The sequence below is a fragment of the Candidatus Sulfurimonas baltica genome, from assembly GCF_015265455.1.
In the GTDB taxonomy this organism is placed as follows: domain Bacteria; phylum Campylobacterota; class Campylobacteria; order Campylobacterales; family Sulfurimonadaceae; genus Sulfurimonas; species Sulfurimonas baltica.
The window spans coordinates 807,399-865,069 of the sequence record NZ_CP054492.1 but is presented as its reverse complement, the minus strand read 5'-3'; the positions used below and the strand labels follow the sequence as shown (position 1 = coordinate 865,069).

The 57,671-nt window shown below is 33.3% G+C and carries 57 protein-coding genes (2 of these 57 cut by a window edge); 27 read left to right on the top strand and 30 right to left on the bottom strand.

Annotation, left to right across the window (positions count from 1 at the left end):
• The 4 genes from hoxU to HUE88_RS04270 form a co-directional block, all read right to left on the bottom strand.
• Positions 1 to 12 carry the 5' portion of a bidirectional hydrogenase complex protein HoxU gene (gene hoxU, locus HUE88_RS04285; RefSeq protein ID WP_194371409.1) on the bottom strand. Its footprint begins 708 nt before the window's first position, so the window shows 12 of its 720 coding nt (coding positions 1-12); its start codon is at positions 10 to 12; its stop codon lies beyond the left edge, outside the window.
• Complete coding sequence (locus HUE88_RS04280; RefSeq protein WP_194371408.1) at positions 5 to 1,624, bottom strand: NuoF family protein; 1,620 nt, start codon at positions 1,622 to 1,624, stop codon at positions 5 to 7. Before HUE88_RS04280 ends, hoxU begins: the two co-directional genes overlap by 8 nt.
• On the bottom strand, positions 1,621 to 2,094 hold the full coding sequence (gene hoxE / locus HUE88_RS04275) for a bidirectional hydrogenase complex protein HoxE (RefSeq protein ID WP_194371406.1): 474 nt from the start codon (positions 2,092 to 2,094) through the stop codon (positions 1,621 to 1,623). Before hoxE ends, HUE88_RS04280 begins: the two co-directional genes overlap by 4 nt.
• A gap of 595 nt (positions 2,095 to 2,689) precedes the next feature.
• Positions 2,690 to 3,943, bottom strand: a complete 1,254-nt coding sequence (locus tag HUE88_RS04270; protein ID WP_194368150.1) for an IS5 family transposase — start codon at positions 3,941 to 3,943, stop codon at positions 2,690 to 2,692.
• Positions 3,944 to 4,038: 95 nt separating this feature from the next.
• Here HUE88_RS04270 and HUE88_RS04265 point away from each other — a divergent pair, with 95 nt between their 5' ends.
• Positions 4,039 to 4,242, top strand: coding sequence for a hypothetical protein (locus HUE88_RS04265; RefSeq protein ID WP_430733193.1), 204 nt, complete (start codon positions 4,039 to 4,041; stop codon positions 4,240 to 4,242).
• A 40-nt stretch (positions 4,243 to 4,282) separates the two neighbouring features.
• Here HUE88_RS04265 and HUE88_RS04260 read toward each other — a convergent pair whose 3' ends face one another.
• The gene (locus tag HUE88_RS04260) at positions 4,283 to 6,793 is read right to left on the bottom strand and encodes a PAS domain-containing sensor histidine kinase (protein WP_194371404.1); all 2,511 of its coding nucleotides are present in this window, start codon (positions 6,791 to 6,793) and stop codon (positions 4,283 to 4,285) included.
• Between the two features lie 91 nt (positions 6,794 to 6,884).
• On the opposite strand from HUE88_RS04260, the gene HUE88_RS13980 reads away from it, so the two are divergent.
• Positions 6,885 to 7,007, top strand: coding sequence for a hypothetical protein (locus HUE88_RS13980; protein WP_268245924.1), 123 nt, complete (start codon positions 6,885 to 6,887; stop codon positions 7,005 to 7,007).
• Here the strand turns inward: HUE88_RS13980 and HUE88_RS04255 are convergent.
• From HUE88_RS04255 to HUE88_RS13970, 4 genes are all read right to left on the bottom strand, one after another.
• The gene (locus HUE88_RS04255; RefSeq protein ID WP_194371402.1) at positions 7,004 to 7,555 is read right to left on the bottom strand and encodes a manganese efflux pump MntP; all 552 of its coding nucleotides are present in this window, start codon (positions 7,553 to 7,555) and stop codon (positions 7,004 to 7,006) included. The genes HUE88_RS13980 and HUE88_RS04255 overlap by 4 nt on opposite strands.
• A gap of 192 nt (positions 7,556 to 7,747) precedes the next feature.
• Positions 7,748 to 9,040, bottom strand: a complete 1,293-nt coding sequence (locus HUE88_RS04250) for a PAS domain-containing sensor histidine kinase (RefSeq protein WP_194371400.1) — start codon at positions 9,038 to 9,040, stop codon at positions 7,748 to 7,750.
• Positions 9,041 to 9,066: 26 nt separating this feature from the next.
• Complete coding sequence (locus HUE88_RS13975) at positions 9,067 to 11,007, bottom strand: CheR family methyltransferase (protein ID WP_268245923.1); 1,941 nt, start codon at positions 11,005 to 11,007, stop codon at positions 9,067 to 9,069.
• A gap of 7 nt (positions 11,008 to 11,014) precedes the next feature.
• Positions 11,015 to 12,034 carry a chemotaxis protein CheB gene (locus HUE88_RS13970; protein ID WP_268245922.1) on the bottom strand — a complete coding sequence of 340 codons (1,020 nt, stop codon included), beginning with the start codon at positions 12,032 to 12,034 and terminating at the stop codon, positions 11,015 to 11,017.
• A 228-nt stretch (positions 12,035 to 12,262) separates the two neighbouring features.
• On the opposite strand from HUE88_RS13970, the gene HUE88_RS04240 reads away from it, so the two are divergent.
• The 5 genes from HUE88_RS04240 to HUE88_RS04220 all read left to right on the top strand — a co-directional run bounded on the left by HUE88_RS04240 (position 12,263) and on the right by HUE88_RS04220 (position 17,864).
• Positions 12,263 to 12,676, top strand: coding sequence for a permease (locus HUE88_RS04240; protein WP_194371398.1), 414 nt, complete (start codon positions 12,263 to 12,265; stop codon positions 12,674 to 12,676).
• A complete protein-coding gene (locus HUE88_RS04235; protein ID WP_194371396.1) occupies positions 12,673 to 13,167 on the top strand; it encodes a permease in 495 nt (164 codons plus the stop codon). The genes HUE88_RS04240 and HUE88_RS04235 overlap by 4 nt, the downstream gene beginning before the upstream one ends.
• Positions 13,168 to 13,425: 258 nt before the next feature.
• Positions 13,426 to 14,772: an OprD family porin gene (locus HUE88_RS04230; RefSeq protein WP_229860149.1), complete on the top strand. Its 1,347-nt coding sequence runs from the start codon at positions 13,426 to 13,428 to the stop codon at positions 14,770 to 14,772.
• 10 nt (positions 14,773 to 14,782) lie between these two features.
• Complete coding sequence (locus tag HUE88_RS04225; protein ID WP_194371394.1) at positions 14,783 to 15,523, top strand: substrate-binding periplasmic protein; 741 nt, start codon at positions 14,783 to 14,785, stop codon at positions 15,521 to 15,523.
• Entirely contained in the window at positions 15,516 to 17,864 is a 2,349-nt protein-coding gene (locus HUE88_RS04220; RefSeq protein ID WP_194371392.1) for an EAL domain-containing protein, read from the top strand. The genes HUE88_RS04225 and HUE88_RS04220 overlap by 8 nt, the downstream gene beginning before the upstream one ends.
• Here the strand turns inward: HUE88_RS04220 and ald are convergent.
• From ald to HUE88_RS04195, 5 genes are all read right to left on the bottom strand, one after another.
• Entirely contained in the window at positions 17,861 to 18,961 is a 1,101-nt protein-coding gene (gene ald / locus HUE88_RS04215; protein WP_194371390.1) for an alanine dehydrogenase, read from the bottom strand. The genes HUE88_RS04220 and ald overlap by 4 nt on opposite strands.
• A gap of 24 nt (positions 18,962 to 18,985) precedes the next feature.
• Positions 18,986 to 19,573 carry a superoxide dismutase gene (locus HUE88_RS04210; protein ID WP_194371389.1) on the bottom strand — a complete coding sequence of 196 codons (588 nt, stop codon included), beginning with the start codon at positions 19,571 to 19,573 and terminating at the stop codon, positions 18,986 to 18,988.
• Positions 19,574 to 19,719: 146 nt separating this feature from the next.
• On the bottom strand, positions 19,720 to 20,067 hold the full coding sequence (locus HUE88_RS04205) for a hypothetical protein (RefSeq protein ID WP_194371387.1): 348 nt from the start codon (positions 20,065 to 20,067) through the stop codon (positions 19,720 to 19,722).
• 251 nt (positions 20,068 to 20,318) lie between these two features.
• Positions 20,319 to 20,549 (bottom strand): hypothetical protein, encoded by a 231-nt coding sequence (locus HUE88_RS04200; RefSeq protein ID WP_194371385.1) that lies wholly within the window; start codon positions 20,547 to 20,549, stop codon positions 20,319 to 20,321.
• Positions 20,550 to 20,598: 49 nt separating this feature from the next.
• Positions 20,599 to 21,855, bottom strand: a complete 1,257-nt coding sequence (locus tag HUE88_RS04195) for a PAS domain-containing sensor histidine kinase (RefSeq protein ID WP_194371383.1) — start codon at positions 21,853 to 21,855, stop codon at positions 20,599 to 20,601.
• 303 nt (positions 21,856 to 22,158) lie between these two features.
• On the opposite strand from HUE88_RS04195, the gene HUE88_RS04190 reads away from it, so the two are divergent.
• The gene (locus HUE88_RS04190; RefSeq protein WP_194371381.1) at positions 22,159 to 24,096 is read left to right on the top strand and encodes an ABC-F family ATP-binding cassette domain-containing protein; all 1,938 of its coding nucleotides are present in this window, start codon (positions 22,159 to 22,161) and stop codon (positions 24,094 to 24,096) included.
• A 50-nt stretch (positions 24,097 to 24,146) separates the two neighbouring features.
• Here HUE88_RS04190 and HUE88_RS04185 read toward each other — a convergent pair whose 3' ends face one another.
• On the bottom strand, positions 24,147 to 25,496 hold the full coding sequence (locus tag HUE88_RS04185; protein WP_194371380.1) for a class II 3-deoxy-7-phosphoheptulonate synthase: 1,350 nt from the start codon (positions 25,494 to 25,496) through the stop codon (positions 24,147 to 24,149).
• Between the two features lie 185 nt (positions 25,497 to 25,681).
• On the opposite strand from HUE88_RS04185, the gene HUE88_RS04180 reads away from it, so the two are divergent.
• From HUE88_RS04180 to HUE88_RS04140, 9 genes are all read left to right on the top strand, one after another.
• Positions 25,682 to 26,596 carry a GGDEF domain-containing protein gene (locus HUE88_RS04180; RefSeq protein ID WP_194371379.1) on the top strand — a complete coding sequence of 305 codons (915 nt, stop codon included), beginning with the start codon at positions 25,682 to 25,684 and terminating at the stop codon, positions 26,594 to 26,596.
• Positions 26,596 to 27,216: a CvpA family protein gene (locus tag HUE88_RS04175; RefSeq protein WP_194371378.1), complete on the top strand. Its 621-nt coding sequence runs from the start codon at positions 26,596 to 26,598 to the stop codon at positions 27,214 to 27,216. Before HUE88_RS04180 ends, HUE88_RS04175 begins: the two co-directional genes overlap by 1 nt.
• A 1-nt stretch (position 27,217) precedes the next feature.
• Entirely contained in the window at positions 27,218 to 27,694 is a 477-nt protein-coding gene (locus tag HUE88_RS04170) for a Fur family transcriptional regulator (RefSeq protein WP_194371377.1), read from the top strand.
• Positions 27,695 to 27,705: 11 nt separating this feature from the next.
• On the top strand, positions 27,706 to 29,223 hold the full coding sequence (gene lysS, locus HUE88_RS04165; protein ID WP_194371376.1) for a lysine--tRNA ligase: 1,518 nt from the start codon (positions 27,706 to 27,708) through the stop codon (positions 29,221 to 29,223).
• 5 nt (positions 29,224 to 29,228) lie between these two features.
• Positions 29,229 to 30,476 carry a serine hydroxymethyltransferase gene (locus tag HUE88_RS04160; RefSeq protein WP_194371374.1) on the top strand — a complete coding sequence of 416 codons (1,248 nt, stop codon included), beginning with the start codon at positions 29,229 to 29,231 and terminating at the stop codon, positions 30,474 to 30,476.
• Between the two features lie 13 nt (positions 30,477 to 30,489).
• On the top strand, positions 30,490 to 31,032 hold the full coding sequence (locus HUE88_RS04155) for a DUF1882 domain-containing protein (protein WP_194371372.1): 543 nt from the start codon (positions 30,490 to 30,492) through the stop codon (positions 31,030 to 31,032).
• A gap of 74 nt (positions 31,033 to 31,106) precedes the next feature.
• Entirely contained in the window at positions 31,107 to 31,772 is a 666-nt protein-coding gene (locus HUE88_RS04150; RefSeq protein ID WP_194371370.1) for an SPOR domain-containing protein, read from the top strand.
• Between the two features lie 3 nt (positions 31,773 to 31,775).
• Positions 31,776 to 33,179 (top strand): anthranilate synthase component I family protein, encoded by a 1,404-nt coding sequence (locus tag HUE88_RS04145; protein WP_194371369.1) that lies wholly within the window; start codon positions 31,776 to 31,778, stop codon positions 33,177 to 33,179.
• Positions 33,179 to 33,970 carry a shikimate dehydrogenase gene (locus HUE88_RS04140; RefSeq protein ID WP_194371367.1) on the top strand — a complete coding sequence of 264 codons (792 nt, stop codon included), beginning with the start codon at positions 33,179 to 33,181 and terminating at the stop codon, positions 33,968 to 33,970. Before HUE88_RS04145 ends, HUE88_RS04140 begins: the two co-directional genes overlap by 1 nt.
• Positions 33,971 to 33,984: 14 nt before the next feature.
• Here HUE88_RS04140 and HUE88_RS04135 read toward each other — a convergent pair whose 3' ends face one another.
• From HUE88_RS04135 to mltA, 5 genes are read right to left on the bottom strand one after another with little or no spacing between them, the layout of a single operon-like run.
• On the bottom strand, positions 33,985 to 36,471 hold the full coding sequence (locus HUE88_RS04135) for an efflux RND transporter permease subunit (protein ID WP_194371365.1): 2,487 nt from the start codon (positions 36,469 to 36,471) through the stop codon (positions 33,985 to 33,987).
• Positions 36,472 to 36,477: 6 nt separating this feature from the next.
• Complete coding sequence (locus HUE88_RS04130; RefSeq protein ID WP_194371358.1) at positions 36,478 to 37,080, bottom strand: Tgt2/MlaC family protein; 603 nt, start codon at positions 37,078 to 37,080, stop codon at positions 36,478 to 36,480.
• Positions 37,081 to 37,084: 4 nt separating this feature from the next.
• Complete coding sequence (locus HUE88_RS04125; protein ID WP_194371356.1) at positions 37,085 to 37,858, bottom strand: MlaA family lipoprotein; 774 nt, start codon at positions 37,856 to 37,858, stop codon at positions 37,085 to 37,087.
• A 1-nt stretch (position 37,859) separates the two neighbouring features.
• On the bottom strand, positions 37,860 to 38,429 hold the full coding sequence (recR, locus tag HUE88_RS04120; protein ID WP_194371354.1) for a recombination mediator RecR: 570 nt from the start codon (positions 38,427 to 38,429) through the stop codon (positions 37,860 to 37,862).
• Positions 38,429 to 39,523 (bottom strand): murein transglycosylase A, encoded by a 1,095-nt coding sequence (gene mltA, locus HUE88_RS04115; RefSeq protein WP_194371352.1) that lies wholly within the window; start codon positions 39,521 to 39,523, stop codon positions 38,429 to 38,431. Before mltA ends, recR begins: the two co-directional genes overlap by 1 nt.
• Before the next feature lie 75 nt (positions 39,524 to 39,598).
• On the opposite strand from mltA, the gene dnaJ reads away from it, so the two are divergent.
• Positions 39,599 to 40,723: a molecular chaperone DnaJ gene (gene dnaJ, locus HUE88_RS04110; RefSeq protein ID WP_194371351.1), complete on the top strand. Its 1,125-nt coding sequence runs from the start codon at positions 39,599 to 39,601 to the stop codon at positions 40,721 to 40,723.
• A gap of 23 nt (positions 40,724 to 40,746) precedes the next feature.
• Entirely contained in the window at positions 40,747 to 41,334 is a 588-nt protein-coding gene (locus tag HUE88_RS04105) for a class II aldolase and adducin N-terminal domain-containing protein (protein WP_194371349.1), read from the top strand.
• Here HUE88_RS04105 and HUE88_RS04100 read toward each other — a convergent pair.
• Both HUE88_RS04100 and HUE88_RS04095 read right to left on the bottom strand, forming a co-directional pair.
• Complete coding sequence (locus HUE88_RS04100) at positions 41,331 to 42,632, bottom strand: adenosylmethionine--8-amino-7-oxononanoate transaminase (RefSeq protein WP_194371347.1); 1,302 nt, start codon at positions 42,630 to 42,632, stop codon at positions 41,331 to 41,333. The two genes, HUE88_RS04105 and HUE88_RS04100, sit on opposite strands and share 4 nt — an antisense overlap.
• Positions 42,633 to 42,653: 21 nt before the next feature.
• Positions 42,654 to 43,007 carry a hypothetical protein gene (locus HUE88_RS04095; RefSeq protein WP_194371345.1) on the bottom strand — a complete coding sequence of 118 codons (354 nt, stop codon included), beginning with the start codon at positions 43,005 to 43,007 and terminating at the stop codon, positions 42,654 to 42,656.
• 167 nt (positions 43,008 to 43,174) lie between these two features.
• Between HUE88_RS04095 and HUE88_RS04090 the strand changes: the two genes are divergently transcribed.
• The 4 genes from HUE88_RS04090 to HUE88_RS04075 are packed head-to-tail and all read left to right on the top strand — an operon-like array spanning position 43,175 to position 47,564.
• Positions 43,175 to 44,638, top strand: coding sequence for a peptidylprolyl isomerase (locus HUE88_RS04090; protein WP_194371343.1), 1,464 nt, complete (start codon positions 43,175 to 43,177; stop codon positions 44,636 to 44,638).
• Position 44,639: 1 nt separating this feature from the next.
• Entirely contained in the window at positions 44,640 to 45,998 is a 1,359-nt protein-coding gene (gene ftsA / locus HUE88_RS04085) for a cell division protein FtsA (RefSeq protein ID WP_194371341.1), read from the top strand.
• A gap of 9 nt (positions 45,999 to 46,007) precedes the next feature.
• Complete coding sequence (gene ftsZ / locus HUE88_RS04080; protein WP_194371339.1) at positions 46,008 to 47,117, top strand: cell division protein FtsZ; 1,110 nt, start codon at positions 46,008 to 46,010, stop codon at positions 47,115 to 47,117.
• 18 nt (positions 47,118 to 47,135) lie between these two features.
• Positions 47,136 to 47,564 (top strand): hypothetical protein, encoded by a 429-nt coding sequence (locus tag HUE88_RS04075; protein ID WP_194371337.1) that lies wholly within the window; start codon positions 47,136 to 47,138, stop codon positions 47,562 to 47,564.
• Here the strand turns inward: HUE88_RS04075 and HUE88_RS04070 are convergent.
• From HUE88_RS04070 to HUE88_RS04035, 8 genes are all read right to left on the bottom strand, one after another.
• A complete protein-coding gene (locus HUE88_RS04070) occupies positions 47,561 to 48,508 on the bottom strand; it encodes a hypothetical protein (RefSeq protein WP_194371336.1) in 948 nt (315 codons plus the stop codon). The genes HUE88_RS04075 and HUE88_RS04070 overlap by 4 nt on opposite strands.
• Complete coding sequence (locus HUE88_RS04065; RefSeq protein WP_194371334.1) at positions 48,508 to 49,176, bottom strand: ABC transporter ATP-binding protein; 669 nt, start codon at positions 49,174 to 49,176, stop codon at positions 48,508 to 48,510. Before HUE88_RS04065 ends, HUE88_RS04070 begins: the two co-directional genes overlap by 1 nt.
• On the bottom strand, positions 49,173 to 50,348 hold the full coding sequence (locus HUE88_RS04060; protein ID WP_194371332.1) for an ABC transporter permease: 1,176 nt from the start codon (positions 50,346 to 50,348) through the stop codon (positions 49,173 to 49,175). The genes HUE88_RS04065 and HUE88_RS04060 overlap by 4 nt, the downstream gene beginning before the upstream one ends.
• Entirely contained in the window at positions 50,338 to 50,646 is a 309-nt protein-coding gene (locus HUE88_RS04055) for a hypothetical protein (protein WP_229860148.1), read from the bottom strand. Before HUE88_RS04055 ends, HUE88_RS04060 begins: the two co-directional genes overlap by 11 nt.
• Complete coding sequence (locus HUE88_RS04050; RefSeq protein ID WP_194371330.1) at positions 50,639 to 51,742, bottom strand: nitrous oxide reductase accessory protein NosL; 1,104 nt, start codon at positions 51,740 to 51,742, stop codon at positions 50,639 to 50,641. Before HUE88_RS04050 ends, HUE88_RS04055 begins: the two co-directional genes overlap by 8 nt.
• 70 nt (positions 51,743 to 51,812) lie before the next feature.
• Positions 51,813 to 52,292 carry a DUF4149 domain-containing protein gene (locus HUE88_RS04045; protein ID WP_194371328.1) on the bottom strand — a complete coding sequence of 160 codons (480 nt, stop codon included), beginning with the start codon at positions 52,290 to 52,292 and terminating at the stop codon, positions 51,813 to 51,815.
• Positions 52,292 to 53,125 carry a peptide chain release factor N(5)-glutamine methyltransferase gene (prmC, locus tag HUE88_RS04040; RefSeq protein WP_194371327.1) on the bottom strand — a complete coding sequence of 278 codons (834 nt, stop codon included), beginning with the start codon at positions 53,123 to 53,125 and terminating at the stop codon, positions 52,292 to 52,294. Before prmC ends, HUE88_RS04045 begins: the two co-directional genes overlap by 1 nt.
• Entirely contained in the window at positions 53,107 to 54,363 is a 1,257-nt protein-coding gene (locus HUE88_RS04035; protein WP_194371325.1) for a M48 family metallopeptidase, read from the bottom strand. Before HUE88_RS04035 ends, prmC begins: the two co-directional genes overlap by 19 nt.
• A gap of 146 nt (positions 54,364 to 54,509) precedes the next feature.
• On the opposite strand from HUE88_RS04035, the gene HUE88_RS04030 reads away from it, so the two are divergent.
• The 4 genes in view from HUE88_RS04030 to HUE88_RS04015 are tightly spaced (at most 10 nt apart) and all read left to right on the top strand, a layout consistent with a single transcriptional unit that may run on beyond the window.
• Positions 54,510 to 55,193, top strand: a complete 684-nt coding sequence (locus HUE88_RS04030) for an ABC transporter ATP-binding protein (protein ID WP_194371323.1) — start codon at positions 54,510 to 54,512, stop codon at positions 55,191 to 55,193.
• Complete coding sequence (locus tag HUE88_RS04025) at positions 55,193 to 56,431, top strand: ABC transporter permease (RefSeq protein WP_194371321.1); 1,239 nt, start codon at positions 55,193 to 55,195, stop codon at positions 56,429 to 56,431. The genes HUE88_RS04030 and HUE88_RS04025 overlap by 1 nt, the downstream gene beginning before the upstream one ends.
• 10 nt (positions 56,432 to 56,441) lie before the next feature.
• Positions 56,442 to 57,155: an outer membrane lipoprotein-sorting protein gene (locus HUE88_RS04020; RefSeq protein WP_194371319.1), complete on the top strand. Its 714-nt coding sequence runs from the start codon at positions 56,442 to 56,444 to the stop codon at positions 57,153 to 57,155.
• 7 nt (positions 57,156 to 57,162) lie between these two features.
• Positions 57,163 to 57,671, top strand: partial view of a hypothetical protein gene (locus HUE88_RS04015; RefSeq protein ID WP_194371317.1) — the 5' portion only. The gene runs 616 nt beyond the window's last position; the window shows 509 of its 1,125 coding nt (coding positions 1-509); the start codon lies at positions 57,163 to 57,165; its stop codon lies beyond the right edge, outside the window.

The window sequence follows — 57,671 nt, the reverse complement described above, 5'->3', positions numbered from 1 at the left end:
ATCTTTAATCATCTTTTATACCTTCAAGATACTCATTTTCAAAGTATTTTATAGTACTTAGTACTGGATTTGGAGCAGCTTGTCCAAGACCACACAGCGAACTCTCTTTGACTACTTCACACATGTCTTTTAAAAGTTGAAAATCACTTTTACTAGCCTCTTTTTTTACAAACTTATCAAGTAAGTTTGTAAGCTCAGTTGTACCGACTCTACATGGCACACACTTACCACAAGATTCATCTTTACTAAACTCCATAAAGAAGCGTGCAACTTCAAGCATATTAGAATTTTCATCCATAACGATAAGTCCGCCACTTCCCATGATAGAACCTACCTCTTTTAATGAGTCATAATCCACTTTGATATCCAAAAGCTCTTCAGGAATACATCCACCACTTGGACCTCCTGTTTGTATCGCCTTTAGAGGTTTATCATCCGTGACACCTCCTCCGATATCATAGATAAGTTCACGCAAAGTTATACCCATAGGAACTTCAACAAGTCCTGTGTTTTTAATATTTCCAGTTAATGCAAAAACTTTTGTACCAGTAGAATTTTTGGTACCCATAGAGCTATACCACTCTCCACCATTTTTTATTATTGGTGCTATATTTGCAAAAGTTTCTACGTTATTTAATATAGTTGGTTCTCCCCAAAGACCGCTATTACTCAAATGAGGAGGTTTTTGTCTAGGTTGTCCTCTATTTCCCTCTATAGAAGTTACTAGAGCTGTAGCTTCTCCACACACAAAGGCACCACCACCCAAACGAACTTCCAAATCAAAATTAAATCCACTATTGGCTATTTGATTTCCAAGAATTCCATTATTTCTAGCTTGTTTTATAGCTTTATTTAATTTTTTTACAGCTTCTGGATACTCTGCTCTTACATAAATATAACCTTTGTCTGCTCCACAAGCATAAGCACATAGAGCCATTCCTTCAATGATTTTATGAGGATCAGCCTCCATGACCGCTCTGTCCATAAATGCTCCAGGGTCTCCTTCATCACCATTACACACAATATACTTTTGATTACTCTCGACCTTAGCAACAGTCTCCCACTTAAGACCAGTAGGATAACCTCCTCCTCCTCGTCCTCTTAATCCACTTACCTTGACTTCATTGATAATATCTTCTGGACGCATCTCTTCTAAGGCAGTAAATAGAGCTATATATCCGCCGTGTGCTATATAGTCATCTATATCATCAGGGTCAATTACTCCTGCATTTTCTAAAACAATTTTTTTCTGCTTTGTAAAAAATGGCTCATTCATATCACATTTTTTATTCTCTAAAGAACTTTTGTCTTTTATAATACCAACTAAATCATCGATGTCGTTTTGTTCAACTCCACCATATATTGTCTCTAGCTCTTTTTCTTTATCATAATGAGAAACCATTATCGCAGCAGAACATAGTCCATTACAACCTACTCCCTTAACGCTACATTGCTTATCTAGATTTTCATCTTTTACTTTAGTTTTTAAGCCTTTTTTAAGTTCATCTGCACCCAAAGAGGCACAACTACTCCCTATACAAACTCTCAACTCTTCATGAGAATTTTTTTCACTCTCTTTCTTTTTCAAGGCATGTGCAAGTAATTCTTCTAATGACTCTATCATTTTATAAGCTCCTCTACTTTTTGTATAGACTGTTCTAGACTGAGATTCCCAATAGGTTTTTCATCATATAAAACTATTGGAGCAAGTGAACAAGCCCCAACACATCTAGCAGAAAGCACTGAAATGATTCCATCTTTTGTAGTTTCTCCTGCTTTGATACCAAAACGCTCTTCTAACTGTTGTATGATTTTATCAGCACCTTTTATGTAACAAGCTGTTCCCATACATACAACTGCCGTATGTTTTCCATTTGGTTTTAGTCTAAAAAAGTGATAAAAAGTAGCAACACCATAAACTTTAGAGTGTGGAAGTTTTAATCTTTTAGCAATAAACCTAAGAGTATCATTTGAGAGATAACCAAATGTCTCCTGAGCAGTGTGCAAAGCCTCTATAAGAGCACTTTTATCATAATTTAATTTTTTTATGGTTTTTTCAACCATCTTAAATCTATCATCAGCTTTTAAGTTCATATATATTCCTATTAGAGCAATTTGCTAGTTATGAATCAACCAACAACTTAAGCATAATTATATTCTAAAAGCCTTTTGTAATTATATAGTCACGTACTAAAACAACTATAAAATCACGAAATTAAATGAAGGCTTTTTTAAAAATATTGTACCGTAATTACTTTAAATATATAGTTGTTTTCATGTGATATCTTAAGCTTTTACGAATTATTCGAATCGTTATCATTAATGTTCTAGTACCTTATATACTTTTTAACATATAACCTACAATTATTTTAATATACATTTAAGATTACAGTAACTATAATTATTCAAATATATGCAAATATGTTAAATTTAATTCCAAGGAAATATATAAATGAAAAAAATCTTTACTACAATTGTTGCTCTAGCTGCAACAACAACTTTGATGGCTGAGGTAAATGTTAGCACTTGTACTGGATGTCATGGGACTGATGGGAGCACTGCATAACAACAAGAAGTTCATTTGCATCTAATTTTGCAAATATTTAAAAAAATACACTTTCGTATATTCCAAATTGATAATATATTCCATTAATATTATGGATATTTGAGATATTTACTTCTATCTCTTTCATCTATTAACACTCTTTCTCATGTTCATCTGTCTATATGCCAATAATCTTAGGTTAGCTGCTATACAAGCGATGGTAAAATTCATATTGTTTCTAACCAAACCTATAAATCTTGTAGTATGTCCTTTCATTTGAACTTTCAAATCTGCGAATCTATGTTCAACTTTTGCTCTTATCTTGTGTTTTGGTTTCTCATCTTCTCGCTGGATTTTTCTCTCATCACTGCTCATTTTCTGCTTCTCTTTAAGACATATCATATTCTCAATATCTTTTGATTGCAGAAGCTCATCTATCTCTTTGGACTTATAGGCTTTATCGGCATAACAAGCTTTTACATTTGGAATTGATTCTATAAATGGTTCAAGCACATCTATATCTGAAGTGTTAGCAAATGTAGTCATTGTTTTTAGAATCACTCCGCTCTCTTCATCTGATGCAATATGAGTTTTATATCCTTGTGTATATTGTTTTTTTGAGGATTGGTAACCTATTCTTATATCTGTATCTATTTTATTCTTATGCTCATAGCTATCTTTCTCATTTTCAATAATCTCTTGAGAAATTTTTACATCTTTAGTATCTATATCTTGAAGTGTGTCCAGTTGAGCGTTTTTCATTGTTTTTGAATTGTATTCTTTAGCGTTTAACAATTTTTCTATTTTCTTTTTTGAAGGTGTTCTTGATTTTAGCTCTTCATTTATTTGAATGTCTAGTTTGCTATTATCAGTTTCTACTTTTAATTTATCTTCACTTTTTTGCTCTTTAGTTTTATTGTTGATTTGAGTGTTTTCACTTTTGATAAGAGAAGCATCTACTAATACTGATTTACCCTCTTTGGCGATAAAGTTATTATCTTCTAGTTGTTTGTTGACTGCATTAAAAAGCTTATCATATAGTTTATTTGCAAGTAGTGAGTTTCTAAATCTACAAATTGTAGATTCGTCTGGTACGGTATCTTCTAAACTAAGTCCAACAAACCTTATAAACAATAAATTGACATAAAGTGCATCTTCCATTGATTGATCACTGAGGTTGTAGTATTTTTGCACGAGGAGTATTCTAAACATTAACACATTGTCATAAGCAGGCGAGCCAGTAGCATTCTTTCCGCCTCTACCATTTTTATTTAGTATTGGTCTTAGTTTCTCAAAGTTTATTATTGAATCTAACTCTTTAAGAAACGAATTTACCTTATGGAGTCTTGATGTTATTGCTATATCTGAAAATGTGTTGTTTGTATCTTTAAATGCCATGTCTCTACCTTGTTTATAGCAGATATTTTAGCCAAAAAGTGCTGTTAAAGTGCTTGTTTTAGGGAGTTTTCCTTGATGTTCTGGGGTTATTTACTGTGCAGTGGTCTCCTGATTGGAGCAAAGCTGCTCTTAACAAATCTAAAAATGTTGCTGAGATGACTCATGCTGAGATTGCTGATGCTCTTAAGGGGTACAAGGCTGGCACTTATGGTGGTCCGATGAAAGGTCTTATGAAAGGTCAAGTTGCAAAATACTCTGACGCGGATTTAGATGCTTTCTCACTTACTGTAGGTAAGTAAGTAAGTAGATTTTTTCTTAAAAAATTAATTTCAAGAACTATTACGTTTTAAGAATAGGTAATCTAATCTTAAAACAAGTGGTTCTATCTTCGCTTGTAACCTCGATTTTGCCACTGAGATGTTCATGTATAATCATTTTACTCATATAAAGTCCAAGACCTGTCCCTGACATTTCACCTTTTGTAGTAAAGTAGGGATCAAATATTTTTGGTAATATTTTTTTATCTATACCCTTCCCATTATCACATATCTCTGTATTTACATACTCTTCATCATCGTATACTTTAATTTCAATCGTGGCATTTTCTACTTTATGGGATAATATTGAATCTTTAGAATTATTTATGATATTTACAAACACTTGCATCAACTCTCTTGGATAAGCACTCACCTCTGAATCGGAATCATAAGAGTATTTAAATTCAATACTATTATTAACAAGAATATCTTTTACCATTGAGTGTGTCTCTTCTAAAATATCTTTTAACTTAACAGGGGAAAGTATCTTATCTGGTTTGAAAAAGTTTCTAAAGTCATCTATTGTTTTAGATAGATATTGTGTCTGTTTAAGTATACTATTAGAGTACTCCTCAGCACTTTTACTGTTAAAATCATCAAGGGATATATCTAATAGCATATTATTTGTCCACATAGCAATAATTGCCAAAGGCTGACGCCATTGATGAGCAATCATGCTTATCATCTCTCCCATTGCTGCAGAGCGTGATTGTATAATTAACATTTCATCTTTTCTTTTTAGTTCTGTAATATCCATTGCTGATGATATGACAGTGCGTTTACCATCCATTACACCTAATGGAGCTGAGCTAAACTGCCATATAATTATCTCTTTATTTTTTGTAATAATAGGGTATTCCCCCTCCCCAACAGCCTTATTGAGCTCATACAATTCATCTATATGTTTTTTTACAGTTGGCATCTCTTCGCCATATGCTTTTTGTGTCCATTTTTCTATGGTGTTTATTTCACTGAAGCTGTAGCCTGTAAGTTCTTCCCATACTTTGTTTACCATTAAAACTTTACCATCTTCGTTATGCAACATAATTGGATTTGGCGATTCTAGTATTATAGTTTCAAACTCTCTCTTTTTCTGCTCTAGTAATTCAAGAACATTTTGTTGTTCTGTAACATCTTCATGTGAAATAACAATGTTTTGTACAGTTCCTTTATTGTCTTTTAAAGGGTAAATAATAGTCTTTAACCAACGTACCCTGCCTAAGCCACTCCCTTCTGTTTTACCGGTAGGATTAAACTGATATATTGGTACATGTACAGATTCACCAGCATAAGCCATTTTGATATGCTCCAATAGACCTGTCTTTTTTACCTCTTCGCTTTTAAATAAATTGAACTTATTTATAGTATGACTTGCCGGAAATTCCCATAATTTTTCATATGCACTATTAACATCTATTTGTAAACCATCTAAATCATATATTTCAATCACAGATGGGGATTGTTCCATTAACGACTTAAATTGTTCCTCTCTTTCGTGAAGTAGCTTTTCTGCCTCTTTGCGCTCAGTAATATCCATAAAACTTATAACAACTTCTGTAATCTCGCCTTTAGAATCAAAAGCTGCAAAACCGTTTACCAATATCCAGATAATACTTTTTTTACTCTCAATACTATTTTTATTAACAACTCCAATCATTATATTTTTTATAGGTTTTTTGCTAGACAAAACTAAATTTACAGGATAATCCTCAATTTTCAAAGGAGTTTCATCTTCACAAATAAATACCCATTGCTCATCAGCTGCTAAGCGACCTTTAATGTTTTCACTGTCTAAGCCAAGAAGTTCCGATGCCTTTGGATTACTATAAATAACAGTTGTATCAGGGGCATGAACTACTACTCCCAAGTTTATGTTATATAACAAATCAGAGAATCTTTTTTCACTATTTATTATTTTTTCTTCCATCTGTTTTTGTTCAGTAAAGTCAGCTGAATTCCCAACAACCCCAAAGACATTACCATTAGTATCTAATAGTGGCGCTTTTACTGTATAGATGTAACGATCTTTTCCATCGCTAAAAGGAACCCACTCAAAGTTTGAGTTTGGTTTGTTTTGTAAAATTATATTTTTATCTTTGTTGCGAAAAAAATCAGCAGATTCTTTATCAAAAAAATCATAGTCTGTTTTACCGATTATCTCATCTTTAGAACTACCCATAAATCTTTCAAAAGCACTATTACAAGCAATATATACACCATCCATATCTTTTACAAAAAGTATATTTTCGACACTGTTAATAATGTTGTCATATAACTCCTGTTTGGATTTTATAAGATTCATAGCTTCGGATTGTTTTTTCAAAAAGTATAAAACAATAAAATAGAGGATAATACTTGTAGAGAAGACGTAAAAAAAACCTTTGTAAGTTTGAAGAAGATTTAAGTTGTTTTTATCGGTAGAGATGGCTTCAACAACAGTATCAGAAAAGTATATCCATAAAATACCCAATATAAAATAGAAAATGGCAATAAGTAAGGCACTCTCAAAATTGTTTAAATTTTTATTTTTCATCAAATAATCCTGCATTTGTATTTATAAAATTGTATCTGTTTTAGACTTATTAACTGATTTATAAAGAGTTGATGAGATACATAAAGAGTTTATGAATATTGTTAGTCTGTTTGGCAAAGGGAGAAAGAGCAAAGTTACAATTGCTCTACATGTAGATTTTATCTCAAAGGTTCTTGGGCTTGTGCCCCATATGAGCACTCGCTTTATGTATTAAAATATTGTATTTTCCAGTAAAATTTTCAGACCAATGCCAATAAGGACAACTCCGCCGATTTTCTCAGCTTTATCCTCGTAAGCACCTCCCCCTTTTGTTCCGACATACACACCGATATAACTAAATATATATGTAACTATACCTATTACAATCATAGAAACAAAAGGGTTTAAATCTAAAAGTTCTAGTGTAAAACCGGCTGCCATAGCATCTATGCTTGTTGCAATTGCCAGCAGAAGAAGCACTTTGTCCGTTACTGCCGATATCTCTTCTTCTGTGTTCTCCCCAAAACTGTCATAGAGCATTTTGCTACCGATAAGACTTAGAAGCAAAAATGCAATCCAATGAGCAAACGACTCTATAAAAGTTCCAAGTCCAACACTCGCCAAATAGCCAAAAAGAGGCATTATTCCTTGAAAAAATCCAAATAAAACCGCAACTTTTATGGCTAGATTTTTATTAAACTCTTTGGTTTTCACCCCAATTCCGATTGAGACTGCAAACGCATCCATACTAAGTGCAAAGGCTAAAAGTATCACTTCAAACATATTTAATCCAATTATTTAATTTCAACGGCATTTTTGCATAAAAAATATAAAGATAGACTTTCTTATGTTATAAATGTAGTATGTTATATGCACAATTAACTGAACACTCTGAAAAAAGTCTTTCGTATAGTTTTGTTTGGAAAGTTAGTACATTTTAATATTTTACTTTTAGTTTTTGCAGTGTTTTAACTCTTATTTCAGCGGAATGGCTACAGTAAAACAGGCACCCTTATCCCTATTTACCCAGCTCAATGTTCCTTTAATATGCTTCTCTACAATCATCTTTGACATATAGATACCCAGACCTGTTCCACTTACGACTTTAGAGGTTGTGTAGGGCTCTCCAAGACGAGAGAGTATATCTTGCGGAATTCCGCCACCCTCATCACAAACGCAAAGAGCAACTTCTGTGTCTCTCTCCGTGATAGTGATATAAATCTTTGCTCCGTTTTTATGCAACTCATTGATGGCGTCTTTGGCATTGTTGATGAGGCTAAGGAGTACCTGAAGCAGTTCATTGGGGAAGGTCTCAATCTCTCGCCTACATGTACCGTTGATGACTACTTCTATGTTGTCGTTCTCCAAACTTTTTCCAATGATATTTATAGTGTCATCAACAATCTTGTTGAGGGTAATTGTCGTGCGTTGTTTGTTGGGATGAAAGAAATTTCTGAAATCGTCGATAGTCTTGGAAAGGTATTTTGTCTGATCTGAAATATAGTCGCTCATTTCGTCAAGCTGTTCATTTGTAACAGTCTTGCCCATGGCAATACCTATCTTAATGTTACTCGCTGCCAAGGATATTACCATAAGTGGTTGTCTCCACTGGTGGGCAATCATGGAGAGCATCTCCCCCATTGCTGCTTGACGTGACTGGGAGAGCATAAGCTGTTCTTGTTGAAGGAGCTTTTCTTGTGTTTTCTTGAGCTCCGATATGTCGCTGATAGTAATATTAATTAAGGGTTCATTATCCTCATTTTCAACCATGGAGCCTACCATATGTGCCCAGAAGCTTGTAGAGTTATTTTTTAGTACCTGTATGTCGCATGACTCTGCTTTGGCTGTCTCCAATATTTTTTTGTGATACAGATAGTATATATCTTGACTTTCTTTAGGTATAAAATTTGTTAGATTTTTTTCAATTATGGAACTTCTTGTAACTCCAAGCATGTTGGCTGCAGTAAGATTTGATTTTAAAACTACCCCTTTGTGGTTCAGAGTGAAATAACCAACCGGAGCCAGATTGTAAAGGTCAAAATACTTTTGTTTTGAAATGTTGAGCTTATCTTGTGTCTCTTTTAACGCTTCATTTTGCATCTCAAGCTCAATCTTGTGTATTTCAAGCTCCTCAAACATAAGCTTTATCTCTTGCATTGACATTGCATCAATCTGCTTGTGAAGTTCTGACACTTTATTATTAAAAAATTCAACAGCTTTCACTCTTAAAGTCTCTCTGGATTCTTGTTGGTTTATTGTTTCTCTCATCGTTTTTTAGCCTTGTTAAGGTGTTTTTATTTTATCTCACGTTCTGTTGTAGCAAATGCGTACATTTCCCCAGCTTCATTTACTAAAGCTGTAGCTGTTAAAAAAATATCAATAATTGAACCGGATTTTGTTTTTCTTTTTGTTTGATAAGGTTCCATAACTTCATGTTTAGCAAGCTTTTGTATAAGCTTTAAGTTATCATTTTTCAGTTCCTGTGGAATTATCTCTTTTACATTCATCTTCAATGCTTCGGCTTCGCTCCATCCGTACATTTTTTTTGCCATTGGATTCCATGCCAAAATTTCACCATCTAAGTCTTGCATGGTGATAGCATCATTTGCATCTCTGATGATGACAGCCATATGCAGTAGTCTTTGATTGGCATCACTGAGCGTTTCTCTCATCTTTATGATTTCAGTAATGTCCACAAAGGTGATTACCGCTCCCTCGATAATGTTCTCTAGTGTGCGGTATGGCTGGATACGCATCATATACCACCTGCCATCTATGGTCTGCACCTCAATCTCTTTTGGAATCAAAGTGTCAAGAGTCCTTTGGATATCACTCTTTAAGTTGTCATAACCAACAAGGTTTGAAGCTATATGGCTGAGTGGTCGTCCTAAATCATTTGGAAGAAGGTAGATTACTTTTGTGAGTGCCGGAGTAAAACGGAGTATGCAAAGTTTTTGGTCAACAAACACCGTTCCTATGTCTGTGCCTGCTAAAAGGTTGTTCATATCATTGTTTGAGCGGGATAAATCCACGACTTTTATTTGCAGTTCAGTATTGACCGTTGAGAGCTCCTCGTTTACCGATTGCAACTCCTCTTTTGAAGTTTCAAGCTCTTCGTTGGCAGATTGCAACTCTTCATTCACAGACTGAAGTTCTTCACTGAATGATTTCAACTCTTCATTTGAGTTTTCAAGTTTTTCATTGGCAGTTTTTAAAAACTCTCCTTGGTCTTGAAGCTCTTTTGTGAGTGTTTCTATTTGTATTCCGGCGTCTGACTCTGAAATATTTTTTTCATTCCATGAGAGCTCTTTTTGCTGCTCTTCTGAGATGGGAATTTCTTTAAAAATCACGAGATACAGTGAAGAGTTATCACCTTTTGAAAGGCTTGTTTGCACTGGAATAACCACTAGATTTACATTTATAAAAGTTTTATTTATTTTTACACTAAGCATTGAGCTGTGTACAGTTTTTTTAGTCTGTGTCGCCTTATGAAGAGCAATGCTTATAGCGCGTTGCAACCCTTTTCGTGCCATTTTTATAATGTTGCTAATGCCTGGTTCACCTGATGGAAGTTCAAAATATGCTCCTGTTTGCCCATGCAGGTATAGAAGGTCTCCTTTGTCATTGACAAGGGTAGCTGCATGTGCGATGTATTTTAAAAGGGTTTGTTCTGTTAATTCTTTAAATGGTAGCTTTAATGGTGGAACCTCTTTTTCAACCATCTGCGGTGTAGCTGTACGGATGGAAGTGCCGACGGGAAATATCTTGCTTATGTTGATTTTATGTTCATTGTTAAAATACTCTTTGCGCTCATAAATATTTGCTTTGTTGTCGATTACAGAAAAAAGGTTTCCGTAATCGCCAATAGTCTCAGAACTTCCCAAAAACAAAATTCCACCCGGATTGAGTGCATAATGAAACAAAGGGAAAATCTTCTTTTGCAACTCTGAATTCATATAGATAAGTAGATTTCTGCAACTGACAAGGTCAATTTTTGAAAAGGGAGGATCTTTGATAAGATTTTGTTCAGAAAAAATTAGCATATCTCTGATGTTTTTGTTTACTCGGTAAGTGTTCCCGCCTGACTCAGGTTGAAAAAAATAAGATAACCTCTCACTCGATATATCAGCTACAATATCTGCAGGGTAGATTCCAGCGCGCGCTTTGGCTATCGCCTTTGGGTCAATATCGGTAGCAAAGATTTGGACTGTATTGTTTTTTTGAGTCTTGTGCATGTACTCTTTAATGAGGATTGCAATTGAGTAAGCTTCCTCCCCCGGTTGAGCATCCTGCTGTCCACACTCTAATAGTGTCGTTTGCTAATTTATTGACAAAAAGTTTTTGGATGACTTTTTCCAGCGATATAAATGCGTCGGGGTCGCGGAAAAAATTTGTCACTCCTATGAGAAGTTCATGGAAAAGGGCATCTATCTCTTCTGGTGTCTGCTGCAGATACTTAACATATCCTTCTATCATCTCAATCTGATGCAGTGCCATGCGTCTTTCAATGCGACGGTTTATGGTACTTGCTTTATAGTTGGAAAAATCATGGCCGACATTGGAACGGAGTATAATAAATATTTTATTGAGTTCATTTTCATGTTTTTGGCTTATTGTTAATTCGGTTTTATTTATTATAAAAAAGGCATGGTTAGCATAGGCGATGAGCTTCGATGGCATTTCAACCAGTGGCAACACAAAATCAACCAAACCGGTAGCAATTGCACTTTTGGGCATGCCGTCATACTCGGCAGTATCTGGCTTTTGGACTATTACCATCCCACCCTCTTCTTTAATGGCTTTAATACCCTGAGTACCATCACTTCCGGTTCCAGATAGTATGATTCCGATAGCCTTCTCATGCTGGTCATGAGCCAAAGAACGAAAAAAGAAATCTATTGGAAGACGATGACCTCTAGGTGATGGAGGCTCAAGGAGTTGCAATTTTCCGTTGATAAAGGCCATGTCGAAGTTAGGAGGGATGATATAGGTGCAGTTTGGTTCTACTTTCATCCCGTCTTTAACCTCATACACTTTCATTGTTGTATATCTTTGTATGATTTCTGTAAGGATGCTTTTATGGTCGGGGGCTAGATGCTGAACGATGACAAAAGCCATGTTTATATTTACCCCCTCTGGCATAGCAGAAAAAAAAGCTCCAAAAGATGAAATACCGCCAGCTGAAGCGCCTATACCGACTATAGGGAAGCTTATATGTTTTCCCGTTTCATTTTCAGCAGAACCCATCTTTTTTTTTACCATAATAACCTCTTGATTGGAATAATTATTTTTAATATTATCTATTTTAAACTGTTAAACAACTGATTTGGTATTTATTAAACTCTTAATTTTTCATACCAATTCGTATTGATAAGCAAAACTTAAAATATATATAACCCAATTATTTAATTTCAATGGCATTTTTCCATAAAAGATATAAAGATAGACTTTCTTATGCTATAAATAGACAAAAAAATAAAAGCAGTAATAATGAAAAAAGCATTTATAAAAGCATCACTTGGATTTTTTTCCATGACACCGATGATAGTTGCAACGGTTGCACTTGTCGGCTTGATGCAGGTACATGTAACTCCGCAGACACTCTCAAAATTATTTGGTCATGGTGATATTCTCGATGTTTTAACAGGAACTCTTGTCGGTGCAGTTTCAGTAGGACAAGGTATACTCTCTTACGTCATAGCTGGTGAACTAATAGAACAAGGTGTCTCTTTTTATGCCATGAGCGCCTTTACTCTTGCTTGGGTAACCATCGGTCTTGTTCAAATACCGGCTGAAGCTTCTGTATTTGGACTTAGATTTACTTTTTATCGTAATGTTTTAGCGCTGATAAGCACCCTACTAGTTTCATATTTTACTGTTATCAGTTTGGAACTTTTATCATGAAAATAAAATTCAAAGGTCTTAAGTTTTTAGCAGCTGTATCACTTATGTATCTAACACTTTTTATATTTGACACATCAAACACTCTCGCTTCAATACAAAAGAGCGGAACTATTTTATATAATCTTTTACCGATTTTTTTATTTATTATTTTTATAACAGCTATGCTTAACTACTTTTTAAAACCAAAAGAGATTATTAAACATTTTGGAAAAGAGAGCGGGATAAAAGGTGTAATATACTCAGTTCTTGGAGGAGTTTTAAGCCATGGTCCAATCTATGCTTGGTACGGAGTTTTGAGCGATATGAGAAACGAAGGAGTAAAAGATAGACTGCTGGTTACTTTTCTCTATGCCCGTGCAGTAAAACTTCCTCTTCTCCCTTTTATGATTGACCTGTTTGGAGTTTTATTTACAATAATAATGACCTTGTACATAATTTTATCATCAGTGGCACAAGGTGCAGTTATGGAGTATTTGGAAAAAAGGCGGTAAATATTTAATTGAATTCTCTGATTAAATAATAAATAAGATTACAAATCAAGTTTGGAATGACGGCATCTCTTCTATATGACGAACACCTCCGTCACTCTTGGCTTTATTCAGGGTCTAATTGACCCATTATCAAATAGACTCCGTGAATTGGATCTTAACTTTGCCAAAATTAATTATTACAAAATAAAACTTACTATAATTAATATGTTTTTTTATATTTATCTGATACTATTTTTAAATTACGGTCTGGAGTGCATTATGATTAATCAGCGTTTTATCTTAACAATCATGCCTTTTATGCTATCTACCAGCCTCTATGCACAAAATAATTCAGAAGAAAAAGCTAAATGGGGTGATGTATCTGGTCTTATTCGCTTTTACTATGTTTTTTCTCCTTCTTATATTAAAAGTGGCCGCTCTAAAGATTACAGTATTGATGGAAGTGCAATTGGTGGGCATATTCGCTATACCTCACCTACATTATCAAATATTGGAGCTTCTGTTGCACTCTACTATGCGCAGGATACCGGACTAAACAACTTTGATGATCCAGACACAATAGGTGCAGCTGGACGATTTTTCACAAAAGATTATTCAGCCAAAGCTGTTCTTGGAGAAGTAAACCTATTTTATAAAGACAAACAGCATCATATTATTGCAGGGCGACAAAAAATAGACTCTCCTTTAACCAATTCCATCTATACGTATATGCCAAATATGTTTGAAGCACTATATTATTCAAACTCAAATATTTCTAACAACCAATTTATAGTTCTACAAATAGATAAAATGGCTTTTGGAACAAGAGCACCTGTAGAGTTCGGGCTGATTGGTGAGACTACAAAAACTGCAGGTTCAACACAAAGTGCTATTGATATCAGGGGAGATTTTTTACAAGTTGAGCAACAAATATTGGCAGACACCACAGCAAAAACAAATGGAATCTCAGGCTTGGCTCTTATAAACAATTCACTCCCTGACACAACTCTGCATCTATGGGATTTTTATATACATGACATTATCAATATGCTTTATGTTGATGTAATATATAAAAACAAATACAATGAAGTACCTTATTCCTTCTCTGCGCAGTACCTAAATGTACGCAGTATTGGAAAGAACTTAGCTTCACAATGGCTGGATGCAAATAATGCAAATCTGTATGGTATAAAAGCCAGCTTCAATTATAAAAATATTTCTACTTATGTAGCCTACAACCACTCAGGAAATGCAAAAATACTAAACCCTTTAGGCGGTGACCCGGCATACACCTCTTCATTTTTTTCAAGAAATGCATACAGAGCAAATGTTGATGCATTTAAACTAGGGGTGAATTTTCAACTTGCAAAAAATTTCAAAATTATCACAAGTCATGCTGATTACGGAAAATCGACCACCGATGGTACATTCTCTCCGGCAAAACCGCTTGAAACGGCAACACAGCCAAAAGGCGATGCAATAGAATCTGCTTTACTTTTTTCATATTATCCGATAAAATCTATAAATATACTAAGCGGTATTATTTATAAAACTAGTGAGTATTTTTACTCTGGTGAGCAGGTTAAACTTCTAGATTTAGACTTGTTAATTACATATAAATTCTAAAGGTGCTTTAATGGGTAAGATTACAATTATTTTTCTAATAACATTCTCATTTTTGCAAGCTTCAGGGCAAATATTAACTATTAACTCTGGCTATAGTTTTCCTGAGACAAACCTTCTTGAGTCAATCATTAAAGAGGGTTTTAAAAGGGCTGAAATTGCACTTAAATACCAAACGCTTCCTAATCAACGCTCTTTAATTAATGCCAACAATGGTATTGATGACGGAGAAGCTGGGAGAATTTGGGAAATAAGCGATCACTATCCAAATTTAGTTCGCATACCAGTAGCCATTCATTCAATTGACATAGTTGTTATTAGCAGAGAAAATTTACATATAAAAAAACCGTTGGATTTGAAATTTCATAATGTTGGCGTTATAAGAGGTATGAAAATCGCAGAACAGATTGCAGAGAATGCCAAACCTCTTTCAATAACAAAAACAACCAATCATATAACGCTAATAAAAATGCTCTCGAGCAATAGACTTGATGTTATAGTAACAAGTAAAATTGCACTACTCTCAGGACTCAGTGAAACAAAAGAGAAAAATTTATTTATGGCTTCAAAACCTCTAATTTCAAGCCCCATATATATGCACTTGCATAAAAAGCATAAGAAACTTATACCTAAGCTAGAAGAAGCTTTCAATTCAATGATAAAAGATGGTACTCTAAAACAAATTAGTGATGATTTTCTTAAGGATTTGGAAAAAAATATAGCCGATTCGATTAGGATTGTCAAATATGATTAAAAACTTTTTATATAACTATTTTATTGATAGAAAAATATCTTTTAAGTTAATGATATTTACGCTGATTTTTAGTGCAGTCATAACTTTAGTAATCACCATAACACAACTTTATATGGACTACAGGAATGGTATAAAATCAATTAATACGCAACTTTCTCTTATTGAGTCGGGTTATATAGCAAGTATCAATCAAAGTATTTGGGTATATGACAAGACACAAACTCTTTTACAGCTAGATGGGATTTTAAATCTGCCAGACATTGAATTTACCGCTATTGATCTTACAGAAGGTGAACACTATGAACGTGGAGATAAGGTAAATAAAAATTTTATTACAAAAAAAATCAAACTATTATATTCACATGACAATGAAGATATTGTTTTGGGTGAGCTCACTATAGTTGCTGATTTAAATAAACTATATCAACAACTTGTTGATAAAATTATTGTTATATTATTATCACAAGGTATAAAAACATTTTTAATCTCATTTTTTATACTCTTTATCTTCCAGAGATTAGTAACACGACATCTTGAAAAAATAGCAGAGTACACTAAATATTTAAAAGTTGACTCTGAATCTAAACCTTTAATTCTCAATAAAACTGTTTCTAAATCTAACCGTGATGAGCTTGACAATCTAACAGAATCTATCAATACAATGCAAAATCAACTTTATAAATCATTTTTAAATCTATCTTCTGAATTAGAGGCAAGAAAAAAATCAGATAAATCTTTGCTAGAGTACAAAAAAGCATTAGATGCCAGTGCTTATGTTTCTAAGAGTAACCTTAAAGGAGATATAACTTATGTAAACGATGCACTCTGCTCAATTACCGGATATACAAGAGAAGAACTTATAGGAAAACAACACAATATTTTCAGATATAAAGAAACTCCACCAAATGAGTATAAGGAGATGTGGGACACCATACAAAATAAAAAAGTATGGAAAGGGAGTATGAAAAATGTCAAGAAAGATGGCAGCTGCTTTTATATCAGTCAGACAATCATCCCTATCTTAGACACTCACGGAAATATTATTGAATACATTGCTTTACGCTATGATATTACAGAACTTGTAGAAAAAACAGAAATGTTAGAAAAACATTACGAAACAGATACTCTCACAAAACTAGGTAATCGTTTTAAACTTTTAAATGACATTGAAAATAGCGAACACCCTTCTCTTGCTATTGTGGATATAGATTCATTTAAACAAATCAATGATTTTTACGGTCACGAAATAGGAGACTATGTTATCATAGAACTCTCTAAAAGGTTATCTAAAAATACAGATAGTCTCTATACGGAAGCATACAGATTGCAAGCTGACCAGTTTGCATTTATTTGCAGAGAGTGTACAACAAAAGATCAATTTAAAGATACTATCGAGAAGCTAATAAGAGAGTTGACAAATAAACCTGTATTTTATCAGCAACATGAAATAATGATTGGAGTAACGGCTGGTATAGCCCTAAATAAGGAAGATTTATTCATTGATGCAGATATAGGATTAAAAATAGCTAAGCAATTGAAAAAAGATTTTGTTATTTATGACAAATCTTTTAATATTGAAAAAGAGTATAAAAATAATCTTGAATGGACTAAAAAAGTAAAAAAAGCTATAGAGGACAATAGAATAGTCGCATTTTTTCAGCCTATATATAATCAACACAACAAAAAAGTTGAAAAATTCGAAGCACTTGTAAGAATGATTGACACAGATGGGAAAATAATTTCTCCATTTTTCTTTTTAGAGATTGCAAAAAAAGCAAAACTTTACTCTAAAATCACAATAATTATGATTGATAAGGCAATTGAAGCAGCTAAACATCATGACTATAAATTTTCAATAAACCTCACTATAGATGACATAATAAATCAAGAAACAACTGACTATTTTATACAAAAAGTAAGAGAGAGTAATATTGGTCACAAAATAGTTATTGAACTTGTTGAATCAGAAGGAATAGAAAACTTTGATGATTTTTATTCATTTATCGAAAAAGCAAAACTTCTTGGATGTAAATTGGCTATAGATGATTTTGGAACAGGCTACTCGAATTTCGAATATCTGTTAAAGCTAGATGTCGATTATGTAAAGATTGATGGATCACTTATTAAGAATATAGATACAAATAGGCATATGCGCCTTGTTTCAGAGACAATAATCTCATTTGCGAAAATTGCAAATATGAAAACTATTGCAGAGTTTGTATCACACAAAGAGATTTCAGACATTGTCTCAGAAATAGGAGTTGACTTTATTCAAGGCTACTATATTGGAGAACCTATGCCGTATAATGAGATTGAAAAATTTGAACATATTGTGATTTAGTTAAAGTCTCTACTTTGTATGCCATGAGCCAATCCGACCGCCTTGTTGTAAAGCACTCCGTCATAAGTATTTAAAGCAGTAACCATAACAGGCATTTGTTTACAAATATTTTCAGACCCGTAGTTAGCTAAATGTTTGACATAAACTATTGTTGCATTTGTTAAAGCGTAAGTTGAAGTTCTAGGATATGCCCCCGGCATATTGGCAACACAATAGTGTACTATCCCCTCTTCTATAAATGTAGGTTCTGTATGCGTAGTTGCATGGGAGCTCTCAAAACATCCCCCTTGATCAATTGAAACATCAACTAGTACGCTCCCTTTTTTCATCTTACTTAACATTTCACGTGTTATAAGTTTTGGAGCTTTTGCGCCTGGAATAAGTATAGTTCCTACTATTATGTCTACATGTGGGAGTAAAGTCTCTATTGCTTCACTGCAGCTATAAAGAGTTGCTACATTTGCCGGCATTACATCATTTAGATAGTGTAGACGTTCGGTATTTATATCGAGTATTGTAACATCAGCTCCTAAACCTGCGGCGACTTCTGCCGCAGCTTTGCCGGCAACTCCACCACCAAGCACCATTACCTTAGTTCTGTGTGTTCCAACTACTCCACCGGCAAGAAGACCACTTCCTCCATGATAGCGTCCCAAATGAACTGCACCCATCAAAGAAGCCATTTTCCCTGCCACTTCACTCATTGGTTCTAAAAGTGGCAACCTGTTCCCAATTTTTAAAGTCTCATAAGAGAAGGCTCTTATCCCTTTTTCAAGTAAAAAGTCTGTTAGCTGTTTGTCTGCTGCAAGATGAAGGTAAGTAAAGAGTGTCTGGTTTTGTTTAAATAGTTTATACTCTCGCTCGATTGGCTCTTTAACTTTTACAATCATATCTGCCTTATGAAACAACTCTTCCACATTCTCTAAGAGTATTGCCCCTGCTACTTCATAATCACAATCGCTAAAACCACTCCCATCCCCTGCGCTACTCTGTACGAAAACCTCATGCCCATCTTTTGTAAGTTCAGCTACACCGGCAGGTGTAACCGATACACGATACTCATCTGTTTTAATCTCTTTTGGTATACCGATAGTCATTTTATTTCCTATAATGGCGTAAGTTTATTTTTCTGTATTAGAAAGGTTGTCTGAAACAAATTGCCAATTGATAAGTTTCCACCAATTTTCAAGATACTCAGGTCGCATATTGCGATAATCAATATAATATGCATGCTCCCATACATCACATGTAAGAAGCGGTATTCTGTTATGACGTATCGGGTTGTCCGCATTAGATGTTGCTTCAATAATAAGCTTTTTATCTTTATCTAGGCTCAACCAGACCCATCCGGAGCCAAAATATCCTGCTGCAGTACTGATAAACTTCTCTTTAAAGGCTGCTACAGAGCCAAAAGAACTCTCCATAAGGTTAGATAACTCTATTGATGGAGCAGTAGCTGCACCACTAAGACCATGCCAATAAAAATCATGGTTACATACTTGTGCTGCATTGTTAAAAATGGCACCATCAGCATTTTTCACTATATACTCAAGTGACTTATTTGAGTACTCAGTCCCCTCTGTAAGAGCGTTTAGTTTATTTACATAAGCTAAATGGTGTTTGCCATAATGGTAGCTTATGGTCTCTACAGATATATACGGTTCCAGCGCATTTGTTTCGTACGGCAATTGCATCAATTCAAATTTCATATTATACTCCTCAATATAAAAGATTATTCATAAATTATATCTAATAATAATGCACAATATATAAAATTTAAAATAATAATTTTTTATATAAGGTTATTTAGTTGATATAAATCTATAAAAGAGTATTAAAAAATCTAAAAAATTGTTTAGGTAAGGGTAGCATATAAAATTTCTATTGGTGAAATGCCTTTTGGGCTTTTTTTATTTTTAACATTTTCTTCCATATTTAAAAGAAGTTTTATTATTTCAATTTTTGATTTATAAAAATCTGATTTTATTCTTTCTGTTTCACCGCAACGCCTGCCAATGGATTCGCTTTTACGAGTTTTTAGATGTTGTATCATAAGCTTATCACATCCGTCCTCATCTTTTTGCCAATACATCCGGTATCGTAAAGAAATATTATAGCTATTCATAGCATCTATATAATTCTTATAAAGTATCTTTATATGTTCACGCTCATTTTTACGCGTGTTATTTTCTAAAATTGACATACACCCTCCACTTTATAAATTTCACTTTAATCATATCTTATTTTAATAATAAAAAATATAATAAAATATATATATAAATATTAAAACTGTTTTATTTGTTACGTATTTTCACTAGATAGGAGTTCGGTTTGTAATAAACTGCTTAACCTTACAGACCTTAAAAAAGTAATTCTTGATAAAAAGATAAAATGTATAATGAAATAAAAGCACTCAGAAATAGAAAGACCAAGGTTCTTTTTGAAGTTGTTTATTTAAGCTTTTATAGCCATTTTAAAGTTAACCCATACAAAATAAATATTTGCAAGAAGTGCAATAACAACCCCAATAATGGGAATTATAATAGCTGCATTTAACAAAAAGTGTATCAATGTAGGTAATGTAGTTTTTAAAAATGGATCTTTTACTATTGCTATCCTAACAATAAACGTTCCGATAAATCCTAAAAAAAATGTAAGTAGTCCAGCTACAATTCCTATAACCATAATATATCCTTCAATTTTCAGAAGTATAGCATATAGTATAAATTAATAATTATAGTTGTAAAGCAACTGTAAAACAAGCTCCTTCCCCTATATTTTTCCAACTAAGTGTTCCACCTAGGTGCTTTTCTATTATTGTTTTAGACATATAAATTCCAAGACCTGTGCCGTTTTTGTTTCTGGTTGAGACATAAGGTTGACCTAGCAGTTTTAATGTAGGATATGCTATCCCCCCACCATTGTCGCAAATGGAAGCAATAACTAATCCGTCAATTTCATTAACATCAATAGCTATGCGAGGCTCCTTCACTTGAGAATGCTTAATAGCATCTTTAGAATTGTTAATAATATTTAAAAAAACTTGTAACAACTCACCGGGGTATGCCTTTATATTGCTTTTACAATTCATTTTAATATCTACATGTATATTGTTGTTTTTAAGACCACTGCCTGTCATCCTAATAGCACGCTCCATCACGTCGCAAATATTTACTGATTCTTTCTTCTTATCTGGTTTTAAAAAATCACTAAAATCATCTATAGTATTTGAGAGATGATTAACTTGCTCAAAAATTGTATCACTCATCTCATCAATAGTCTCATTAGTTATTTCTGTACCTAAGTCCATATCTATTTTCAAATTATTAACCGCCATTGAAACTATGGTAAGAGGTTGTCTCCATTGATGTGCTATCATGGCTACCATTTCGCCCATAGCTGCTTGTCTCGACTGTGCAAGTACAATGTCCTGCTGTATTTTCAACTCTTTTTGTGCTTCTTTTAGCTCACTAATATCCCTAAAAACTACAACAACACCATTAACCTCACCATTTTTAACTAATGGGTTACTAGAGTAGTCTACAATAAAACTGCTCCCATCTTTACGCCAGAACATACACTCATTCCTATGTGACGTGCTATTCTTTTTAATTGTTTTGTATATTGGGCATTCGGACTCATGAAAAGAAGTACCGTCTGGATGTGTGTGATGCCACATTTTATGGCTATGTTTGCCAACCATTTCTTCAATTGTATAACCAAGCATATCAGCTGCAGCCTGATTAACAATCGTGTGATTTCCATCTATATCTAAAACAAGAATTCCATCACTAACAGAGGAGAAAATCAGTGCCTCTTTTTGGCGTAGGTTATTATTATCAGAAATTGTAAGCTCTGGAGATGTTTCTTCTATCATATTTAACGACTCCACGCCACCAAACGACTCTAAATTTGCCAATCCAAAACTATCCGATGCACTATTTAATGATACTGAACTATCCGTATTCCTATTAACTGTCAAATCTTTCATACTCTCGCCTTACTAGTATTTTGTATACACGAAATAAATCATATTCTGGAGTGCCTATCCTGCCTGACCAACCATTATTATTGCCAAATATAAATATTATTTTTTATATTATTATAAAAACAATTAAAAACATATTAACCATCCATATTAACATATACATTAATCACAATACAACTCAATTTATTATTATTATAAATTTCTTCATAAAATATAATCAGCATATCTTAACCAACATAACGATATTATTGCATTTAGATATAAAACCTAAATAAATCCCTATTTTAGGGGAAATGAAAAATTTAAATGGCATTAATAGACCTACTAAACATATCAAAACACTACGAAGCACAAAAGATTTTAATAGATGTAAATTTTCATGTAAATGAAGGTGACAGGATAGTTGTTATAGGTAAAAATGGGAGCGGAAAGTCTACTCTTATGAAAATTGTAAATGGCACTCTTGAACAAGATGCCGGAGATAGAATAATTAGACAAAACTTAGAAGTTAAAATGTTAGACCAAAGACCTAATTTCAAAGAGGGACACACAGTTAGAGAAGCAGTTGAAGATGGACTTAGTGAAATAAATATTGCTAAAAATAGATACGATGAACTGTCACTTTTACTAGCAGATGACTTTGAGAATAAACTTCTTATAGACGAACATGAAAAATTATCAAAATATATAGAACATCATAATGCGTGGAACATAGATGACAAAATAGAGCGTATAATTCAGCACTTTGATTTAAAGCGATATGAAGAGAAACCAATAACTCTATTAAGCGGAGGGGAACAGCGTCGTGTAGCTTTAGCATCACTATTACTTCAAAAACCTGATATATTACTTCTTGATGAACCTACCAATCACCTTGATGTTTACATGGTTGAATTTTTAGAAGAGCTTTTGTTAAAAGAAAAATTTACAATTGTTTTTATCTCTCATGATAGATACTTTATAGATAGAATTGCTACTAAAAGTGTAGAAGTAGAAGATTGTTCACTTAGAGAATATAGCGGTGGGTACAGCAACTATCTAACTCAAAAATCAGAATATCTGAGAACTCTGCAAAAACAGCATGACAATCTTCTTGGAGTTTTAAAAAGAGAAAATGAGTGGTATGCAAGAGGAGTAAGGGCAAGACTTAAACGAAACGAGGGTCGCAAAGAGCGACTTATGAATATTCGAGAAGATGCAAAAACAAATCCTGCAAAAATAAAAAAAATGTCTATTGAACTTCAAAGAGAAGCTAAACACTTTAATCGTGATAAAAGTATTAATAAGCAAAAAATGCTTTTCGAAGTAGAAAATTTGGGCTTAACACTCGGAACAAAAGAGCTTTTAAAAGAGTTTACAACCAGAATACTTCAAAAAGATGTTATTGCAATTGTCGGACCAAACGGTAGCGGAAAATCGACTCTCCTTAAGGCTCTTTTAGGAAGAATAGAACCAACGAGTGGAATTATAAAGCGTGGTGAGTTTAAAATAGGATACTTCGACCAACATAGAGAGATGCTAGACGATGATAAAAATCTTATAGAGACTTTTTGTCCTCTTGGTGGAGATAGAGTAGATGTTCGCGGAAAAAACATGCATGTGTATGGTTATCTGAAAAACTTTCTGTTTCCAAGAGAGTTTTTAGATAAAAAGATAGGTGTTCTCAGCGGTGGAGAAAAAAACCGTATTGCCCTCGCTCTGCTCTTTACTAAAAATGTAGATATTTTAATACTTGATGAGCCTACAAATGATTTAGATATTCCTACTATTAACATTTTAGAAGAGCAGTTAACTAACTTTACGGGAGCAGTTATAATAGTAAGCCATGATAGATATTTTGTAGACAAAATTGCAAAAAAATTATTTATTTTTAAAAGTGATAAACGAATCGAAGAGAGTTACCAGGAGTATACCGAATATTTAGAGCTTGAAAAAGAGTTGAAGATCTTAGATGAGATGGATAAAGAATCCGAGCTGGAGAAACCAAAAATAAGAGAGAAAGAAAAAGTATTAAAACTTACTTTTAAAGAAAAAATAGCACTTGAAAATTTGCCTTTAGAGATAGAAAAACTTGAACTTGAAATGGAAGAAAAAAATAACTGTTTAGCTAATCCAAAATGCTACGAAGAGATTGGTATAACAAAATTGGCACAAGAACTAAAAAAACTAGAAGATAGTTATGAACAAAAAGTTGAAGAGTTATTGACTATACAGGAGAAAGAAGAGGAGATATTAAGTTTATAACCGTGTTGTTATAAACTTAATAAGCTCTTACCAAAAGGTAAGAAACTTTTTTACTTACGAGACTCTTTTAAAGTATCTGCAATTAAAAACGCTAAATCTAAAGCTTGATCTGCATTTAGTCTTGGGTCACAATGAGTATGGTATCGAGAACTTAAATCCTCTTCGGTTACAACAAATGAACCACCAATACACTCAGTAACATTTTTACCTGTCATCTCTAGGTGAACACCGCCAGCAACTGTACCTTCAGCTTTATGAACTTGAAAAAATTGTTTCATTTCTGTAAGGATTGAATCAACTGGTCTAGTTTTGTAGCTGTTTGATGATTTTATAGTATTTCCATGCATTGGATCACAGCTCCAAACAACATTCATCCCCTCTTTTTCAATTGCACGAATTAGTTTAGGCATACCGTCACCAACTTTATCAGCACCCATTCTTACAATAATGTTCAGACGTCCAGCTTCATTTTCAGGATTTAGAGTATGACAAAGTTTAATTAAATCTTCTGGGTCCATTGAAGGACCTGCTTTAACACCTATTGGATTTTTCACCCCTCTAAGGTATTCAACATGAGCACCGTCAAGCTGGCGAGTTCTGTCGCCGATCCATAACATGTGAGCTGAAGTGTCATACCAATCTCCACTTAAAGAGTCTTTTCTTGTAAAAGCCTCTTCGTATGGAAGCAGAAGTGCTTCGTGTGAAGTATAAAAATCTGTTTCTCTTAGATTTCTATATGTTTTTGATGTAATACCGCAAGCTTTCATAAATCGCAGAGAGTTTTCAATCTCCTCTGCCAATTTTTCATACTTTGCAGAAACTTCACTTTGATGTGCAAAATCTAAATTCCACTGGTGAACTTGATGCAAGTCAGCCAAACCACCAGAAGCAAATGCACGAAGCAGATTTAAAGTTGCAGCAGACTGGTTATATGCTTTTATCATACGCTCAGGATCCGGTGTACGAGCCTCTTTTGTGAAATCTACACCATTAATAATATCTCCGCGATATGAATCGAGAGTAACACCGTCAAATGTTTCAGTGTCAGCAGAACGGGGCTTAGCAAACTGCCCACCTAAACGACCGACTTTAACAACCGGAACGCCGCCGGCATATGTCATAACGACTGCCATTTGCAAAAGTGCTTTAAACGTATCGCGAATATTATGGGCATGAAACTCACTAAAGCTCTCTGCACAATCTCCACCTTGAAGTAAAAAAGCATTACCGCTCGCAACATCTGCAAGTTCACTTTTCAATCTTCTTGCTTCACCAGCAAATACGAGTGGAGGATAGTTTTTTAACTCAGATAAAACTCTATTTAACTCATCTTTATTTTGGTAAGTCGGTTGTTGTAAAATTGGTTTTTCTCTCCAACTAGTTGGACTCCAGATACTCATTATAAACCTTTATTTAGAAATGTACTAAACTACATGTACAATTATATGTTTTTTGTAATATTACATAATAATACCTAAAATAGCTCTGATTAATTATAGATATTTATTCAAGAATTTTATTAAAAGATATTTTTATGAATAAATGTGTATAATATTAGCTACATTTCACATAGGAAGACAGTTTAATGCAAAAAGAAGAATTAAAATCTCTTGCTAAAGAGATATATGACAATCTTATTGTCTCTATTGATGAACAAGATAATGCAAATATTGAACAATTAGTAAACTACTTAGGTGTAGCAACAGAGGCCATAGGCAATATTGACGGCAGTGATATTACAACGCTGGAGTATGCAAAATCAACTTTCCATAATGCTTACAAAGATATTGCAGCAGAAGGTTTAAGGCAATATAAATCCACAAGTGGTAAATTTTTAGAAATATCACAAGAGCATAGTGAGATTATTGACAATTATCTTGTAAAAGATATTGATATACCGAATGTGACAAAAAAATTTTATGAAATTCAAAAACAGATGAGTGACGAGATAGAAAAAGCAAATGAGATTATTGTAAACCTCTCTAATCAAGTAAAAACACTAGAAAACAAAACAAATATTGATTCATTGACAAAGGTTTATAATAGAAGGGCCTTGTCAGCATACCTAGAAACCTTATGTGAAGAGGGAAATAGCAACTATGAAGTGCATACGCTTATAATGGACTTGGATGACTTTAAAATTGTAAATGATACTTACGGACACATTGCTGGAGACAAAATTTTAATATTTATATCAAATATTCTTAAAAGAACACTGAGAGACGGTGACAAAATATTTAGATATGGTGGAGAGGAGTTTATAATTATTTTAAATAGAATAGATACTAAACGTTGCATGAGTATAACCAATAGAATCTTAGAACTTATTCGTGCTAACAACCTTATATATAAGGGTAAAACTATTAATGTAACAGCAAGTATTGGAACTACGATGTTCAAGACTGGAGACACGCCTGACTCTCTAATAGAAAGAGCAGACAGGGCTCTGTATATTGCAAAAAGTAATGGTAAAAATCAAGTGCAAACGGTACTAATCTAATGGAATTTAACTATTTTGATATTATTATTTCAACAATAATACTTTTTTTGGGACTAAAAGGGATTTTAAATGGATTTTTTAAAGAACTATTTGGATTACTTGGCATTATAGGTGGTATATTTGTAGCTTCTCGTGTTGGAGACACTGTTGGACAACGTATTAGTGACCTAATATTTAAATTTGAAAGCAGTGCTGCCATAAACTTTACAGGTTTTTTAGTTACTCTAGCTATATTTTGGCTGTTTATGGTAGCTATTGGTTTTATATTTAAAAAATTAAGCTCTGTGAGTGGATTGGGAATTTTTGATAAAATATTAGGTTTTTTCTTTGGTGCAAGTAAATTTTTCTTTATAGTAGCAGTTATAGCTTATGCTATATACAATATAAAAGCTATGAGAACAAGTATAGACTCGGTTATGAAAAACAGTTTTATGTTTCCAATACTTGTTGAAACAGGTAGCATTATTATGAAGCTTGATCCTGTCAATATATCTAATGATATAAATATGACAATAGATAAAACTATAGAAAATTCAACACTTAGCATTGTAGAAAATGTAAAAGATAAAATAAAAGAAAATCTAGAACAAAATTCATCCATCAAGGAAGACAATAAATAATATGACAGATATAATTACTGACTTTAATGATAAAACGATTGAATATAAACAACTACTAAACGATTTCAAGGCACTTCTTAAAAAAAATGCTCTAAAATTCACAATTCAAAGAGAGATTATTTTAGAAACTCTCTACAATTCTGATGAACACTTAACACCAGAATCTCTTCATCATCTTATGCAAGAAAAATTTCCAGATTTAAAAACTGGAATTGCTACTGTTTATAGAACTCTATCTCTATTAGAAGATTCAAACATGGTTACATCTTTATCTTTTGGTGCTCAAGGAAAAAAGTATGAACTTGGCGCAAAACACCATCACGACCATCTTATATGTACAGAGTGCGGAATTATTACAGAGTTTGTAGATGAACTCATAGAGCAGAGGCAACATAAGATTGCTGAAGAACTTGGTTTCAATATGCAAGACCACTCAATGCAGATTTATGGAATCTGCAAAAACTGTCAAACTAAATAAAGGAAAAGCCATTGGTTTTTGATAACAAATTTATACAACAAAGAATTGAAAAAGCAGAGTTGCTTAAAAAAGCTGGGTACAACCCATATTCTAACGACTCTAAAAGAAATACAACTATAGAAAAGTATTTAAATGTTAATACTGATGTTGCAGATAGAGAAGGTAAACGTAATGAAAACCGCCATTATATTGTTAGTGGACGTATAAAACTTCTTAGAATTATGGGTAAAGCTAGTTTTATAAAAATAGAAGATGAGAGTGGAATGTTGCAAATTTATGTTGCTCGAGACAATCTTCCTGAAGGCTTCTACAACGATATTTTTAAAAAAAATATCGAAGTTGGTGACATTATTGAAGTAAACGGCTATCCTTTTGTAACTGGACAAGGTGAATTATCTTTACATGCAGATGAGTTAAAACTTTTAACAAAAGCTATATCTCCTCTTCCAGAAAAATTTCATGGTGTCACAGACAAAGAGATTAGATATAGAAAAAGATACCTAGATCTAATTATGAACACTGAAGTTCGAAAAACCTTTAAAACTCGTTCAAAAGTTATATCTTTGACAAGACGTTTTTTTGAAGACAAAGGCTTTTTAGAAGTAGAAACGCCTATGATGCACCCAATTGCGGGCGGAGCAAATGCTAAACCTTTTGTAACTCATCATAATGCACTTGGTATAGACAGATTTTTAAGAATTGCTCCTGAACTTTATCTCAAAAGACTTATTGTTGGTGGATTTGAAGCTGTGTTTGAAATAAACCGCAACTTTAGAAATGAAGGTATGGATGCTACTCATAATCCAGAATTCACATCTATAGAGTTTTACTGGGCTTATAAGACTTATAAAGATTTAATTGCAATAACAAAAGAGTATTTTAAATATCTTTTCGAGCATTTAAATCTTCCTACAATACTACCTTATGGGGATTTAGAAATAAACTTTGAACTATTTACAGAAATTCCACTTATAGAATCACTATCTTCTATTGGTAATGTTCCATCAGATATAGTGAACAATAAAGAAAAAATCGTTGAATTTTTAAATAGTAAGAATATAACAGTTAAACCTGGTATAAATCTAGGACAGCTCCAAGGTGAACTGTTTGATGAATTTGTTGAAGCAAAACTTATTAATCCAACTTTCATAACTGAGTATCCGGTTGAAGTATCACCTCTTGCTCGTAGAAGTGATGAAAATCCAGATATTACTGAGAGATTTGAGCTTTTTATTGCAGGTCGTGAAATTGCCAATGCATTTAGTGAGTTAAATGACCCAGTTGACCAGTTGCAGCGTTTTGAGGCTCAAGGAGTTGCAAAAGATAGTGGTGATGATGAAGCACATGAAATGGATATAGATTTTGTTGAAGCTTTAAGCTATGGAATGGCACCAACGGCAGGACAAGGAATAGGAATAGATAGGCTAGTTATGTTATTGACAAATGAACATAGCATTAGAGATGTTTTATTGTTTCCAGCAATGAAACCAATCCATATAGAAGAAAAAAATAAAGAAGATGAGGAATAGAATAGATGAGTTTTTTAAAAGAATACGATAGTGAAATTTTTGATTTATGTGAAAAAGAGTTAGAGCGTCAAACTGACCATTTAGAGATGATTGCTTCTGAGAACTTTACACTTCCTGCTGTTATGGAAGCTATGGGTTCAGTTTTTACAAACAAGTATGCTGAGGGTTACCCTGGCAAGCGTTACTATGGTGGTTGTGAATATGCTGATGGTGTTGAACAGTTAGCAATTGACAGAGCATGTGAACTTTTTGGATGTAACTATGCTAATGTTCAACCACACTCAGGTTCTCAAGCAAATGCTGCAGTTTATGCTGCTCTTTTAAAAGCAGGTGACAAACTTTTAGGTATGGACTTAAGTCACGGTGGTCACTTAACGCACGGTTCAAAGCCAAGTTTTTCTGGTCAAAACTACCACTCTTTCACTTATGGTGTAGAGCTTGATGGTCGTATTAATTACGATAGAGTAATGGATATTGCTCAAATTACTAAACCTAAAATTATCGTTTGTGGTGCTTCTGCATACGCTCGTGAAATAGACTTCAAAAAATTCCGTGAAATAGCTGATGCTGTAGGTGCAATTTTATTTGCTGACATTGCTCACATTGCTGGTTTAGTATGCGCTGGTGAACACCCTAGCCCATTTCCACATGCACATGTTGTAACTACAACTACTCATAAAACTCTTGCTGGTCCAAGAGGTGGTTTAATTATGACTAATGACGAAGATATAGCTAAGAAAATGAACTCTGCTATCTTTCCTGCACTTCAAGGTGGACCACTTGTACATGTAATCGCTGCAAAAGCAGTTGGTTTCAAATACAACCTTTCACCAGAATGGAAAGAGTATGCTAAACAAGTAAAAGCGAATGCTAAAGTACTTGGCGAAGTTATGGTTAAAAGAGGTTATGATGTAGTTAGTGGCGGTACTGACAATCACTTAATCTTGGTATCTTTCGTTGGTACTGAAATAAGCGGTAAAGATGCAGACATAGCTTTAGGAAATGCTGGTATAACTATTAATAAGAATACTGTTCCAGGTGAGACAAGAAGTCCTTTTGTAACTTCAGGTATTAGAGTTGGCTCACCTGCTCTTACATCTCGTGGTATGAAAGAAAAAGAGTTTGAATTTATTGCAAACAAAATGGCAGATGTTTTGGATGATATTAATAATACACAGCTACAAGCTACTATAAAAGAGGATCTAAAAGCCTTAGCTCAAAATTTTGTAATATACAATCAAGCAACCTACTAAGGGATATTAATATATGACTTCTATGGATTTAAAACTTATAAAAATGGTAAGCAGCCACTACTGGCTTAAAAAAGAAACAGTAGTTGATAAGCTTACATTTAAAGGCCGCACTTTTTATAATAAATTTGAAAAGGTAAATTCATCTCTAACCCAAGCTGTTATTAACCAACATTTAAAAGGTGAAATAACCGTTGCTCATTCGATAGTTAACTCCCATGGTAAAGTTGAAAATATAGTAATTGACTATAATGGCAGAGACCCTGAGCGTTTTTACCATAAAGCACAACTTTTACTTCGTGAAGAGGGGTATATAAACTTTACAGCTTATCAAACTAAGACAGAGGGACATCTTCATGTTTACATTCATAAAGGGCATACAACTCTACAAGAAGCAATACAACTTGGAAAGATGATTTCTATGAAATTAGCTGCGAAACAGCCTAAGCAATGGAAAATGTTTCCAAATGATGATACACCGGATGAATATAATATTTTAACTTTACCATATGAAGTATTTGCTAAAGAGCGTGGAGCATCTTGGTCAAAACACATGTAGCTTTCTTGTAAAGTATATGTAATCTTAACAAGTTTTTGGTATTATTAGTCTAAACAATTTAATAGGGGTAAGTTATGGAAGAAAAAAATGAATTAAACGATATTATTTTAAACAAGGGCGGTGGTGCCGGAGGCAATAAAAAGGTTATTTTAGCAGTTGCTACTTTAGGAGTTATTTTAATTATAGTAGTTTTACTTATGAATACTTTAACATCAAATGGTACAGACAATCTTCCTCAAGCAGTACTTCCTCCTGAGCCACAAAAGAAACAAGCAAAATCTATAGAAGAAGAGCCTCTTTTTGAAGAGGTTAAAGTTGTGCAAGATGCTAATCAAAATAATGATTCCCTTGATAGAATTGCGCAAAAACTCAAAGAAGAGAGCAACAAAGAGAATGTTTCAACAATTGAGAAAGAGGTAATCAAAGAAGTTTCTGAACCAAAAATTACGAAACAAGAGAGAACAAAAACAGCAGTAAAAAGAGCTCCTGAAGTTAAAATCACATCTTCGCAAAATTACTATATTCAAGTTGGATCTTTTTCGAAATATAAGCCAAATAAAAAATTCTTGGATTCCATAACAAACAAAGGGTTTAAGTATAAGTTTCATGAGGTAACTCAAAATTCAAAAACATTAAATAAAGTTTTAGTAGGCCCATTTACGTCTGAAAAAGAAGCAAGAGAAGCACTTAGAACAGTGAGAAGTTCTATTGAAGCTGGTGCATTTTTAATTAAAATATAATAAATGATATATTCTAAACAATTTTTTCAAGACCAGTTAGCTCCTATTGCTGTTTATGCAAAACTAAAGAGTATGTTTAAAGATGAGATTTCTTATCTTTTTGAGAGTGCTGGACAAAGCGATGGAAATTATAGCTTTATCTGTATCGGTGCGAGAGAGCGACTTCAATACACAAACAACCAAACGATTTATACAGATGCAAATGGAGCTTCGTCAATCAAAGATGAATCACCTTTTTCTTTTTTAAAAAATTATTATAAAAATATAGACACAACAATATATAAAAAAGCCACTACAGAGTTAAAAATTGGCTACGTTGACGGTTTCATAGGTTATATCGGCTACGATATGGTTAAAGTGTTTGAACCAAAACTTAATTCAAGTATGGATAATTTAGTAGATGAGCTTAACACTCCTGATTTAGATCTTATCTTGCCAAAAATAATTTTAGTTTATTCACATAAAAACCATCAACTCACTCTAGTGAGCACTATAAAAGAGTTTGCTGAAAAGTTTGATATGATTGAAGATGAGCTTAAAAGCTCATATGAATATATTCATATGAAAAAAAATATTGGAAATGACAAAGGAACTTTTGCACACTCCAAAGAGCACTTCTTTAAAATGGTTGATGACTCCAAAGAGATGATAAAAAGTGGGGATGTTTTTCAGATTCTTATGACTAACCGCTTTACGAGAAATATAAAAGTTGATCCATTTAGTTTTTATAGAATTTTAAGAACTAAAAACCCATCTCCGTATATGTTTTTGATGGAATATGAAGATTTTAATATTGTTGGAAGTTCTCCCGAAGTTATGGTTAGACTTACTAATGGCAAACTTCTACTTCGCCCTATTGCTGGAACTCGTAAAAGAGGCAATACAAAAGAGAGAGACAAAGAACTTGAGATAGAGCTACTACATGATCCAAAAGAGCTATCTGAACATCTTATGCTGATTGATTTGGGAAGAAATGATGTTAGTAGAGTTGCTAAAACCGGAAGTGTAAAAGTTGAAGATATGATGCATATAGAGCGTTTTTCACATGTAATGCATATTGTATCAGACGTAACAGCAGAGCTAGATGATGACAAAGATATGTTTGATTTGTTTATGGCTACTTTTACTGCAGGAACTATGACTGGTGCTCCAAAAATTAGAGCTATGGAGCTTATAGCACAATATGAAGGTCTTAAAAGAGGCTTTTACAGTGGAAGTGTGGGTTACTTTGGATTTGATGGAAATATGGACAGTGCTATAACAATTAGAACAGCAATGGTTAGAGAGGATAAGGTTGTTCTCCAAGCTGGTGCCGGTGTTGTTGCTGATAGTCAAAATGAACTAGAGTATTTAGAAGTAAAAAATAAATTGGGTGCTCTTGTGCATTCTCTAGAAGATTTAGATTAATGAAGCTATTCGCTATATTTGGCGATCCGGTTTCTCACTCTAGATCTCCACTTATGCACAATTCTGTGTTTAAAAATCTAAAATATCCTGCCTGCTACACAAGAGTTTATCTTAAGGATGGCTCAAAACTAAAAGAGACTTTTATTGCTCTTAAGCTTAGCGGAGCTAATATTACTGTTCCTCATAAAGAGGCAGCATATGAAGCTTGTGACGAGGTTAGAGGGTTTGCAAAAACAGTAGGTGTTGTTAATACAATCATAAATGAAAATGGTAGGCTGATTGGATACAACACTGATGCAGACGGTTTTATGTTTGCTATAAAAGAATTTGGTGACGTTAAGAGTGTTTTAATTCTTGGTGCCGGAGGAACTGCAAAGGCACTAGCAAGCAGATTTGCACAAGACAATATTGATGTTACAGTTTTAAATCGAAGTGCTTCTAGACTTGAATATTTTAAGGATTTAGTCTCTACATGTAGCACTTGGGATGATTTTGAACTCAAAAATTATGACCTAGTTGTAAACACAACAAGTGCTGGATTAAAAGATGAAGAACTACCTGCTCCAAAAGATATAATTGAAAAAGTTTTAAATAATACATCTTTCGTTGCAGATGCTATATATGGAAAATTAACACCATTTTTAAAACTAGCACATGAAAAAAACATTATATACAAAGATGGTGCAGATATGCTTCTGGGCCAAGGTGTTTTAGCGAATGAACTTTTTGTAAATAGTGAATTAAAAACTGAAGATATTAAAACCTACATGTCAAAGAGCTTTAAACTCTAAAACATATATTAGACCTAAATACCAAAAAGCAAAAGCAATACAGGCAGCAACATAAGATCTGCAACAATTGCCATAAACATAGCTAGCATAGTTAATAAACCAAAATAGATAGTTGGAATAAAATTGGATAATACCAAAATCGAAAATCCTGTCATAATTATGGTTGTAGTATAAAACATTGCTGTTCCTATACTTGCATGTGAGTTAAACATAGATAATTTAGCATTACTTGTTTCTCTATACTCCAAAGAGTACCTGTAAATATAGTGTATTGTATCATCGACCGCAATACCTATACTAATCGCTGCAATAGTTATTGTCATCATATCCAGAGGTATATCCATCCACCCCATAAACCCAAATATTACACTTACTGGGATAGTGTTTGCTATTATGGCTATTGTTGCGATTTTCAGACTTTTAAACAGCATTAAAAACATAAAAAAGAGGATTACTACAACTATCCCTATAGTCTTTATTTGTGACTCAAAAAGAGACTGAAGCATATTATTGTACATAACTAAAAGATTTGATACTTTATGCTCTTCATACTTCGGATTTAACATAGTGTTTAAATCTTTATCTATTTTTTTGATTAATTCATCTCTTTGCAGATTTGGCATAGAGTCAATTATCCTCGTACTTATTCTTACCTGATTATTTTCTATATCTATATAAGGAGATAAAATAATTTTTTTATACTTCTCTGGCAACTCTTTATAAAGAAGTGCTAAAGTCACACCATCTGCTTCCTTACCATCATTTAAAGTTTTTATAACTTCACCCATAGTAGAGAGCGATAGCACCTTGCCTATTGGCTCAAGAGCGTCAAGATAGTTATGAACCTCTCTTATCTTTTGCATCTTAGATTGAGTGAACCAATACTGCTCTTTATCCTCTTCACTCTCTGCAAACTCGCCCGCAAACTCATCTAATTCTATGTCTGAGTCTTTAGTATTAATACTAACAGACTTTACTTCATCACTACTCTCTTTAAATGTCAATATAACATCAAGTGGAGTAGTTCCTCCAAGATTTTGGTCTATCACAACCATACCTTTATATATCTGCGTATCTTTCTTGAAATAGTCTATAAAACTATTCTCAACCCTAAGTTTACTAGCTCCAGTTACGGAGAAGGCAACAATAGCAAGCGTAATAATAAGTACTGTTTTTTTATGATAGTAGGCCACATGTGCTATTTTACTAGTAAATGGAATCTCCACTTGATTAGATTTTTGAATTTTGTACTTCTCAAATAAAATCAATACAATAGGAAAAAGAATAAATGTCATCAATAATGACACTACTATACCGACACTCATCATCCAGCCAAAATTAATAACAGGTAAAATATTGCTAAACACCAAAGAGCTAAACCCAGCTATAGTTGTAATAACAACAAAAAACGATGGTTTTGCCATTGAAAGAACTGTATTTAAAGCTAACTCCATTTGCGTATGATTTGAATTTTCTAAATTGAGTTCTTTATACCTTACAATTAGATGCACTACCAGTGACATGTTCATAATCAACTGAAGAGAGATATAGTTTGATGACACAACAGTTATTTCCCAGCCAAAAAGACCTAAAAAACCACTAGTAACGATCAGAGACACGGTACATATAAAGAGTGCTATTACAACCCACTGAACCTTTTTAAGAAGTATATAAAGTATAACTATTAAGAGTCCGATTATCAAAAATCCAAATGTTTTTAAATCATATTTTACAAACTCAACCATATCATCAGCAATCATATCAACTCCGCCCAGATGGAGCTTTACATTTTTATTCTTTGATTCGAATGCGGTTAAGATATCTCTGATTTTAACTATTGACTGATGGTTCTCTTCTCTAACAATATCTCTATAATTTTTTAGTTCCTGCGAAGCATTTTTAAAGTTCTCATTTTCGGCTTTTGTTAAAACTTTTTGTTTTTTTAGTTTTATAAATTTATCTCTGTCATCTATTAGATTAAAATACTTTTCATCTCTTTTTAGGTTGACAGAGAGTGCCGTAGTCTTAAAATCTTCACTTACCAAGTTTTGTTTGTATATTGCACTATTTAAGAACTCCTGCTTTGCCAAAGCCTTATCCATATTTGGAGATTCAAGTGTTGGAATATCTTTCATCAACTCTTTAACCGGTCTAACTGGAGATTGCAAAAGTGGAACATTTACTATAGAATTTATAGATTCTACTATTTTGAGAGTTTTTATTTGTGAACTCAACAATTTAATATTATTGATATTCTCATCACTTAACAGGTCATCTTCAACACTATATGTAACAACCAAAAAGTCTGGTGCTTTAAATCGTTTTGAAACTTCTCTTGAGTATTTTAGGTCCTTATCACCTTCAAGAAGTAATGTTTCAGCACTTGCATCAATCTCTAGTTTAATTGCAAAGAGTGCCATTATGGCTACAAACACGGCCATAAAGAGTAAAATAACTTTTGGATATTTTAAAAGGTAGTTTTTATATAAGCTTGTTAACATTGCTGTTTACGACCTTTTGGCCAAAACATCCATAAGTTCACCTATACTTTTCGTTTGTAAAAACTCTTTGAATTGTGCCATGTCTGCTTTTAAAATACTGACTCCTAAGATTTCAACATCATAAATCAGCCAGATATCTTTATCGCTTTTTTTCTCTTTAGGTTTATAAAATTTATATACAATCTCCAGTTTCTCCTCTTTACTTACAAGGTCTGTTATCAAAGCTATTCTATTACTTTTTGACTGCTGTATCTCTTTTACTTGAACATTTTCATCTTTATAAGCATCAATTTTAGATGAATATGATTGTTTCATTCTCTCTACATAAAGATTGATAAACTTTTCTTTATCGTTGTCTGCTAGTTGCTTCCATGTGTTTCCAAGACTAAGTTTTGCCATTAGTTCAAAGTCAAACATAGGTGATAATGATTTGATTATATTTCCGTTTCTGTCATCCTTTGATAAGCTACCGTCCTTGACTATCAAAACAACTTCATCAATCTTGTTTAAAAAATGCTCTTTAAGCTCTATTTTCTCATCTGCCACCAAACTCTGTGCAAACACCAATCCAGCCAATAGTAAAAGTGCTTTTTTAAATATTTCATTCATTAATCTACTCCTTAATTTGATTCTCTCTGTACTGCTCATATATATCTCTTAAAAATGGATATAAATCTACAGCATCTTTTTTCATCTCTTCATATCTTTCTATGTCAAGTGAATTTGCGTTTACATATTCATATGTTCTTACTGCCGTGTATTCTAACCAAGTATCAGTTAAAGTCCAATAACTTCTGTCCTCATAATCAACTGGACTTAGCAAAGAATCAGGATATAAACTTAGTGCATCTCTTAAATTTGATGGTCCTAAAAGTGGTAATACTATATGTGGTCCACTGCCTACACCGTAGAACCCTAATGTTTGACCAAAGTCCTCTTTATGCTCTACAAGATTAAAATAACTTTTAGCAGGGTCAAACAGACCTAAGAGACCAACTGTAGTATTTATTACAAATCTTCCCGTCTCTTCAGAAGCGTTTTTAAATTTACCTTGTAACAGATTATTTACAAAGCGCTGTGGAAAATAGATATTGTTAAAAAAATTCCCTACACTTATTCTAATCTCTTCATGAACAACTGCTTTGTAACCTTTAGAAACAGGTTTTAAGAAATATTCATAAACACCATCATTGAAGCTTGTCATTATTCTGTTGTATCCACCAAATGGATCATAAATCTCTTCTACTTTAAGTTCATTCTCAAACTCACTAAGCAGTGAATCTTCTTGAGAGTGGACTATCTCATTTGGCTGTTTTATATCTTTTAAACTACATCCGCTAAAATTAAATGTTATTAGTATTAAAAAAACTAAATATATGGACTTCAATCTATACCCTCACCCTATCTTCCAATGCTCTCGTCAAAGAGAGTAAATCTATATTTTCCAGACTGACTCCCGTTGGAACACCCTGCGCAATTTTTGAATAGTTGATATCAAAAGAACTCAACTTATCTTCAATATACAACATAACGGCATCATTGGCGATAGAAGGTGTAAGTGCAAACACTACCTCTTTTATGCCACTGCTTACCATTTTAACCAAACTTGACATATCAAGTTCATCCAAAGACTCAAGCACAAAATATCTACCGTCAAAGAGGGCATTCTCCTCCAAGAGAAGTATATCCTTTGCATTTTCAACTATACAAAGCAAAGAGTTATCTCTTCTCTCATCGCAACAAATAAAACATAAGTCATCTTCGCTCATACCACCGCAAGAACTGCACTTTTTCAAACAACCAAGTCCCTCTTCAATTGCATGTGAAATCTTCATCCCAACAAAACTATCTTTAATTAACATATGATAAGCAAGTCTTGTAGCTGATTTTTTTCCTATTGTTGGAAGTTCCTGTAAAGCTTCTACGAGTTTATTAAATTTATTTAACGAACCTCTCATTAATTAATCTCGTTCTTTGGGAGCAGTATCCATAATTTTAAAGGTGATTTCAACTCACCTGCTATCTCTTGCGCCTCATCACCAAAACCTAAAAACATATCTGCCCTCACACTCCCTTTAATCGCTCCACCAGTATCTTGTGCCATAACAACTCTGTTAACACTTTTCTTATTGATCTCTGCACTAAGATATAGCATGCTTCCAAGTGGAATAAAGCTTGGGTCAACTGCTACAGAACGCTCAGGAGTAAGAACTAATCCTAAGGACCCGGTCGCTTCTTGTCTGCTTTGTCTAAAAAAAACCATCGACTTGTTATGATTAAGCACTTCATCAACTCTAGATGGATTTTTCTCAAACCACTCTTTTATTGACTGCAAAGATATCTTCTCTTGTGATATTTCACCAATTTGGACTAAGTATTTTCCAATAGAGCTGTATTTATGTCCGTTTTGATTATCGTAGCCAATAAAAATAGTCTCTCCATTTTCAAATGTAACACGACCTGAACCTTGAACTTCTAAAAAAAAGAGGTCTACTTTAGAGTCTGTATAGCAAATAATATTAGCATCTAAAGTTTTTACATGTAGCTCTTCTCTATCATAATATGGAACTACTCTATTTCCAGTCAGCCTGCCTCTAAGTCTATAGTTTTTAAGTTCTCCGTACTGAGCACCTAAATCAATAACAACTAAATCATTAGGGGTCTCATATATCGGGTAAACATATGGCTCTTTTTTCACCAGTGAACCATTTAAATGCGCCTCATAGTAGCCTGTCAGCAAAGTATTATTTTTACTATTGTGCATAGTAATTTCATATGGGGTGAACTCATTTGTTAAAAATATTTCAGGGTCTGAGGCTTGCTCTGCACGCAGGCATAAATCTTTGTAGATTTTTTTTGTTTTTTCACTCTTGCAGCTATTTATAAAAGAGTCTAAAGCGACAAGATAATTCTCTTTTTTATACTCTGGTAACTCATCAAAGCTACCTTTTACGAGATATGTTTTGGGTACACTTTTTAACAGTGCATCCGGAGATTTTGTACAACCGATAAAAAATATCAGAATTATTAAAAAGAGTATATTATATTTCATAGGTGGAATTATACAGATATTAAATTAAAAACGATATAATTGCGAAAATTAAGATGTAGGATATATAATAATAATATGCAAGATTTAAGCTATTACGAAATATTAGAAGTCTCACAAAATGCAGACAAAGCAACAATAAAAAAAGCCTATAGAGCAATGGCTAAGATTTACCATCCAGATAAAAATCCTGGCGATAAAGAGGCTGAGCATAAATTTAAATTATGCAACGAAGCTTATCAGTGCCTAAGTGATGATAAACAGCGTGGTGTCTATGACCGCTATGGAAAAGAGGGTCTACAAGGGATGGGCGGTGGAAGTCGTTCTTCTGGTGGCTTTGATGACTTAGGTTCAATGTTTGAAGAGATGTTTAATGGTTTTGGTGGTGGGCAGAGTCGTCGTCGTCAAAATCCTGCGGATGTGGAAAAATACAATCTTGACATGAATGTTGACATGTATCTTAGTTTCAATGAAGCTATTTTTGGTTGTGAAAAAGATATAGAGTTTACATATAAAAATGCTTGTAAGCCTTGTAAAGGTACTGGTGCTAAAGATGGAAAACTATCTACATGTAAGCAGTGTAAAGGTCAAGGTCAAGTTTTTATAAAACAGGGCTTTATGACTTTCTCTCAAACTTGTCCAGCATGTCAAGGTGTCGGGAGTGCTCCGGCTGATACATGTAAAAGTTGTGATGGGGACGGATACAAGGAAGAGCGCGGTAATGTTACTGTTAAAATTCCAAAAGGTATTGATGATGGAAATCGCCTAAGAGTATCTGGAAAAGGCAACATAGGCAAACGTGGCACAAGAGGCGACTTGTATGTTACTTTTAGCGTAAAACCTGATAAGCACTTTCAAAGAGAAGGTAATGATGTTTATATCGCTATTCCAGTCTTTTTTACCCAAGCTGTTTCTGGCGAGAGTTTAACAATACCTTCACTTACGGGTGAGCTAGAGTTAAAACTTGATGTTGGAACAAAAGACAAACAACACTTTACATTTAGAGGTGAAGGTATAGAAGATGTTCACGGACATGGAAAAGGAAACTTGATTGCTCAGGTGAACATAACATACCCGACAAAACTTAATGATGAACAAAAAGAGTTGTTACAAAAGCTTCAAGAATCTTTTGGAATTGAATCAAAACCACACGAAGGCGTACTAGACTCAGCTATAGAAAAAATGAAAAGCTGGTTTAAATAAACTAAATATATTAAAGGCTAAACATGAATAGAGAAAATCTTAAAAAAAAGCTATCCTTACTAGCCCTTTCAATGTTTAGAAAAGATTTCTTCGGAATTTACCATGGTTCATTATCTGCCAAAACTGAATCAAACCGTTTCCTTATTAACACTAAAGAGGCTGTTTTTGATTCTATCGACGAAAATCTTATTGAGTTGTATTTTAAAAAAGACTATAGATGGAACCAGGCGAGTATTGATGCTAACATCCATCACAGCATTTACTCCCAAATTTCTGATGCTAAATTTATATGTTTTACTATGCCGCCTTTTACAACTGCCTATTCCCTAAATCATAATATGATAATTCCAAAAGATTACTTTGGATACAAAGAGATAGGTTCTCTACTAATAGTAGACCCAAAACAGTTTGACGACTGGTATGATAGAGCTCAGAGTGAAATTGCCTACTATTTTCAGAGTCAAAAAACGGATATTATGGTTATTAGAGGGTATGGTGTTTATACATTTAACAGAGACTTACATGAAATGGCTAAAAAAATCGCCATTCTAGAAAAGAGTTGTAGATTATTGCTTCTTGATGGCTCTGTCAAAGACTCTACTGTTGACTAAGGGAGAAGCGATATAGCTTCATAGGCTGTATCCATCATCTTGTCAATCTCTTGATTTGTTATGATATATGGTGGCATAAAATAGACTATATGTCCAAGTGGTCGCAATAAAACACCATTTTCCAATCCATAATTATAAACTTTTAATCCTATCCTCTCTGCCGAGCTATACCCTTTTAACTCTACTACGCAAATCATCCCAGTTTGTCTAACTGATGCCACATTTTTTAGCTTTTTAAAATTCTCAAGCTTTTCACCCATATATTTTGATATTACTCTGTTTTTTTCTATAACATCATCATTTTCAAATATGTCAAGAGTTGCATTTGCAGCTGCGCAAGCAAGAGCATTTCCTGTGTAGCTGTGAGAGTGTAAGAATGCTTTATGTTCACTATAATCACAATAAAACTTTGCATATATTTCATTGGAAGTAAGGACAACTGATAGTGGCAGATAGCCACCGGTGAGTCCTTTTGATAGAACTATAAAGTCAGGTGTTATTTTAGCTTTTTCACATGCGAACAACTCCCCTGTCCTTCCAAAACCAACCATAACTTCATCGGCAATAAGGTGAACATCATATCTGTCACATATATCTCTAACAAGAACTAAAAATTCCGGATGATACATGTGCATATACCCAGCACCTTGAACTAATGGCTCTAATATTATTGCACTTATCTCACTTGACCTTTGTTTACAAAGTTTTTCAAACTCTTTGGCTGCTTCTCTTGCCGATTCTATGCTCATGTCTTTAGGTACCGGAGTTTGTATTGTTTTAAGTAACAGAGGCTCATAGGTCTCTTTATAAAGTTCTACGTCACCGACGCTTAAAGCTCCTATAGTCTCACCATGGTAAGAGTTTGTTAGTGAAACAAAAATATCTTTGCCATCTTTACCATCATTTTTATGAGCGTGAAAACTCATCTTTAACGCTACTTCTACAGCACTTGAACCATTGTCTGAATAAAAACATTTGTCCAAACCATCCGGCGTTAGTTTTACTAACCTCTCAGATAATCTCACTACCTGCTCATGTGTAAAACCTGCTAATATAACATGTTCTAGAGTATCCAACTGATTTTTTATTTTTTCATTTATATAGCTGTTTGTATGCCCAAATATATTAACCCACCAACTGCTGATAGCATCAATAAATTTATTACCCTCAAAATCTTCTAAATAAACTCCATGTGCTTTTTTAATTGGTATTAAAGGAAGGGTTTCATGATCTTTCATCTGTGTACACGGATGCCATAAAACATCCAAATCTCTATTTTTTAACTCTAAATTATTCATATTATATTAACGTTTGTTAAACTATTGATGTTCATTAAGTGAAGCTTGGTACTCATCACTAAATGGTAAATTGGGACACAACAAAATTCCGTATAGTTCCATTTGCTTTCCGCTTACATGACAAACTTCTGCACCTTCTTTGTCTAAAAATATAAATTGTTCGTATTGGTGGTCACTTTTTTTTATGTACGTAGAATAAACGACATAATGTGCATTTGTCAGTTCTGGAATTTTAGAACATCCATCCAGATATTTTTCGCAACTCTTATCCACACTTTTAATCTCCAAGACCCCTGACTGGATAGTGTTTAATAAAACCTTTGGTAATTTTGGTAATTCATTCTCAATATTTTTATACTTCTCTACAGTACTCATTTTCTATGCCTTTAAGCTTATTTTTATAGATTTTATCCCTTTTTATTTTACAGTTCACTTAATAAAAAAATATCTGCTATTGTTATTAAAAAGATTTAACTTCTTTATTAAGTTTTAATGCGAATTTACCTAAAATAACAAAAATATCACACTTAAGGTTTTGCTTAATGATTACATGGATGCAGAGACATAAAAAATGGCTCATAATTACAATTTGGATTTCTACAATAGCTTTTGTCGGAGCAGGTTTTGTTGGCTGGGGACAATATAGCTATGGTGACAAGGCTGGCGCAGTTGCCAAAGTTGGAAACGTAGAGATAACTATGGGTGAGCTACAAAAAAGCTACTCAAACCTATACAATCAATATAGCCAAATGTTTCAAGGGAACTTTGATGAAGAAAAGGCTAAAAGTTTTGGACTCAAATCTCAAGCACTGAGACAACTCACTCAACAAGCTCTTATATTAAACCTTGCAAAGTCTTATAATCTTGAGATTAGTGATAATGAGCTACTTGAGAGAATTAAAACACAAGAGTACTTCTTTAAAGATGGTGTTTTTGACAAAGAGGTGTATAAACAAGCACTATCTAGAAACAATTTAACTCTTAAAGATTATGAAACTGATGTAAAAAAAGAGTTATTAATTGAAAAAGCTTATAATTTAATTTCTACTGATGCTAGAGATAGTGAACTGAAAATAATTAACACAATTGAAAATATAGCTGATAAAATCAACTATAAACTTTTAAGTGTAAAAGACATAAATATTGAAACTTCAGATGAGCTATTGAAGTCTTTCTGGGAAGGTATAAAAAACAGTTTTATGACTGAGATTAGCTATGAGATTAAATTTATCAAGCAGTCAAAAATTTCAAAAGAGTTTGATTCAAATACAATAAATGAATACTACAATGAAAATAAAACCCACTTTAAAGACATTGATGGGAAAATTTTATCATTAGAAAATGCAAAAGATAAAATTACTGAAGAGTTGAATGCTAAAGAGACAAAGAAAGAGGCTCTAAGAGCATATGTAGCATATAAAAAAGGAACCTTGGAAAATGCTGATGTTAAAAGCTCAACTATCTCTGTGTCAAATAATCCATTTAACAGTGATGTTATAACAAATATATCAAAATTAACTACGACATCACCATTCTTAAAACCTATTTTAGTTGGGGAAGATTATTATACTTTTGAATTGGTTAAAACTAATCCGGCAGAAGTTAAAAGCTATGCTGAAGCTAAAGCTGATGTTTTGCCGCTTTATGTAGAGGAGCAAAAACGATCTAAATTATTAGAATTAGCAAAAAACTCAGTTGATACATTTAGTGGCTATAAAACAAGTTTTATAACAGCTACAGATGCAGACAAACTAACAAACTTAGAGCTAAAAGATGCAAATGAATTTTTAAGTAAACTATTTATTTCCCAAGAGAAGAGAGGATTTATTGCATTAGAAAATGGAAATATTGTTATCTATAACATCTTGGAACAAAAACTGCTTGATAAAACTAACACTAATAAAGAAAATCCTATTGTTAGATTAAAAAGTGCTATGTTTAATGAAGGCTTGATTAAAAAGTTACAAAACAAGTACAAGACAGAGATTTTCATCCAAGGACTCTAAGTTGAGTAGAACTGTTTTAGCCATTGATATTGGCTCAACAAAAATATGTGCAATTATAGCCGAGATAGGTGATGATAATTCAATTGCCATCACTGGTGCTGGAATCTCTAAGGCTCAAGGTCTTAAAAAGGGAAGCATTACCAATATAGAGTTAGCATCAAAATCAATAAGAACTGCAGTTAGCGATGCTAAAAGAGTCTCGGGAAGTGATGTTAAAACTGCTATTGTCTCAATTTCTGGTGCTTACACAAAAAGTTTAAACTCAAACGGAATAGTAAATATCCAAAACAAAGAAATAAGCTTTAAAGAGATAGAAAAAGTAATGCAAACTTCTCTGTATAACGCTAACATACCAAATGAGTTTGAAGTACTTCATGCACTACCTTTCAATTTCAAAGTAGATGACCAAGACTTTATAGAAGATCCACTTGGGATGAATGCTTCAAGACTTGAAGTAGATACACATATAATCACTACTCAAAAATCTAATCTTAACAATTTAAAAAAAGCTGTACGCGGAGCTGGGATTGAAGTAGAAAACATTGTTTTAAATAGCTATGCCTCATCTATTGCTACACTAAACGAAGATGAAAAAGCATTAGGCGTTGCTCTCATAGATATGGGTGGAAATACAAGTAATATTATTATCCATTCAGGTAACTCAATTAGATACAATGACTTCCTTGGCGTTGCATCTAACCACGTTACGAGCGATTTATCTATGGCACTACACACACCGCTTAATGTTGCTGACAGCGTAAAGCTAAATTATGGTTCATTACTTACTCCAAGCAATGATCTAATTGAGCTACCTATCATTGGGGATGAAACAACTACTCATGAAGTCTCTTTAGAAGTTGTGCATAATGTTATATATGCAAGAGTTGAAGAAACCTTAATGATTTTAGCACAGTTCATAGAGAACAGTGGTCTAAAAGATCAGATAGGTGCCGGTGTAGTTTTAACTGGTGGCTTTTCCCAAATGGAAGGTATAAGAGATTTAGCAGTAGCAACTTTTGGCTCTATCCCCGTTCGTATTGCAAAGCCTAAGGAGATGGATGGTCTTTTTAATAATCTTCGCTCAGCGGAATACTCAAGTGCAATTGGACTAGTTATGTACGCTGCATCATCATATACACAATATGAGATAGATGTAAACAAAAGAGTTCGACATTCAAACGAGGAACATATACAAAATAGTAGTGTAGATTTTAGTGATGATTCAGATATTCCAACTCCTCCATCACCGGATGAAACAAAAAGAGATAGGATGATTTCCATCTCTTCTAATAAAGAAAAAAAGAGTGACGAAGCAGGAACATTTAGTAAATTTTGGAACTGGGCAACCCAGTTATTTTAAGGAGAGATTATGGAAGCATTTTTAATTGAAGAAACAAGTAGTACAAGTGGTGCAAGAATAATCGCAGTCGGAGTTGGCGGAGGCGGTGGAAATATGATTGGTCACATGCTTAAAGAGGGTGTTAAAGGCATAGAGATGATGCTTATAAATACAGATGCTCAAGCACTAAGTAAATCAGAAGCTACTTCAAAAATACAAATAGGCGTTAAACTGACAAAGGGTCTTGGCGCTGGGATGAAACCTGCTGTTGGTGAAGACTCTGCTGTTGAAAATTATGATGAAATCAAGAATGCTCTTAGTGGCGCTGACATTGTATTTATTTCTGCAGGTCTTGGTGGCGGAACAGGAACTGGTGCTGCCCCAATAGTTGCAAAAATTGCTAAAGAAGTTGGTGCGTTAACTATCTCTGTTGTAACAAAACCTTTTACATTTGAAGGCCCAAAAAGATTAAAACTTGCAGAAGCTGGACTAAATGAGCTTAAAAAAGAGAGTGATTCTATAGTTGTTATACCAAATGACAAACTACTATCTATTATTGATAGAAAACTGGGATTAAAAGATAGTTTTAAAATTGTTGATAGTGTTTTGGCTCAAGCTGTTAGCGGAACATCTGGAATTATTCTCTCCAATAGTGAAAATGACATCAACCTTGACTTTGCAGACCTAAAAACTGTTATGGGACACAAAGGAATGGCACTAATGGGTGTTGGAGAGCATGAGGGTGAAAATGCTGCTTATGAAGCTATTAAAGCAGCTATTGAGTCTCCTCTTCTTGACAATATGTCAATAAACGGTGCTATGGGTGTATTAGTTCACTTTAACATGCATCCAAACTTTCCTATGATGGAAATATCTGATGCTATGATTGTAGTTCAAGAGAGCGCACATGATGATGCTGAAGTTATATTTGGTACTTCAACTGATGAAACATTGCCTGAGAACTATATGAAAATAACAATAGTAGCAACTGGTTTTGAAAAAGACTTAACAAACAATGAAAATTTTGTTAGTGAAACTCCTTCTCCGGTAATTAAAGCTCGCCCTAGAATAGTTGTTGGTGGTGATTTTAATAGTGATGAATTAGATTTTCCATCTTTTATGAGAAGACAACAAGACTAAAATCACAAAGGATATACAATGATAAAGCAACTTTTGATAATATTGTTTCTTACTATAGTTACTTTTGCAACTGATATGAAGATGCAGAATAAAGAACTTGTAGATTATACCACTATACAAAACAAATTTATCATTGATGTCGATGAGCCAGCCAACTCACAAACACTTCCTAAACAAATTGATAGATATACTAAACTTGTAAATATAAAAACAGGTAATTCCAAACTTGTATATATTTATGAAATAGATACAAATTCACAAACAGATGAAGCCGTAAAACTAGAAGATAGAGCTACTATGAAAGAAGCTATTATAAGGGGCACTTGTATTAGTTCAAAACAATTATTGGAAGCAAATATATCACTCCAGTATTTATATAAAAGTTCAAGAACAAAAAAAGAACTGTTTAACTTTCAAGTCAACCATGAGAGTTGTTTTACAATTTAGAGCATAACACCTTTTTTTATGTAATATATTGCTACATACAAGCTAAGTAAAACTACATAAAGAGCATTAAATAAAATTGATATGTTATAAGACTTTTGTGACTCTTTTATAAAACCAACTGCTATCCCATAAAATGTTCCTATAAATTGTAAAAAATATATAATATACCCAACATAGTAGTAGTCATGCTTTAAAAAACAAAATGGGCAATGATGTGATGGGAGCGCATAGATATATGTACCAAAAAAAGAGATTAGACTAATCAAAGCAACTACAATAAAAAGTATATTTGCCAATGCAAACAAATGTCGTTTTTTTAAAAAATAAAACAGTGCTATAAATAAAAAATTACAATAAAATATAGTTAAAACAGTAGTTGTATCTAATGTAAAAACAGCGCCAATTGCAGAGGAAGAAGAACTAGAATATAAACTTCCGCAACAGCTCACCATCTTATCTATATCTATTGCGTTAAACATAACTGCATCCAATATTATCTCAACCATCAAAAAGAAAAACAGAGCAATAAATACTCCAAACTTTATCTTAGTATATGGTTGATTCTCATACTTTACATCTTCTGCATGTAGTTTCAGCCAATAAGCAAATAAATAAAGATTTATGATTTTTAGCGCTATTAGATAAGCTCCATATTCAGTAGCATCAATGACTCCTGCCCCGCACATAGCGCCTGTCAATACATTTGATATTTTATCAATAGTAAAAATAAAAAATAAAAAAAGTGGAATTTTTATAGCAAAGATAAACTTAATGATTGTAGCAGCTAAAACACTTTGCTTCTCTAAATCATATTGAATTTTAGATGTAGAGTTAATATCAAATTTCAAAAATATATTCGCGCTAAGAGCAAATGCAACTATTGCAAAAATGGCAAATATAAAATTTAGGATAAGTATAGTCAAGACCTGTGGAGAGAGTAACATTAGCTAATTACGCCTTGGTTTATTTCTATCTCTCTATCGACTATATCAAGGGTAAAAAAGACAGGGTCATGTGTAGCTATAACAACTGTTCTCCCTTGAGCTTTTAGCTCTTTTAATATCGCTATAAATGCAAGTGAAAGATTCTTGTCCAAGTTTGCAGTTGGCTCATCAGCTAAAATTATTTTAGGTTCATTGATATATGCGCGAGCTATGGCTACCCTTTGCTGTTCCCCGCCGGACAAATTTTTAACTAGAATATCTTTTTTATGCTCTATATGAAACATGTCTAAAACTCTTGATAGTTTTTGCTCAATAACATCTACATGTAGATTCATCGGGATAAGAGGAAGAATAATATTTTCTTTAACACTAAGATTTGCAAGAAGATTATACTTTTGAAAAATAAAACCTATGTTGTCACGCCTGAAATCTGATGCAAAATCATCTGATAGTTTAGAGATTCTTTTTTTATCAACAATAACTTCTCCGCTAGTAGGCTTACTAAGAGCTGCAATAAGTGATAAAATAGTACTTTTTCCACTTCCGCTTGGACCTCTTAAAACGACCAATTCACCTTCTTTAATAGATAAGTTTATATTATCTATTGCCGTTATAATATTGTTTTTATTTATTTCATATTTTTTAGTTATATTTTTCAACTCAATCATCTTATAACCTCGTCGCTGTCTAGTGTAGCACTTCTCCAAGATGGGATAATAATAGCGGCTATATAAATTGGCACACTTAAAAAGAAGATAAGGGACAGTGTTTGAATGTCAAAAACAAAAGGTAACTCAAAAGATGTTTTCAACTCTGAATACCCTGTAAAAATATTTTGCAAAAATGGTGCTTTAAGGATGTATACAAAGGCTAAAGAGAGTAAGACACCAAGCAGATATGAAAAAAACGAAATAATAAAACCCTCATAAAACTTCTCCTTTAAAACATCATCAACTCTCCAGCCAATTGCCTTAAGTATCCCTATCTCTCTTTTTTCTTCGCTACTTAGTCCGCTTGCTTTATCGTAAATAATTATAAAAAATGTAAATAGTGCGATTGTAAAAAGTGCTAAAAAAACTCCACTTTTGTAATCAAAAATATTTTGATAACTAATTTTCAAATCATCTTTTGTTATCACTCTGCTATCTGGAAACATAAGCTTGATTTTTGAAGCAACGGTTTGGATTTCATCTACATTTGAAACATTAACAACAATATCTGTGGCTTTTGAGTCTTCTATATCAAAAATTTCTCTGACATTATCTTTGCTCATAACTATAATATCATTTGATTCTAGCTCAGTCTCTGGTTTAAAAACTCCACTAATCATGATTTTTTTGAGTTTACCATCTGGTTTTATAAAGTTAAAATACTCGTTGTAGTAGCTCTTGTTCATACTATTTTTAACACCCTCTCCGACAATCATCGAGTTAACGCTAAAGTCAAATGTTTTAGCAATATTTTCAAAGGAGTTTTTATATTGTTGTTCATACTTCTCTATACCGACAATACTAAAATTAACACCAATATTTTCAAAATAGTAATATCCCCAAACTCTCGAAACAGTAGAGGTAACCCCCGCAATTTCTAGTATATCATCGGCTACACTAACATCTATATCACTGTGACGACCAGCTTTTATCTTTTGTACTACTATCTCCGGCAGAGAATCTACAGTGCTTTGGAGTTCATATTTTATTGAATTGGTTATAAAAAAGACTGAGGTTAGTATAAATATAAGAGTAGTTAAGACAGCAGTTATAAAAAAGCTTTTATATTTTTGTCTCAGTAGAGAGTTTATTGCATACTCTATTAGATAAATATTTATTTTACTTCTCATTTAAACTCTTTTTATTAATAATGTGAGAGTGCGAGTAGGTAAAAGTTGATACAAAATACTCTCTCAAGCTCACATCATCTTTAAATATAGAAAACATATCGCTCATGCTTCTGTGTCTAACATAACTCGCTTCAGTTGAGATAGCTAAATCCGGTAGCCCTGCCAGCTTCACAAATGCCACTTTAGAGTCTATAGTTTCACTACTGCCTTTAGTGCCAAGATAGATAATCTCTGTAATCACAGCTCCAATAAGAAACAAAAAAATATAAAAGAGAACTCTGCTTTTTTTATTAATCAAGCTTATCTACTTCTTCTTTATTTATATCAATAAAATTTAAAACCTTAAACCCCTTATGATCAATGTTAAAAGTTTTTGCTTCACTCTCATTTTTAAATGGAATTATTTCATCTCCCATAGGTCCATAAACATCACTCCCTATAACATAGTATGCTTCCGCTCCGTCTATAGCTTTTTGAGAGTAATAATCTGTAACTAAGATTTTTGAAACACTATCTTTATGTTTAAAATAATACTTCATCATGTCTTTTATCCCGTCAAATGAAAGATGAGAATCGCCATAAAAAATTTGAGCAGCCCATTTTGGATATTTATATACAAACATGCCACAAATTGGACATTTCTCATCTTTTGTTACTTTTATTGTATTAGCAATTTTTTCTAAATCATCAAACTTTTTTACTTCCCACAGATAAACTGAAACTGCCTGAAGCTCTTTTTCATCTAGCTCTTCACCATTTTTTTCTTTACATAAGTTCTCATTTTTAATAGCTGACTTCAACTCATTGATTTGTAAATAGTTTTTTGGCTCAATATCTTTTTTACATGTATTTTCAAATATTTTCTTCCCCATTGGGTATATTTTTTTTATTTTCTTTTTATTTATCATTTGGATATCAGACTCTAAAGATTTTTTTGCAATCTCAAGAGCTTTATCAAAACTAACAACATCTCCGCCGTTTTCAATACTAAAATCTTCTGCTGATTCGGCATTTTCAAAAGCTAGCTTGCTAACCTTCGTCATCGTCCCTTTAATATCTGAGCCAACTACGTAAAAAGCTGCTTTTGCATCTATAAGCTCTTCACTTAATACATCTACCACTTTCACATCATCAGCATTTAGGTTATGCTCATGCATATCCACTGTTAAACATCTAATAGAGCAATATTGTCTGTTTTTGCCACTAGGCAGTTTAGAAGTATGAGAAGTTTTATAGTTCATTTTTATATTCATTCCACAGACACTGCACCAATGTTTTTGCTTACCGCTCTGGACTAAGACAGGTTCTGAATTTGCCTCCTTTGAAAAGGCACATAGCGAAGAGTATGTAAAAATAAGTAAGAGTGTGTAAAGAAAAATTGTAGTTTTTTTCATAGAAAATGTTTCCTATATTTATAATTGTATAAATATAGCTAAAGAGTGTTAATTCTACGTTAAAAAAAGTTTATGACACTCTTAAAAGCATCAATCTTCTGATGAATAATAGAATAAGTGAAACCGCCAAAATTTTAAAATCAAGTTCACTTGCAAAATGGATATTAGCAAAGGTGTCACTTTGAGTTGCTTCTATTCCCAAGGCTTGCATTGCAAGTATTTTAGGGGCATATACAGCACTAAACATAAGTGCAGAAAAAACAACTGTAACTGCACTGATAAAAGCTATCGTATCACGCTTACCACTTTTGTATAGCAGCGCCTCATATATGAAAACATAAAAAGCCAAAGCATACACCCAGTACGAAAAACGGTGGAAAATTTCACCCATAATTATTCCGGCATTGTACTTATCAAGCGTTACTCCAATCAATACATCACTAGAGTTAAAAACAACAGGTGCTACTATTGGGCCCAAAACCATAATAGCTCCAAATGTTGCTGCTAATATAATCAAATAACTAAAATCAAAATAAATTCTTTTACTCACTAGTATAACCTTATTGTAAAGCCTCTATCAAAACTGGCTAAGTCTTTATAAAATACTAAACTATCAAATTTTTTATTTTTCAAATAAGATTGTATCTTATCCTTTTGGTCATAACCAAATTCACAACTAAATAAGTTAATGTTTCTATTTAAGGCTTCATCAAGAAGTTCTTTAACTATCTCATCACCAACTGTGCCGCCAAAGAGAGCATTTTGAGGTTCATAAGAGAGATTATACTCAAGAGGTTCATTATCGGCAATATACGGTGGATTAGAGACTAAATAATCTATATGTTCAGTTATAGGCTCAAGCAGTGAACCTAACCTCAATTCAATTCTATCTTGAAGTTCAAACTTTTTTATATTTATCTCTGCAATATCAAGTGCTTCTTGTGAGATATCAACAGCTATAATATTTGAATTTGGAAATATTTTTGCAAGCATTATAGAGATAATACCACTTCCCACACCAACTTCGGCAAATGTTATTTTTGCATTTTTATCTGAAACATTTTTTATAACTTCATCTATTAAAAGTTCTGTTTCAGGGCGAGGAATCAGAGCTCCTTTTGCTATATAAAACTCTTCACTGTAAAAACTCACACTGTTAGTTATGTACTCCAAAGGCTCATTTTTACCTCTTCTTTTAACCCACTCAAAAAGATTCTCACTATTATCTACATGTGAGGTTTGGTTTGTTAAAAGCCAAAGCTCATCAACACGAAGATGAGCCATAAGAAGAAGTTGTGCCTCTCTTGATGCTCTCTCTATTATAGGGTTGAGCGTTGTAGTTATCTCTTTTAAAATATCTTTTACTAAATATTTGCTTGACATGTACCCTCTAAAGCACTTTTATCTAACTCTGCTACATCAACACCCAATGCCTTTAAACGCTCTAAAACAGGTGGGTGAGTGTAGTGAAAAAAGATATAAAGAGGATGTGATAGTGGAAAACTTTTATTTTCAGTCACAAGTTTTTTAAGTGCATTTGCAAGTTCAATCTCACCGCCGATTCCTGCTAATTCGCTACCCATTTTATCTGCTTCGTACTCATTATGACGACTAACTATTCCCATAATCGGCATCATTAAAAAACCTAAAACCGGCATAAAAAGAAGCAGTAAAATAATTAGTACATAAGGTGCTTGAGATAGTCCTAACTCTAAGTAAAGTGACTCAGGAAGATTTCCAAAGATTCCAAACATTGCAAAAAGCATAGCTCCGACTAAACCTATGTTTTTATATATATCTCCATGTGCAAAATGTCCTAGTTCATGTCCTAAAACTGCAAGTAACTCTCTTGTGCTAAGCTTTTCAATTAAAGTATCAAAAAGTACAACTCTTTTTGCTTTGCCAAATCCGCCAAAGTAAGCGTTTAGTCTTGCATCTCTCTTGCTTGCATCGCTTACAAATACACCAGAGCTTACAAAGCCTGTTTTATCCATTAGAGATTTTATCTCAGAATCAAGTTTTTCATCTTTAAGAGGAGTTAGTTTGTCAAAAAACATCGCTCTAAATGCTGGATAAAGCATATTTATGAGTATAACAACACTAAAGATAAAAAGAAAACTCCAAAGCCACCAGAGAGTAAAGTTAGATATTATTAGGTAAACGCCCCAAACAACCAAAGAACCAAATATAAGCGTCATTGCAAATGAGATAGCAGTATCTTTTATCCACTGAGCCATACTTGATTTATTAAAACCAAATTTTTCGTCTAAAATAAATTTCTCATAATATGAAAATGGCAAAGAAATAAGAGAACCTATAATCAAAAATCCCATAACAACAGCAACATTCATTACAGCTTCATTTTCAAACAATAGAGTACTCTCTAAAGCTTTAATACCAAATCCTATCCACATTATAAATAGTAAATAATCTATAAAAGCAGTTGCTATAGACATCTTCTCTTTTGCAACACTATAGTCCCCTGCTTTAACAAAGTCCGCATCTGATAAAAGTACGGCTTTGCCCCTTTTTGCTTTGTTCACATAGCCAATCTGCATAACACTTGTATAAATAGTAATAAGCACAAAAACAGTATATATACCAACAATCATCATTAACATTTAAATACCTTAAATTTTTTCGTATTCTATCATTATTTTCTATAAACTTATTTTATAACTATTTAATATATATCTTATAAATATTACTAATATTCCTTATTGTTATTTATTATTAGGTAAAATACAAAAAATAGAAGGAGCTTAATATGATATCCAATCAAAATGTCAGTAAAGTATATAAAATGGGAGAGGTTGATTTAACAGTTTTAAAAGACCTTAACCTTCAAATAAACTACGGTGAGTTTGTTGCAATTGTTGGGCCAAGCGGCAGCGGAAAAAGTACCGTATTAAATCTGCTTGGCTGCTTAGATAAGCCGACTGATGGAAAAATATTTATAGATGAGACAGACGTAACTCAGCTAGACACAACAGCATTAGCAAAGTTCAGAGGTGAAAATATAGGTTTTATCTTTCAAAGTTTTAACCTCATCCCTGTACTTTCAGTTTATGAGAACATTGAATATCCCTTAATTATGATTCAAAATCTACCAGAAAAAGAGCGTCATGATAGAATTATGACACTGCTTAAAGATGTTGATATGTTAGACCAAAAAGATAAATTTCCAGATCAACTCTCAGGTGGACAAAGACAGCGTGTAGCCATTGCGAGAGCTTTAGTTACAAAACCTAAGATTGTCTTTGCTGATGAGCCTACTGCAAACCTAGATACTCATACATCAAATCAGATTATTACTCTTATGCGCAATATTCAAAAAGAGTTTAACACTACGTTTATTTTCGCTACCCATGATGAAAAGATTGTTACAGCAGTAGATAGAATCATTACGCTTGTTGATGGTGTAGTTACAGATGACAGAAGGGTTGCATAATGAAAAATATCATAAAAATTTCTTTTAGAAACCTACTTAGAAGCGGTAGAAGAACTATCTTAACAGCTAGTTTAATTACTATAGGTGTAATGTTTGTTTTAATCTACTCAGCACTCTCTGGCAGCTTTAAAGCATATATGGTTGGTCAGGTTACTGACTCAATGTTAGGACATTTACAAATTCACAAAAAAGGGTATGTAGCCTCTGTTGACAACTTGCCGCTTAACAAAAACCTTAATGAGAAGCAGATAGCTAAAATAACAGAGATTTTAGATGAGAGCCCTTTTATTGAGAGTTATGCAATGCGCCTTAAACTCGGTTCAATGTTCTCCAACTATATAGAATCAACAAGTATTAGACTAAACGGTATTGACCCACAAAAAGAGTCTAAAACTCTTCCACTGTTTGAATCACGAATACAAGGTGCCACAATAGACTCACTTAAAGAGGGAACTATCTTAGTGCCAGAGTTATTGGCAAAAGGTATGCAGGTTAAAACAGGCGATACAGTAGTTTTAGTTGCGACTAACCAAAAAGGGTCTGTTAACGGGCTTAACTTTATGGTTGCAGGAAGTGTAGAGGCTGCTTCAGGACCAGGAGGAAGAGATGGTTATATTCATATCAATGATGTTAAAAAGCTTCTTAGACTAAAAGAGGTAGAGATAAGTGAAGTGGTAATTAGACTTAAAGATGTTAACAATTTAGAAAAAGCCATGAAGGAACTAGAGCCACTAGCTAAGTTTACCGACCAAAAAGGAAAGCCGGTTTTTGAAGTGCACTCATGGGAGCAGCTTAGCCCTTTTTATAACATAGTTAAAATGTTAAACCTTATGGATATATCTATTAAAATAATTTTAATCTCCATAGTGCTTATTTCTGTTTTAAATGTAATGGTTATGAGCGTTTACGAGCGTATAAAAGAGATAGGAACTATTGCGGCCATGGGTACTACACCAAGCACTATAACAAAGCTTTTTTTAACAGAGGGGCTTATGCTCGGTATTTTTGGCACCATCTTAGGAAGTATTATCTCTTATCTAATCGTCTTAGTTATCAATACAGTCGGTATTACTTTCTCTTTTGGTAGACAAGCGGAACTAACACTAAATCCTGTTCTACATGTAAACGAGATGCTAATGGTAAGTGTTATAGTAATAATAATCTCTCTTATTGCTTCAATCTCTCCTGCTAGAAAAGCAGCAAAGCTCAACCCAGTTGATGCTTTAAGACAAAACTAGGATTTTACTAATGAAATTATTTGCCCTATTACTAACACTAAGCACAATGCTATTAGCAGAAACTATACTTGAGACAATTGACAGAAAACTAACACCAGTATCTGCACAAATGTATAAAAAACTTATAAACATAGAGCCAGATGGCTCTAAAAAAGAGTTTATGATGTTTCAAGCAAAAAAAGACAAAGATAAAATGGTTTCGCTGTTTTTATCTCCAGATAGTGAAAAAGGTCGTGCAACTCTACGTCTTGGTGACAACATGTGGCTATATATTCCAAATGTTGGAAGACCTCTACGTATTACATCAATGCAATCAGTTGTAGGCGGTGTATTTAACAATGCTGATATTATGAGACTTGATTTTAGCACTGAGTATGATGTTGTAACTAAAGAGGAAAAAGAAGATTTTATACTTCTTACTCTAAAAGCAAAAAATGACACTGTCTCTTACGATAAGCTTGTAATGCAAGTAGATAAAAAAACTCTTACACCTATGGAGGTGGAGTGCTATACTTCTACTAAGATGCTGATTAAAACACTCTATTACAAAGAGCTAAAAGACTTTGGTGATGGAATTGTCCGCCCTTCTGTTGTTGAGACTATGTCGCCTATGTATAAAGATTATAAATCTATTATGATTTACGGAAAAATCACACCTAAGAACTTTCCTGATGAGGCATTTACACTAGATACTCTTGCTAATGCTTCAGACCTAAGAAGATAATATATACATGTTAAAAGTTCTACTTCTAATCTTTATATCTTTGTCACTTATTGCTGATGAGTATGCATTTGATATGGGTGAAATAGAACCTAAGACTTATGAGTACAATGGTTATCTTCGACTTGACAACAGGGTTCAGCAACTTGATAATGCAGATGATGATTATCAAAACTCTCTTCATCTAGAGGGGCTGTTTAATTTTTCTTACTTCTACGAAATGTTCACATTTAAAACCTCCGTAATGGCTACTTATGACCATATAAAAGATAAAACAGCACAAAGCTATTTTCCAGTTAATGAGCTTTATGTTGGAGCTAAACTAAATGCAAACCACACAGTTATGGTGGGAAAAGAGTCTCTTGGATGGGGAAAAGGATACTTTTTCAATCCCGTAGCTTTTTTTGACAGAGCAAAAGATCCTCTACAGCCAACACTCTCACGAGAGGGATATGTTATAAGTAAATACAGCTATAACAAAAGCTTTAGCAGCGATTTAAAAAATCTCTCTCTTGACCT

Bases quoted from the DNA above. Each gene is read 5' to 3' on its own strand.
- HUE88_RS04280 (WP_194371408.1), bottom strand. From the start codon at position 1,624: ATGATAGAGTCATTAGAAGAATTACTTGCACATGCCTTGAAAAAGAAA.
- dnaJ (WP_194371351.1), top strand. From the start codon at position 39,599: ATGCAAGATTTAAGCTATTACGAAATATTAGAAGTCTCACAAAATGCA.
- HUE88_RS04235 (WP_194371396.1), top strand. From the start codon at position 12,673: ATGAAAATAAAATTCAAAGGTCTTAAGTTTTTAGCAGCTGTATCACTT.
- HUE88_RS04150 (WP_194371370.1), top strand. From the start codon at position 31,107: ATGGAAGAAAAAAATGAATTAAACGATATTATTTTAAACAAGGGCGGT.
- hoxE (WP_194371406.1), bottom strand. From the start codon at position 2,094: ATGAACTTAAAAGCTGATGATAGATTTAAGATGGTTGAAAAAACCATA.
- HUE88_RS04260 (WP_194371404.1), bottom strand. From the start codon at position 6,793: ATGAAAAATAAAAATTTAAACAATTTTGAGAGTGCCTTACTTATTGCC.
- HUE88_RS04175 (WP_194371378.1), top strand. From the start codon at position 26,596: ATGGAATTTAACTATTTTGATATTATTATTTCAACAATAATACTTTTT.
- ald (WP_194371390.1), bottom strand. From the start codon at position 18,961: ATGACTATCGGTATACCAAAAGAGATTAAAACAGATGAGTATCGTGTA.
- HUE88_RS04195 (WP_194371383.1), bottom strand. From the start codon at position 21,855: ATGAAAGATTTGACAGTTAATAGGAATACGGATAGTTCAGTATCATTA.
- HUE88_RS04095 (WP_194371345.1), bottom strand. From the start codon at position 43,007: ATGAGTACTGTAGAGAAGTATAAAAATATTGAGAATGAATTACCAAAA.
- HUE88_RS04030 (WP_194371323.1), top strand. From the start codon at position 54,510: ATGATATCCAATCAAAATGTCAGTAAAGTATATAAAATGGGAGAGGTT.
- HUE88_RS04130 (WP_194371358.1), bottom strand. From the start codon at position 37,080: ATGAATGAAATATTTAAAAAAGCACTTTTACTATTGGCTGGATTGGTG.
- HUE88_RS04220 (WP_194371392.1), top strand. From the start codon at position 15,516: ATGATTAAAAACTTTTTATATAACTATTTTATTGATAGAAAAATATCT.
- HUE88_RS04025 (WP_194371321.1), top strand. From the start codon at position 55,193: ATGAAAAATATCATAAAAATTTCTTTTAGAAACCTACTTAGAAGCGGT.
- HUE88_RS04060 (WP_194371332.1), bottom strand. From the start codon at position 50,348: ATGAGAAGTAAAATAAATATTTATCTAATAGAGTATGCAATAAACTCT.
- prmC (WP_194371327.1), bottom strand. From the start codon at position 53,125: ATGTCAAGCAAATATTTAGTAAAAGATATTTTAAAAGAGATAACTACA.
- HUE88_RS04160 (WP_194371374.1), top strand. From the start codon at position 29,229: ATGAGTTTTTTAAAAGAATACGATAGTGAAATTTTTGATTTATGTGAA.
- HUE88_RS04135 (WP_194371365.1), bottom strand. From the start codon at position 36,471: ATGTTAACAAGCTTATATAAAAACTACCTTTTAAAATATCCAAAAGTT.
- HUE88_RS04210 (WP_194371389.1), bottom strand. From the start codon at position 19,573: ATGAAATTTGAATTGATGCAATTGCCGTACGAAACAAATGCGCTGGAA.
- mltA (WP_194371352.1), bottom strand. From the start codon at position 39,523: ATGAAATATAATATACTCTTTTTAATAATTCTGATATTTTTTATCGGT.
- HUE88_RS04145 (WP_194371369.1), top strand. From the start codon at position 31,776: ATGATATATTCTAAACAATTTTTTCAAGACCAGTTAGCTCCTATTGCT.
- HUE88_RS04075 (WP_194371337.1), top strand. From the start codon at position 47,136: ATGATAAAGCAACTTTTGATAATATTGTTTCTTACTATAGTTACTTTT.
- HUE88_RS04035 (WP_194371325.1), bottom strand. From the start codon at position 54,363: ATGTTAATGATGATTGTTGGTATATATACTGTTTTTGTGCTTATTACT.
- HUE88_RS04140 (WP_194371367.1), top strand. From the start codon at position 33,179: ATGAAGCTATTCGCTATATTTGGCGATCCGGTTTCTCACTCTAGATCT.
- HUE88_RS04155 (WP_194371372.1), top strand. From the start codon at position 30,490: ATGACTTCTATGGATTTAAAACTTATAAAAATGGTAAGCAGCCACTAC.
- HUE88_RS04240 (WP_194371398.1), top strand. From the start codon at position 12,263: ATGAAAAAAGCATTTATAAAAGCATCACTTGGATTTTTTTCCATGACA.
- HUE88_RS04225 (WP_194371394.1), top strand. From the start codon at position 14,783: ATGGGTAAGATTACAATTATTTTTCTAATAACATTCTCATTTTTGCAA.
- HUE88_RS13980 (WP_268245924.1), top strand. From the start codon at position 6,885: ATGAATATTGTTAGTCTGTTTGGCAAAGGGAGAAAGAGCAAAGTTACA.
- HUE88_RS04270 (WP_194368150.1), bottom strand. From the start codon at position 3,943: ATGGCATTTAAAGATACAAACAACACATTTTCAGATATAGCAATAACA.
- HUE88_RS04065 (WP_194371334.1), bottom strand. From the start codon at position 49,176: ATGATTGAGTTGAAAAATATAACTAAAAAATATGAAATAAATAAAAAC.
- HUE88_RS04205 (WP_194371387.1), bottom strand. From the start codon at position 20,067: ATGTCAATTTTAGAAAATAACACGCGTAAAAATGAGCGTGAACATATA.
- HUE88_RS04185 (WP_194371380.1), bottom strand. From the start codon at position 25,496: ATGAGTATCTGGAGTCCAACTAGTTGGAGAGAAAAACCAATTTTACAA.
- HUE88_RS04250 (WP_194371400.1), bottom strand. From the start codon at position 9,040: ATGAGAGAAACAATAAACCAACAAGAATCCAGAGAGACTTTAAGAGTG.
- HUE88_RS04200 (WP_194371385.1), bottom strand. From the start codon at position 20,549: ATGGTTATAGGAATTGTAGCTGGACTACTTACATTTTTTTTAGGATTT.
- HUE88_RS04070 (WP_194371336.1), bottom strand. From the start codon at position 48,508: ATGTTACTCTCTCCACAGGTCTTGACTATACTTATCCTAAATTTTATA.
- recR (WP_194371354.1), bottom strand. From the start codon at position 38,429: ATGAGAGGTTCGTTAAATAAATTTAATAAACTCGTAGAAGCTTTACAG.
- HUE88_RS04050 (WP_194371330.1), bottom strand. From the start codon at position 51,742: ATGAAAAAAACTACAATTTTTCTTTACACACTCTTACTTATTTTTACA.
- HUE88_RS13975 (WP_268245923.1), bottom strand. From the start codon at position 11,007: ATGCACAAGACTCAAAAAAACAATACAGTCCAAATCTTTGCTACCGAT.
- HUE88_RS04090 (WP_194371343.1), top strand. From the start codon at position 43,175: ATGATTACATGGATGCAGAGACATAAAAAATGGCTCATAATTACAATT.
- HUE88_RS04180 (WP_194371379.1), top strand. From the start codon at position 25,682: ATGCAAAAAGAAGAATTAAAATCTCTTGCTAAAGAGATATATGACAAT.
- ftsZ (WP_194371339.1), top strand. From the start codon at position 46,008: ATGGAAGCATTTTTAATTGAAGAAACAAGTAGTACAAGTGGTGCAAGA.
- HUE88_RS04230 (WP_229860149.1), top strand. From the start codon at position 13,426: ATGATTAATCAGCGTTTTATCTTAACAATCATGCCTTTTATGCTATCT.
- HUE88_RS04190 (WP_194371381.1), top strand. From the start codon at position 22,159: ATGGCATTAATAGACCTACTAAACATATCAAAACACTACGAAGCACAA.
- HUE88_RS04105 (WP_194371349.1), top strand. From the start codon at position 40,747: ATGAATAGAGAAAATCTTAAAAAAAAGCTATCCTTACTAGCCCTTTCA.
- HUE88_RS04170 (WP_194371377.1), top strand. From the start codon at position 27,218: ATGACAGATATAATTACTGACTTTAATGATAAAACGATTGAATATAAA.
- HUE88_RS04100 (WP_194371347.1), bottom strand. From the start codon at position 42,632: ATGAATAATTTAGAGTTAAAAAATAGAGATTTGGATGTTTTATGGCAT.
- HUE88_RS04020 (WP_194371319.1), top strand. From the start codon at position 56,442: ATGAAATTATTTGCCCTATTACTAACACTAAGCACAATGCTATTAGCA.
- HUE88_RS04255 (WP_194371402.1), bottom strand. From the start codon at position 7,555: ATGTTTGAAGTGATACTTTTAGCCTTTGCACTTAGTATGGATGCGTTT.
- HUE88_RS13970 (WP_268245922.1), bottom strand. From the start codon at position 12,034: ATGGTAAAAAAAAAGATGGGTTCTGCTGAAAATGAAACGGGAAAACAT.